52 protein-coding genes, 1 other RNA gene and 1 pseudogene (1 of these 54 running past the window's edge) are annotated in these 57,671 nt (G+C 58.2%); 27 read left to right on the top strand and 27 right to left on the bottom strand.

Features of this window, described 5'->3' with window-relative positions:
- Together JK199_RS09565 and glyS are read left to right on the top strand one after the other, a co-directional pair.
- Nucleotides 1-409, top strand: the 3' end of a protein-coding gene (locus JK199_RS09565) for a glycine--tRNA ligase subunit alpha (RefSeq protein WP_035373697.1). It extends 476 nt beyond the left edge of the window; 409 of the gene's 885 nt are visible here — the last part of the coding sequence; its start codon lies off the left edge, out of view; the stop codon is at nt 407-409.
- Nucleotides 410-413: 4 nt separating this feature from the next.
- Nucleotides 414-2,498: a glycine--tRNA ligase subunit beta gene (glyS, locus tag JK199_RS09560; RefSeq protein WP_212375485.1), complete on the top strand. Its 2,085-nt coding sequence runs from the start codon at nt 414-416 to the stop codon at nt 2,496-2,498.
- A gap of 125 nt (nt 2,499-2,623) precedes the next feature.
- Here glyS and JK199_RS09555 read toward each other — a convergent pair whose 3' ends face one another.
- From JK199_RS09555 to JK199_RS09510, 10 genes are all read right to left on the bottom strand, one after another.
- Complete coding sequence (locus tag JK199_RS09555) at nt 2,624-2,956, bottom strand: tRNA-binding protein (RefSeq protein WP_212375483.1); 333 nt, start codon at nt 2,954-2,956, stop codon at nt 2,624-2,626.
- 247 nt (nt 2,957-3,203) lie between these two features.
- Nucleotides 3,204-3,371, bottom strand: coding sequence for a DUF1328 domain-containing protein (locus JK199_RS09550; RefSeq protein WP_077930512.1), 168 nt, complete (start codon nt 3,369-3,371; stop codon nt 3,204-3,206).
- A gap of 129 nt (nt 3,372-3,500) precedes the next feature.
- Nucleotides 3,501-4,265 (bottom strand): hypothetical protein, encoded by a 765-nt coding sequence (locus tag JK199_RS09545; RefSeq protein WP_212375481.1) that lies wholly within the window; start codon nt 4,263-4,265, stop codon nt 3,501-3,503.
- A gap of 116 nt (nt 4,266-4,381) precedes the next feature.
- Nucleotides 4,382-5,959 (bottom strand): bifunctional phosphoribosylaminoimidazolecarboxamide formyltransferase/IMP cyclohydrolase, encoded by a 1,578-nt coding sequence (gene purH / locus JK199_RS09540; protein WP_086655953.1) that lies wholly within the window; start codon nt 5,957-5,959, stop codon nt 4,382-4,384.
- 94 nt (nt 5,960-6,053) lie between these two features.
- Nucleotides 6,054-6,767, bottom strand: coding sequence for a tRNA (guanine(46)-N(7))-methyltransferase TrmB (gene trmB, locus JK199_RS09535; protein ID WP_212375479.1), 714 nt, complete (start codon nt 6,765-6,767; stop codon nt 6,054-6,056).
- A 14-nt stretch (nt 6,768-6,781) separates the two neighbouring features.
- Entirely contained in the window at nt 6,782-7,969 is a 1,188-nt protein-coding gene (metK, locus tag JK199_RS09530; protein WP_077930514.1) for a methionine adenosyltransferase, read from the bottom strand.
- Between the two features lie 288 nt (nt 7,970-8,257).
- On the bottom strand, nt 8,258-9,052 hold the full coding sequence (gene dapB / locus JK199_RS09525) for a 4-hydroxy-tetrahydrodipicolinate reductase (RefSeq protein ID WP_212375477.1): 795 nt from the start codon (nt 9,050-9,052) through the stop codon (nt 8,258-8,260).
- A 103-nt stretch (nt 9,053-9,155) separates the two neighbouring features.
- Nucleotides 9,156-10,304: a molecular chaperone DnaJ gene (dnaJ, locus tag JK199_RS09520; protein ID WP_077930516.1), complete on the bottom strand. Its 1,149-nt coding sequence runs from the start codon at nt 10,302-10,304 to the stop codon at nt 9,156-9,158.
- 152 nt (nt 10,305-10,456) lie between these two features.
- Complete coding sequence (dnaK, locus tag JK199_RS09515; RefSeq protein ID WP_077930517.1) at nt 10,457-12,370, bottom strand: molecular chaperone DnaK; 1,914 nt, start codon at nt 12,368-12,370, stop codon at nt 10,457-10,459.
- 214 nt (nt 12,371-12,584) lie between these two features.
- Nucleotides 12,585-13,184, bottom strand: coding sequence for a nucleotide exchange factor GrpE (locus JK199_RS09510; RefSeq protein WP_025826299.1), 600 nt, complete (start codon nt 13,182-13,184; stop codon nt 12,585-12,587).
- Between JK199_RS09510 and JK199_RS09505 the strand changes: the two genes are divergently transcribed.
- The 3 genes from JK199_RS09505 to JK199_RS09495 are packed head-to-tail and all read left to right on the top strand — an operon-like array spanning nt 13,183 to nt 15,890.
- On the top strand, nt 13,183-13,344 hold the full coding sequence (locus JK199_RS09505) for a hypothetical protein (protein ID WP_157762963.1): 162 nt from the start codon (nt 13,183-13,185) through the stop codon (nt 13,342-13,344). The genes JK199_RS09510 and JK199_RS09505 overlap by 2 nt on opposite strands.
- Nucleotides 13,345-13,382: 38 nt before the next feature.
- Nucleotides 13,383-14,096, top strand: coding sequence for a response regulator transcription factor (locus tag JK199_RS09500; protein WP_025826300.1), 714 nt, complete (start codon nt 13,383-13,385; stop codon nt 14,094-14,096).
- 9 nt (nt 14,097-14,105) lie between these two features.
- On the top strand, nt 14,106-15,890 hold the full coding sequence (locus JK199_RS09495; protein ID WP_212353911.1) for an ATP-binding protein: 1,785 nt from the start codon (nt 14,106-14,108) through the stop codon (nt 15,888-15,890).
- Nucleotides 15,891-15,952: 62 nt separating this feature from the next.
- Here JK199_RS09495 and JK199_RS09490 read toward each other — a convergent pair whose 3' ends face one another.
- A complete protein-coding gene (locus JK199_RS09490) occupies nt 15,953-16,384 on the bottom strand; it encodes a Rid family hydrolase (RefSeq protein ID WP_212375476.1) in 432 nt (143 codons plus the stop codon).
- Nucleotides 16,385-16,571: 187 nt separating this feature from the next.
- Here JK199_RS09490 and rapZ point away from each other — a divergent pair, with 187 nt between their 5' ends.
- Together rapZ and JK199_RS09480 are read left to right on the top strand one after the other, a co-directional pair.
- Entirely contained in the window at nt 16,572-17,555 is a 984-nt protein-coding gene (gene rapZ, locus JK199_RS09485; RefSeq protein ID WP_025826304.1) for an RNase adapter RapZ, read from the top strand.
- A 186-nt stretch (nt 17,556-17,741) separates the two neighbouring features.
- On the top strand, nt 17,742-19,052 hold the full coding sequence (locus JK199_RS09480) for a mechanosensitive ion channel family protein (RefSeq protein ID WP_212375474.1): 1,311 nt from the start codon (nt 17,742-17,744) through the stop codon (nt 19,050-19,052).
- Nucleotides 19,053-19,063: 11 nt separating this feature from the next.
- Here the strand turns inward: JK199_RS09480 and JK199_RS09475 are convergent, their stop codons facing one another.
- Complete coding sequence (locus JK199_RS09475; protein WP_212375472.1) at nt 19,064-20,104, bottom strand: sulfate ABC transporter substrate-binding protein; 1,041 nt, start codon at nt 20,102-20,104, stop codon at nt 19,064-19,066.
- 383 nt (nt 20,105-20,487) lie between these two features.
- On the opposite strand from JK199_RS09475, the gene JK199_RS09470 reads away from it, so the two are divergent.
- The gene (locus JK199_RS09470) at nt 20,488-22,230 is read left to right on the top strand and encodes an alginate export family protein (protein ID WP_244985047.1); all 1,743 of its coding nucleotides are present in this window, start codon (nt 20,488-20,490) and stop codon (nt 22,228-22,230) included.
- A 6-nt stretch (nt 22,231-22,236) separates the two neighbouring features.
- On the opposite strand, the gene JK199_RS09465 is transcribed toward JK199_RS09470, so the two are convergent.
- Nucleotides 22,237-22,842: a YqgE/AlgH family protein gene (locus tag JK199_RS09465; protein WP_212375471.1), complete on the bottom strand. Its 606-nt coding sequence runs from the start codon at nt 22,840-22,842 to the stop codon at nt 22,237-22,239.
- Nucleotides 22,843-22,930: 88 nt separating this feature from the next.
- On the opposite strand from JK199_RS09465, the gene JK199_RS09460 reads away from it, so the two are divergent.
- Both JK199_RS09460 and JK199_RS09455 read left to right on the top strand, forming a co-directional pair.
- The gene (locus JK199_RS09460; RefSeq protein WP_212353919.1) at nt 22,931-23,827 is read left to right on the top strand and encodes a polyphosphate kinase 2 family protein; all 897 of its coding nucleotides are present in this window, start codon (nt 22,931-22,933) and stop codon (nt 23,825-23,827) included.
- 17 nt (nt 23,828-23,844) lie between these two features.
- A complete protein-coding gene (locus JK199_RS09455; protein WP_408742366.1) occupies nt 23,845-24,339 on the top strand; it encodes a hypothetical protein in 495 nt (164 codons plus the stop codon).
- A gap of 189 nt (nt 24,340-24,528) precedes the next feature.
- Here JK199_RS09455 and clpA read toward each other — a convergent pair whose 3' ends face one another.
- Nucleotides 24,529-26,874: an ATP-dependent Clp protease ATP-binding subunit ClpA gene (clpA, locus tag JK199_RS09450; protein WP_077930521.1), complete on the bottom strand. Its 2,346-nt coding sequence runs from the start codon at nt 26,872-26,874 to the stop codon at nt 24,529-24,531.
- Nucleotides 26,875-27,027: 153 nt separating this feature from the next.
- On the bottom strand, nt 27,028-27,408 hold the full coding sequence (gene clpS / locus JK199_RS09445; protein WP_025826315.1) for an ATP-dependent Clp protease adapter ClpS: 381 nt from the start codon (nt 27,406-27,408) through the stop codon (nt 27,028-27,030).
- A gap of 277 nt (nt 27,409-27,685) precedes the next feature.
- Between clpS and JK199_RS09440 the strand changes: the two genes are divergently transcribed.
- The 3 genes from JK199_RS09440 to ggt all read left to right on the top strand — a co-directional run bounded on the left by JK199_RS09440 (nt 27,686) and on the right by ggt (nt 31,595).
- A complete protein-coding gene (locus JK199_RS09440; protein ID WP_077930522.1) occupies nt 27,686-28,864 on the top strand; it encodes a D-alanyl-D-alanine carboxypeptidase family protein in 1,179 nt (392 codons plus the stop codon).
- A gap of 113 nt (nt 28,865-28,977) precedes the next feature.
- Complete coding sequence (gene map / locus JK199_RS09435) at nt 28,978-29,778, top strand: type I methionyl aminopeptidase (protein WP_077930523.1); 801 nt, start codon at nt 28,978-28,980, stop codon at nt 29,776-29,778.
- 5 nt (nt 29,779-29,783) lie between these two features.
- The gene (gene ggt / locus JK199_RS09430) at nt 29,784-31,595 is read left to right on the top strand and encodes a gamma-glutamyltransferase (protein ID WP_212375466.1); all 1,812 of its coding nucleotides are present in this window, start codon (nt 29,784-29,786) and stop codon (nt 31,593-31,595) included.
- A 170-nt stretch (nt 31,596-31,765) separates the two neighbouring features.
- Here ggt and JK199_RS09425 read toward each other — a convergent pair whose 3' ends face one another.
- The gene (locus JK199_RS09425; RefSeq protein ID WP_212375464.1) at nt 31,766-32,815 is read right to left on the bottom strand and encodes a lysine-2,3-aminomutase-like protein; all 1,050 of its coding nucleotides are present in this window, start codon (nt 32,813-32,815) and stop codon (nt 31,766-31,768) included.
- A 20-nt stretch (nt 32,816-32,835) separates the two neighbouring features.
- On the opposite strand from JK199_RS09425, the gene epmA reads away from it, so the two are divergent.
- The 3 genes from epmA to JK199_RS09410 all read left to right on the top strand — a co-directional run bounded on the left by epmA (nt 32,836) and on the right by JK199_RS09410 (nt 35,285).
- Nucleotides 32,836-33,885 carry an EF-P lysine aminoacylase EpmA gene (gene epmA, locus JK199_RS09420; protein ID WP_212375462.1) on the top strand — a complete coding sequence of 350 codons (1,050 nt, stop codon included), beginning with the start codon at nt 32,836-32,838 and terminating at the stop codon, nt 33,883-33,885.
- Between the two features lie 95 nt (nt 33,886-33,980).
- On the top strand, nt 33,981-34,310 hold the full coding sequence (locus tag JK199_RS09415) for a hypothetical protein (protein WP_212375460.1): 330 nt from the start codon (nt 33,981-33,983) through the stop codon (nt 34,308-34,310).
- Nucleotides 34,311-34,379: 69 nt separating this feature from the next.
- On the top strand, nt 34,380-35,285 hold the full coding sequence (locus JK199_RS09410; RefSeq protein WP_244985046.1) for a fasciclin domain-containing protein: 906 nt from the start codon (nt 34,380-34,382) through the stop codon (nt 35,283-35,285).
- A gap of 61 nt (nt 35,286-35,346) precedes the next feature.
- Here JK199_RS09410 and JK199_RS09405 read toward each other — a convergent pair whose 3' ends face one another.
- From JK199_RS09405 to JK199_RS09390, 4 genes are all read right to left on the bottom strand, one after another.
- Nucleotides 35,347-35,790, bottom strand: coding sequence for a DUF2501 domain-containing protein (locus JK199_RS09405; protein WP_035374060.1), 444 nt, complete (start codon nt 35,788-35,790; stop codon nt 35,347-35,349).
- Between the two features lie 122 nt (nt 35,791-35,912).
- The gene (locus tag JK199_RS09400) at nt 35,913-36,539 is read right to left on the bottom strand and encodes a thiamine phosphate synthase (RefSeq protein WP_342356307.1); all 627 of its coding nucleotides are present in this window, start codon (nt 36,537-36,539) and stop codon (nt 35,913-35,915) included.
- A gap of 10 nt (nt 36,540-36,549) precedes the next feature.
- The gene (locus tag JK199_RS09395; RefSeq protein ID WP_212375456.1) at nt 36,550-37,464 is read right to left on the bottom strand and encodes a class I fructose-bisphosphate aldolase; all 915 of its coding nucleotides are present in this window, start codon (nt 37,462-37,464) and stop codon (nt 36,550-36,552) included.
- A 52-nt stretch (nt 37,465-37,516) separates the two neighbouring features.
- The gene (locus tag JK199_RS09390; RefSeq protein ID WP_212375454.1) at nt 37,517-37,987 is read right to left on the bottom strand and encodes a hypothetical protein; all 471 of its coding nucleotides are present in this window, start codon (nt 37,985-37,987) and stop codon (nt 37,517-37,519) included.
- Nucleotides 37,988-38,047: 60 nt separating this feature from the next.
- On the opposite strand from JK199_RS09390, the gene JK199_RS09385 reads away from it, so the two are divergent.
- From JK199_RS09385 to JK199_RS09365, 5 genes and pseudogenes are all read left to right on the top strand, one after another.
- Nucleotides 38,048-38,314, top strand: coding sequence for a hypothetical protein (locus tag JK199_RS09385; protein ID WP_237590794.1), 267 nt, complete (start codon nt 38,048-38,050; stop codon nt 38,312-38,314).
- A gap of 2 nt (nt 38,315-38,316) precedes the next feature.
- Nucleotides 38,317-38,676 (top strand): annotated as a pseudogene (locus JK199_RS16045) (cell division protein ZapA); the annotation flags it as partial.
- A non-coding RNA gene (gene ssrS / locus JK199_RS09375) (6S RNA) lies at nt 38,665-38,820 on the top strand. The pseudogene JK199_RS16045 and the gene ssrS, both read left to right, overlap by 12 nt.
- Nucleotides 38,807-39,397: a 5-formyltetrahydrofolate cyclo-ligase gene (locus tag JK199_RS09370; protein ID WP_212375452.1), complete on the top strand. Its 591-nt coding sequence runs from the start codon at nt 38,807-38,809 to the stop codon at nt 39,395-39,397. Before ssrS ends, JK199_RS09370 begins: the two co-directional genes overlap by 14 nt.
- A gap of 24 nt (nt 39,398-39,421) precedes the next feature.
- Complete coding sequence (locus JK199_RS09365; RefSeq protein WP_025827392.1) at nt 39,422-40,237, top strand: TIGR00282 family metallophosphoesterase; 816 nt, start codon at nt 39,422-39,424, stop codon at nt 40,235-40,237.
- Nucleotides 40,238-40,314: 77 nt separating this feature from the next.
- On the opposite strand, the gene JK199_RS09360 is transcribed toward JK199_RS09365, so the two are convergent.
- Both JK199_RS09360 and JK199_RS09355 read right to left on the bottom strand, forming a co-directional pair.
- Nucleotides 40,315-41,166, bottom strand: coding sequence for a TIGR01459 family HAD-type hydrolase (locus JK199_RS09360; RefSeq protein WP_408742365.1), 852 nt, complete (start codon nt 41,164-41,166; stop codon nt 40,315-40,317).
- Between the two features lie 22 nt (nt 41,167-41,188).
- On the bottom strand, nt 41,189-42,262 hold the full coding sequence (locus tag JK199_RS09355; RefSeq protein WP_212375448.1) for a quinone-dependent dihydroorotate dehydrogenase: 1,074 nt from the start codon (nt 42,260-42,262) through the stop codon (nt 41,189-41,191).
- 182 nt (nt 42,263-42,444) lie between these two features.
- Here JK199_RS09355 and JK199_RS09350 point away from each other — a divergent pair, with 182 nt between their 5' ends.
- Nucleotides 42,445-43,086, top strand: coding sequence for a hypothetical protein (locus JK199_RS09350; protein ID WP_212375446.1), 642 nt, complete (start codon nt 42,445-42,447; stop codon nt 43,084-43,086).
- Nucleotides 43,087-43,239: 153 nt separating this feature from the next.
- Nucleotides 43,240-44,328, top strand: coding sequence for a DNA polymerase IV (gene dinB, locus JK199_RS09345; protein ID WP_212375444.1), 1,089 nt, complete (start codon nt 43,240-43,242; stop codon nt 44,326-44,328).
- Nucleotides 44,329-44,924: 596 nt separating this feature from the next.
- On the opposite strand, the gene JK199_RS09340 is transcribed toward dinB, so the two are convergent.
- Nucleotides 44,925-45,407 carry a hypothetical protein gene (locus JK199_RS09340; RefSeq protein WP_244985045.1) on the bottom strand — a complete coding sequence of 161 codons (483 nt, stop codon included), beginning with the start codon at nt 45,405-45,407 and terminating at the stop codon, nt 44,925-44,927.
- 282 nt (nt 45,408-45,689) lie between these two features.
- Entirely contained in the window at nt 45,690-47,528 is a 1,839-nt protein-coding gene (locus JK199_RS09335) for an HAD-IIIC family phosphatase (RefSeq protein WP_212375442.1), read from the bottom strand.
- A gap of 981 nt (nt 47,529-48,509) precedes the next feature.
- On the opposite strand from JK199_RS09335, the gene JK199_RS09330 reads away from it, so the two are divergent.
- The 3 genes from JK199_RS09330 to JK199_RS09320 all read left to right on the top strand — a co-directional run bounded on the left by JK199_RS09330 (nt 48,510) and on the right by JK199_RS09320 (nt 50,761).
- Nucleotides 48,510-49,685, top strand: a complete 1,176-nt coding sequence (locus tag JK199_RS09330) for a CgeB family protein (RefSeq protein WP_244985044.1) — start codon at nt 48,510-48,512, stop codon at nt 49,683-49,685.
- A complete protein-coding gene (locus JK199_RS09325) occupies nt 49,682-50,458 on the top strand; it encodes a glycosyltransferase family 2 protein (protein ID WP_212358605.1) in 777 nt (258 codons plus the stop codon). Before JK199_RS09330 ends, JK199_RS09325 begins: the two co-directional genes overlap by 4 nt.
- 108 nt (nt 50,459-50,566) lie before the next feature.
- Nucleotides 50,567-50,761, top strand: coding sequence for a hypothetical protein (locus tag JK199_RS09320; RefSeq protein ID WP_212375437.1), 195 nt, complete (start codon nt 50,567-50,569; stop codon nt 50,759-50,761).
- Here JK199_RS09320 and JK199_RS09315 read toward each other — a convergent pair.
- The 3 genes from JK199_RS09315 to JK199_RS09305 form a co-directional block, all read right to left on the bottom strand.
- Nucleotides 50,728-53,508 (bottom strand): M16 family metallopeptidase, encoded by a 2,781-nt coding sequence (locus tag JK199_RS09315; RefSeq protein WP_212375435.1) that lies wholly within the window; start codon nt 53,506-53,508, stop codon nt 50,728-50,730. The genes JK199_RS09320 and JK199_RS09315 overlap by 34 nt on opposite strands.
- Nucleotides 53,509-53,552: 44 nt before the next feature.
- Nucleotides 53,553-54,209: a 2OG-Fe(II) oxygenase family protein gene (locus JK199_RS09310; RefSeq protein WP_077930543.1), complete on the bottom strand. Its 657-nt coding sequence runs from the start codon at nt 54,207-54,209 to the stop codon at nt 53,553-53,555.
- Nucleotides 54,210-54,295: 86 nt separating this feature from the next.
- Complete coding sequence (locus JK199_RS09305; protein WP_212375433.1) at nt 54,296-56,260, bottom strand: AsmA family protein; 1,965 nt, start codon at nt 56,258-56,260, stop codon at nt 54,296-54,298.
- A 230-nt stretch (nt 56,261-56,490) separates the two neighbouring features.
- Here JK199_RS09305 and JK199_RS09300 point away from each other — a divergent pair, with 230 nt between their 5' ends.
- Nucleotides 56,491-57,642: an AI-2E family transporter gene (locus JK199_RS09300; protein ID WP_212375431.1), complete on the top strand. Its 1,152-nt coding sequence runs from the start codon at nt 56,491-56,493 to the stop codon at nt 57,640-57,642.
- Nucleotides 57,643-57,671 lie beyond the last annotated feature (29 nt).

Raw genomic sequence — 57,671 nt, 5'->3', positions numbered from 1 at the left:
TATTCCGGTGGTGCTGCCCTCTACGGAGCTGACCTACGGGCTGGAACGTCTGGCCATGTATGTGCAGGGGGTCGAGAACGTCTATGACCTCGATTATAACGGCACAGGCCTGACCTACGGGGATGTGTTCCTGCGTGCTGAGCAGGATTATTCCCGCCATAATTTTGAGCTGGCGGATACGGAACTGCTGTTCCGCCATTTTGCTGATGCGGAAAAAGAAAGTGTGGCACTGGCAGAAGCCGGTGTTGCCCAGCCTGCCTATGACCAGTGCCTGAAAGCCAGTCACCTGTTCAACCTGCTGGATGCGCGCGGCGTGATCAGCGTGAGTGAGCGTGCGGCCTATATTGGCCGCGTGCGGACACTGGCAAAACTGTGCTGTGAGACCTGGCTGGCTGGCGAGGACAAATAAGATCATGCCCGAACTGCTGATAGAACTTTTTTCAGAAGAAATTCCCGCCCGCATGCAGCAGCAGGCCGGTGAGCATCTGCTCCGCCTGCTCTCTGACGCACTGGCCCCTCTGAACCCGCAGGATGCTGTGGCCTATACCGGCCCGCGCCGCATTGCGGCCTCCTGCACGCTGGACGCACATGTGCCGGGCCGCACCGTGTCCGAGCGCGGCCCGCGTGAGGGCGCTCCGGAAAAGGCGCTGGAAGGCTTCACCCGCAAACATGGTGTGACGCAGGATGCCCTGACCCTGCAAAATGGCTTCTGGGTGCTGGAGCGGGAAGAACCTGCCATCAGCGCCAGAGAGCATATTGCCGCCACTATGCCGGACCTGCTCCGCCGCTTCCCCTGGCCCAAATCGATGCGCTGGGGGCAGGGAAGCGCCTTTACATGGGTCCGCCCGCTACGCCGTATTCTGTGCATTCTGGATGGCGAGACTGTGCCGTTCTCTCTGGCTCTTTCTGGGGCTCTTTCCGGTACGCAGGGCGACGATAACGGCCACCACCTCCAGTCTGGCAACCAGACGGAAGGCCACCGTTTCCTCTCTCCCGGCGCAGTTGCCGTCAGCAGCGTTGCGGAATGGCAGGATACGCTGCAGGGCCGCCATGTGCAGGTCCATGCGGCCGACCGGCGGGAAACAATCGTCTCCGGCCTGACAGCCCTTGCCTCCTCGGAAGGGCTGGCTCTGGTGCCGGATACGGGCCTTGTGGAGGAAGTTGCCGGACTGGTGGAATGGCCTGTGCCATTCCTTGGCCGGATTGACGAAAAATACATGGACCTGCCCGCCGAGGTGATGCAGGTCTCCATGCGCGTCAACCAGCGTTATTTTGCCCTGCGCAACGGGGACGGCTCCGCAGCGCCGCGCTTTGCCTTTGTGGCCAATATTGTCCCGGCGGATGATGGCACGCTGATTGTCACCGGTAATGAGCGCGTTCTGCGCGCCCGTTTTGCCGATGCCCGTCACTTCTGGGATCTGGACCGCAAGCAGACACTCGCCTCCCGCCTTGGCGCGCTGGATGCCATTACCTTCCATGCCAGACTGGGCAGTCAGGGGGACCGCACGCGCCGCATGGTGCGTCTGGCCGGACTGATTGCCCCTATGGTCGGGGCCTCTAAAGCCGAGGCCGAACGGGCCGCGGACCTGAGCAAAACCGATCTGACTACCGGCATGGTCGGGGAGTTCCCGGAACTTCAGGGCGTCATGGGCGGATATTACGCGCAGCATGATGGTGAGGCTCCGGCAGTCTGTCAGGCCATTACCGAGCAATATATGCCCCGCGGCCCCGGTGACACGGTGCCGACGGCCCCGGTTTCCGTCGCACTTGGGCTGGCCGACCGGTTTGATATGCTGGCCGCATTTTTCGCCGCGGGTGAAAAGCCGTCCGGCTCGGGTGATCCGTTCGGCCTGCGCCGCGCGGCACTGGGCATTATCCGCCTGATCCGTGAGAACAGCCTGCGGCTTGATCTGGTAAAACTGTTCCTGCTGGCGGCGGAAGCCCTGCCGGACTCCCTGCGGGACGCACCGGATCTTGCTCTGCTACCGCAGTTTATGGCGGAGCGTCTGCGCGTCCAGTTACGCTCGGAAGGGGCGCGGTATGATTGCCTTGCCGCGATTTCCACCGGCAACACGGATACAGACATCACCCGCCTGCTGGCCCGTGCGCAAGCTCTGGAAACCATGCTGGAAACGGAAGACGGCAAGAACCTTCTGGCCGCCACCCGTCGGGCTGCCAACATCCTGCGGATTGAAGACCGTAAGGATGGCCCGCATGATGGCACACCGGATGCCGCCCTGTTTGTCCAGCCGGAAGAACAGGCTCTGGCCGCGGCACTGGACCGGGTTGAACCCACTGTGGAAAAAGCGTTTGCAGAAGAACGCTTTACCGATGCCATGCGGGACGCTGCCAGCCTGCGGGAACCGCTGGACGCCTTCTTCGGGCCTGTGACCGTCAATGACCCTGACCCTGCCCTGCGCCGCAACCGCCTGCGGCTGCTGGCGCGTCTGGGCCGGATGATGCGCCTGATTGCAGATTTCAGCCAGATTGAGGGGTAAGACCCTTTTTCTAAACGGACATTCAACGCGAAAAAGGGAGGCAGGGCACTTTGCCCTGCCTCCCTTTTTTATGAAACTTGTCTGGTCACAGAGAGGATTTAGGGACGCAAACCAATGTTCTGCTTTCAGCTCAGGCGGGTGCCATTGGGGACTGGCCTTTCCAGAGCCGCCAGCACCACGCCTTCCTCCGTTTCAAACCCAGATAACAAAAACTGGGAACGAAACGGACCAACCTGTTTTTCCGGAAAATTGATGATCCCGATAACCTGCCGCCCCACAAGTGTTTCCGGTGTGTAAAGACGTGTGACCTGCGCGCTGGTTTTACACTCCCCATACGGCCCAAAATCCACCCAGATTTTATAGGCCGGCTTCCGTGCTTCCGGAAAAAATTCAACGCGCAGAATAGTCCCTGCGACCATCATGATTTTTTCAAAATCTGACCAGACAATCTGCTCCACAGTGCTTTCTCCGCCTTTTGCTCTCGGATCTCTTTCTCTTAAAATTCTCTAAAAGGTTCCACAGATCAGGCAAGCGGTTCTCTTCTCACTTGCTTCTCCGCAAGACCACCAACCCGTTCTTTATAAAATAACCCCACATGAAAAAGCGTGTGATCCAGAAGGACCACACGCTTTCCATTTTTCGCCACCATCAGAAATCTTCTGAAATATCTGGCTGTTTTATCAAAACCAACCAGATAGCCTCATGCTATACGCGCGCACGACCAAAGAAGAAGCTGACAACCAGCAGAACAACAAAAACAAACAGCAGAATTTTCGCCACACCGGCAAAGCTGGACGCCGCACCGCCAAACCCGAACAGGGAGGCAATCAACGCCAGAATCAGAAAAGTCAGAACCCACCGTAAAATAGCCATCTTGTCTCTCCTCAAAAACACCGCAGCGTCTCCGGAAAAGCATCCGGGCTTTGCGCTTCCTCACCCTAACGCAGCAAAATCCGGAAAGTTCTCTCGGTTCAGAAACGAGATGGGCCGTAAAACAGCTGATCAGTGGCCTTCAGACCCCGGAATAATATCATACCCGGCACTGCCCGGAGCCGGGCCGGGCGGGAGCGCACTGCCCCCGGCAATCCCGACCATCTGGTTGGAAGCCGGACCAATTTCCCGTGCATCAATGGCAATGCCCAGTTCCCCGCTGCTACCCGTGCCAACGGCATACAGGGTCTGCCCCGGCCTGAGCCAGGCGGCCAGTCGTGTGGCCTCACGCGGGGGGAGGTAAATAACGGAATGGTCTTTCAGCACAGCGCCGTTCAACTGCCCGTCCAGATCATAGAGCGGCATCCAGACCTCACCGTGCAGCACCAGATCCGGCCCGGCAATCATCTCGGTGGACTGGCGCGGCATGGCAATAAACGTATCCTGCATGCCCCGGCCACGCGGGCTGGTAATGCCAAAGGCGCGGATAATGGGGAGCGTGCGGCCTTTCAGGCCCCGGATCTCGACCGTATCACCGGGTTTAATCAGCCCGGCCAGCGTATGCCCCTGATCGGGGGAGACAAAAACCTGCGTGCCATCATTCAGCACAAACCCGACCACGCTGCCATGAGATGAAGGCAGAAACTGCGCCACCTGACCGCTAAAGCGCGGCAGGCCGGACAGGTCATACACACCTTCAGCCTGCTTTTCCGTCATCGTCTGGTGAGAGACATAAGTGGCTGCACTCTGCTGCCCGGCAGACGCCTTGGACGCAGGGGCCGCGAGGGCTGCTGAAGAAGCCAGAAGAAAAGCCGGTAGAAAGAACAGAGGGCGCATGGATCAACCAGTTAGAGAAATCCGGCCTGAGGACGACGGACCTCAGGCCAGAATAAGGAAGACTATGCACCATTGTTCGTCAGGAAAGCGCATCCGGCAAGAGCCGGAAAAGCGTGTCAGTGGCGGAAATGACGCATACCGGTAAAGACCATGGCAATGCCTGCGGCATCGGCTGCGGCAATCACCTCATCATCCCGGATGGAGCCACCCGGCTGAATAACGGCCGTGGCACCCGCCGCCACAATGGTCTCCAGACCATCCGCAAACGGGAAAAATGCATCAGACGCCGCGACAGACCCCTGCGTGAGCGGGGCATCCAGCCCGGCGGCCTTGGCGGCTTCCCCGCTTTTGCTGGCGGCGATGCGGGCAGAGTCAACGCGGCTCATCTGCCCTGCGCCAATGCCAACCGTTGCGTTATTTTTGGTGTAGACGATGGCGTTGGACTTCACGTGCTTGGCCACACGGAAGGCGAACATCAGATCTTCCATTTCCTGCGCGGAAGGGGCGCGTTTTGTCACCACCCGCAGGGACTCGGGTTTGATCTGCCCGTTATCCCGCGTCTGCGCCAGAAAACCACCGGCCACGGACCGCACCACCACACCTGCCGCAGCAGCGTCCGGCAGGCCGCCCGTCAGCAGCAGACGCAGGTTTTTCTTGCGAGCCAGAATGGCTTTAGCCTCTTCATCCGCATCCGGGGCGACGATGACCTCGGTGAAAATCCCGGAAATTTTGGTCGCTGTTTCCGCATCCAGCGTGCGGTTAAGCGCCACAATGCCACCAAAGGCGGAGACAGGGTCACACCGCAGCGCGTTATCCCAGCAGGCAGAGAGCGTTTCACCCACAGCCACACCGCACGGGTTGGCGTGTTTGACAATCACCACAGCCGGACGGTCAAACTCGGCCACAGCCTCGAACGCGGCATCCGTATCATTGATGTTGTTGTAGGACAGCGCCTTGCCCTGCACCTGCACAGCCGTCGCCACGCCGGGGCGTGTGCTGCCATCTTTATAGAAAGCCGCCTGCTGATGCGGGTTTTCACCATAGCGCAGCACTTCCGCGCGCTGGCCTGCCAGCACAAAGCGTTCCGGCAGGGTATCCTGTGCCTGTGCTGCAAACCATGCGGCAATAGCGGCATCATACGCAGCAGTCCGGGCGTAAGCAGCACCTGCATAGGCACGGCGCTGTTCAAGCGTGCTGCCGCCCTGCCCCAGCGCCTCAATCAGCCCGGCATACTGCGCCGTATCCGTCAGCACCACCACATGGCCGTGGTTCTTGGCTGCCGCACGGATCAGCGCGGGGCCGCCGATATCAATATTTTCAATGCAGTCTTCAGCGCCAGCTCCGGACGCGACGGTTTTTTCAAACGGGTAGAGGTTGACCGCAACCAGATCAATCGGTGCGATTTTATGCTCTTCCATCTGCGCCACGTGCGCAGGCAGGTCACGCCGCCCGAGAATACCGCCATGGATCTGCGGCACGAGCGTTTTCACGCGGCCATCAAGAATTTCCGGGAAACCGGTATGGTCAGAAACTTCAGTAACAGGCAGACCGGCCTCACGCAGAGCGCGGGCAGAGCCGCCGGTGGAAAGGATTTCCGCGCCGTGCGCAACCAGCGCGCGCCCGAGGTCAAGAAGCCCCGTCTTGTCGGAAACAGAAATTAACGCGCGGCGCACAGGTTGCGTCGTCTGGCTCATGGGGCGGACCTTTCGCACGGCTAAACCGGATTTCAAAGCGGCTCATTAGCCAACAAGCGGCCCAAGAGCAACCTTACGCGTGCCGGAAAAGGCCTTAGCGGCGCGTAAAGGTCCAGTAGAGCGGCTGGCGGCCAGCGGCAATCGCCTTGGCTTCATAACGGGTGGGGAACCAGCCGTCCGGCCGTTCGGCCACGGGCGGCGGGGCTTCAAAAAAGGACTGCGCAGCCATGACTTCCTCAACCCATGCCTGATAGGTCGGGTCATCACTCGCAACACGCCAGACAGCACCCGGCTTCAGCACGCGCGCGACCAGCGCCACATTCTCGGGGTGCATAAAGCGGCGTTTGGCATGGCGCGCCTTGGGCCATGGGTCCGGGAACATCAGGAACAGCCGGTCCACCGAAGCATCCGGCAGGGCACGCAGCAGCACGCGGGCATCATCATCCCACAGCCGCAGCATATCCGGGATGGCGGACGTCGCTTCCTCCCCAACCGGCACAAAGCGGGTCAGCAGAGAACACAGGCCGTTATCAAAGACTTCAGAAGCAATATAGCCAATATCGGGGTGGGCATTATGCTGCCCCACCACATGTTCCCCGCCTCCAAATCCGACTTCAAACCAGATCTGCTGTGGCGGGCGGCCAAAGGCTGTAGCCGGGTCCGCTGCGCGATCCAGCGGAAAGCGCAGGCGGGGCAGCGCCTCATCCAGAAGGCGCTGCTGACGGGGACGCAGCGAATGGCCGCGCGGTCGCCCATAAAGTCGTTCGGGCGACGGCTTAACGTCCGGTCCGCTTACTTCCTCCGTCATGATACGCTCAGACCTTAGCGGTTGAACGCGCCGCGCAGGGCATCCACCAGATCGGTGCGCTCCCACGTAAAGTCATCACGCGCATCATCCGGCGTACGGCCAAAGTGACCATAGGCAGAGGTCTGTGCGTAAATCGGGCGGTTCAGACGCAGGTGCTTACGGATACCACGCGGCGTGAGGTCCATGACTTCACGCAGCACAGCGCCCAGACGGGCTTCATCCACGTCCTTGCCGGTTCCATCCAGATCCACATACACGGACAGCGGATGAGACACGCCAATGGCGTAGGAAACCTGAAGCGTGCAGCGGTCTGCAAGACCAGCGGCAACCACGTTCTTCGCCAGATAGCGGCAGGCATAGGCTGCGGAACGGTCAACCTTTGTGGGGTCTTTCCCGGAGAATGCGCCGCCGCCATGCGGAGCCGCACCGCCGTAGGTATCCACAATGATCTTACGGCCCGTCAGACCGCAATCCCCGTCCGGACCACCAATCACGAAGATACCGGTCGGGTTGACGTAGAATTCGTCTTCCGGCGGCATCCAGCCTTCCGGCAGCACGTTGCGCACAATGTCGCCAAGCTCTTCACGCAGCTTCTTCTGGCTGATGCCTTCATCATGCTGGGTGGAGATCACCACGGACGTGGCGCCCACGGGGCGGCCATTGGAATAGCGCAGCGTCACCTGGCTTTTGGCATCCGGCTGGAGGCCTGCGGCACGCGGGTCACCCGCACGGCGCAGGTCACGGATTTCGTGCAGGATGCGGTGTGCATAATAAATGGTGGCCGGCATCAGCGTGTCGGTTTCGGTAGACGCGTGACCGAACATGATGCCCTGATCACCAGCGCCTTCGTCTTTATCGCCAGCGCTGTCCACACCCACTGCAATATCAGCAGACTGGGCATGCAGGTAGTTGGCGGCCTCAGCCTTACGCCAGGAGAATCCTTCCTGATCGTAGCCAATATCTTTCACCGCATCACGCGCAGCCTGAATCAGGCCTTCGGATGTGATGGAAGAGGGGCCGCGCACCTCACCTGCCAGAATGATCCGGTTTGTGGTCACCATGGTTTCACAGGCCACGCGGGCTTCCGGGTCCGCTGCAAGATAAGCATCCAGAACAGTATCGCTGATCCGGTCTGCAACCTTGTCGGGATGACCTTCGGAAACAGATTCCGAAGTGAACAGGAAATCGCCGTCTTTACGCATGATGGTGCCGTCTGCCCCACGCACTATGAATTAGGAATTGTGACCGCCACCTTTAAGAAAAGGCGACGGGACCGTGTGGCGGAATAGTGGCCGATGGTCAAGTGTATTGCGGCTATGCAGCCATCCGGAGCAGTTTTCTGCGGGCCTGCTACCGGGCTTTTACCCGCATCCGGCCGGGGCTGCGTTGCGCACGCGGGCCGCAGAATTCAGCCTTTTACAACCGGATAACCCAAAAAACCACGATTGCAAGCGTGTATAAAGAGGCTGTTCAAAAAAAATGATCCCCGGTCAGCACGGGGGCAGCCCGAGCACCTCTTCCATCCCGTAATAACCTGCCGCACGGGTGCGCAGCCAGAGCGCCGCCCGGACAGCACCCGTCGCGAACACACGGCGGTCAAATGCACGATGCGTCAGTGTAATCTGCTCGTCCGGCGAGGTGAACAGCACCTCATGTTCCCCAACAATCTGCCCGCCCCGCAGAGCGGCAAACCCGATAGCGCCCGGTTTACGCGGGCCGGTATGGCCGTCGCGCCCGCTCTCCTTTACATCCGCCAGCACCACGCCGCGGCCTTTTGCCACGGCCTCACCAATGGCCAGCGCGGTGCCGGACGGCGCATCCACTTTCTGCCGGTGATGCATATCCACAATCTCGGCGTCATAAGACTCGGCGGGGAGCGCCTGCCCCATCATCTGCGCCAGACGACGCACAAGTGTGACACCGGCGGAAAAATTAGCCGCGTGGACAATCCCGATTTTTTCCGCAGCCTGACTGACCGCTGCCTGCTGCGCATCGGACAGACCCGTCGTGCCGAGGACCCATGCCGTGCCGTGATCTGCCAGAGCCTGCGCATGCGGAATGACCGTATCGGCGTGCGTAAAGTCGATGACCACATCGCTCACCGCTGCAAGACCCGCCATATCCGGAAACAGAGCCAGCCCCTCCGGCAGGCCCGCTGCTCTGGCCTGATCCCGCGCCGTGCCCCCGGCCAGAACAGCCCCGGCCGCCTGCACTTCTTCCACCAGCAGGCGGCCCACACGGCCGGTAATGCCTGCAATGCCAATACGCAGCCCATGCTCTGTCATGTGGAGGGTTCCTTATTCTTTACAGACGTCGTCATACCAGAAAGCCGGACACACAGGGTGCCCGGCTTTTGCAAAAACCATCAGGACTGATGCAGACCGCGCATCACCCTTTATTTTCGAAAAAATCCCGCACCCGCGCAAAGAACCCCGTATGTTCCGGGCTGCCCTTTACGTTCTCACCGGCTTCCTTCTCAAACTCTTCCAGCAGCTCTTTCTGGCGTTTGTTCAGGTGCTGGGGGGTTTCCACCGTCACCTGAATGTACATATCACCCCGTGCGCTGGAGCGCAGGACGGAGAAGCCTTTCCCGCGCAGGCGGAAATGTGCGCCTGTCTGGGTTCCGGCCGGAATTTTGACCTTGGCGCGGTTCCCGTCAATCACCGGCACTTCAATTTCCGTGCCCAGAGCCGCCTGCCCCATACGGAGCGGCACGCGGCAATAGATATTCGCGCCATCGCGCTGGAAAAGACCATGTTCTGAAACAGAAACATGCACATAGAGGTCACCCGCAGGCACACCCTGCCCGCCGGACTCGCCCTCGCCGGTAATACGGATACGGGTGCCGTCCTCAACCCCGGCCGGGATCTGCACGGCAAGCGTGCGCTCTTTCTCGACCGTCCCTTCCCCATGGCAGGCCTTACAGGGGTCCTTCACCACGCGACCGGCACCGTGGCAGGTGGGGCACGGCCGTTCCACCACAAAGAAGCCCTGCTGCGCCCGGACCTTCCCGGCACCATGGCAGCTCGGGCAGGTTTCCACACCGGACTCGCCTGCGTTAGAGCCTGTCCCGTGGCAGGAGTCACACGCCACGCGCGTGATGATTTTTACGTCTTTTTTGACGCCGGTGAACGCTTCTTCCAGCGTGATTTCAACATGGGTCTGGATATCGTTACCCGTGCGGGCACGGCCACCGCCACGGCGGCCACCCATCATGTCGCCAAACATCTGCTCGAAGATGTCGCCCAGACCGCCACCGCCGCCAAAACCGTTGAAGTCAAAGCCACCCGGACCACCGCCGCCGCCATTTTCAAAGGCAGCATGGCCAAACCGGTCATAGGCCGCGCGCTTCTGTTCATCTTTCAGAACATCATACGCCTGATTGATTTCTTTGAATTTTGCTTCAGCAGCTTCATCTCCGGGGTTGCGGTCCGGATGGTACTTCATGGCCAGCTTACGATAAGCCTTCTTGAGTTCATCGGATGAAACCGTCCGGGTAACTTCAAGGATTTCGTAATAGTCAATTTTGGTGGCCATGGACGTCCTCTTGCAGGGGGCTGCCTTTTACAAAAGCGCAGCAGATGTCTGAAATGACAAACGGCGTCCGCCTTCCAGGAAGCGCGGACGCCGGAGAAAAAAGCCGGTGCCACCGTGCGTTACGCACAGTGGCACCGTTTAACAGCGTCCGATCAGGACTTTTTGTCGTTCACGTCTTCAAAGTCCGCATCGACGATTTTTTCGTCGTTCGGCTTGGCGCCAGCGGCACCGGCCTCTCCTTCCGGAGCGCCTTCACCAGCCTGACCAGCTTTGTAGACGGCTTCACCCACCTTCATGGCAGCCTGCGTCAGACGATCGCTGGCAGTCTTGATGGCTTCAGCATCCGTGCCTTCCAGAGCGGACTTCACCGCAGCGATTGCACTTTCAGCTTCCGTCTTGTCCGCAGCCGGAACTTTATCACCGGATTCAGACAGAGACTTTTCGACCTGATGCACGAGGCTTTCCGCATTGTTACGGACTTCAACCTGCTCACGCTTGGCTTTATCGGCTTCAGCATTCGCTTCAGCGTCTTTCACCATTTTTTCGATATCGCTGTCGGACAGACCACCAGACGCCTGAATTTTGATCTGCTGTTCTTTACCGGTCGCCTTGTCTTTAGCAGACACGGACACAATGCCGTTGGCGTCGATATCAAACGTCACTTCAATCTGCGGCACGCCACGCGGCGCCGGAGCAATCCCCGTCAGGTCGAAGTTCCCCAGCAGCTTGTTATCAGCCGCCATTTCACGTTCGCCCTGATAGACCTTAATGGTCACAGCGTTCTGGTTATCTTCCGCCGTGGAGAAGGTCTGGCTCTTCTTCGTCGGGATCGTCGTGTTGCGGTCGATCAGACGGGTGAAGACACCCCCCAGCGTTTCAATGCCCAGAGACAGCGGCGTTACGTCCAGAAGCAGAACGTCTTTCACGTCACCCTTCAGAACGGCACCCTGAATAGCGGCACCAATGGCCACCACTTCATCCGGGTTCACATTACGGGCCGGATCTTTGCCGAAGAATTCTTTAACGGCGTCGATCACCTTCGGCATACGGGTCATACCACCGACGAGGATGACTTCATCCACTTCGGAAGCAGACACGCCAGCATCTTTCAGAGCAGCCTTACAGGGTTCCAGCGTGCGCTGGATCAGGTCATCAACAAGGCTTTCCAGCTTCGCACGGGTCAGCTTCAGCACCAGATGCTTCGGACCGGAGGCATCCGCGGTGATGAACGGCAGGTTGATTTCCGTTTCCTTGGAGGAAGACAGTTCGATCTTTGCTTTTTCAGCCGCTTCCTTCAGGCGCTGGAGAGCCAGCTTGTCGGAACGCAGATCAATGCCCTGCTCACGCTTAAACTCGTCAGCCAGATAGCTGATGATGCGGTTATCAAAGTCTTCACCACCTAGGAACGTATCCCCGTTGGTGGATTTCACTTCAATCACGCCGTCAGAAATTTCCAGAACGGAAACGTCGAACGTGCCACCACCAAGGTCATACACAGCCACCGTGCCGCCGCTTTTCTTTTCCATGCCATAAGCAAGGGCAGCAGCCGTCGGTTCGTTGATGATACGCAGGACTTCAAGACCAGCAATACGGCCGGCATCTTTGGTGGCCTGACGCTGGGCATCGTTAAAGTAAGCCGGAACCGTGATCACGGCCTGCGTCACTTTTTCACCAAGGTACGCCTCGGCGGTTTCTTTCATTTTACCCAGAACGAAAGCGGAAATCTGGGAGGGGGCATAGCCTTTGCCGCGCGCCTCAACCCATGCATCCCCATTGTCACCTTTGACAATGGCGTAGGGCACCATTTCCTTGTCTTTCTGGACGGTCGGGTCGTCATACCGGCGGCCAATCAGACGCTTTACGGCATAAAGCGTGTTGGTCGGGTTGGTAACAGCTTGACGCTTTGCAGCCTGCCCGACCAGCATTTCACCGCCTTCAGTGAACGCGACCATGGACGGCGTCGTGCGTGCGCCTTCGCTGTTTTCAATAACGCGGTTTTCATTCCCTTCGCGCACTGCAACGCAGGAGTTGGTCGTGCCGAGGTCAATACCGATAACTTTGCTCATGTCTGCTCCTTTAAGCGACCCTGTCTGGCCCGAAGCACCGGACGGGGTCCTATCTCTTCCGGCCTGCTTTCACTCTGAAAACCGGCCGTGAATGTTAAGTCAGATGTATGGTGCTCCAAAACCTCTTTCAAGGCCCGGACACCGGACGGGAAACAATTTTTTCCGTACCCCGCCCCGTGCCGGAGCACCCTGCTCCGGAGTTTCCGCTCCGGGCTTATTCTCCGGCCTTGGCCACCACCACCATGGCCGGTTTCAGCAGGCGGCCATGCAGGGTCCATGTGGGGGTCCAGGCCTGCATGACAGTCCCCGGCGCGTGTTCGGCGCTGGGCTGTTCCGCCATGGCCTGATGCAGGTTGGCGTCAAACACCTTGCCGGACGGATCATCACACTTGATGCCGTGGCGTTCCAGAATGGAGACAAAAGACCGCTCGGTGCTTTCAATCCCTTCCCGCATTTTGGTGATCACCGTGTCTTCACCTTCCTGCGGCGCGGGCAGGCTGGTGAGGGCGCGGCGCAGGTTTTCAGCGGCTTCCACCACATCGCGCGCAAATTTCTGCACGGCATACTGGCGGGCATCATCCACTTCACGCTTGGCGCGGGCGCGCAGGTTCTGGTTTTCAGCCTCGGAACGCAGCCACTTTTCTTTCAGCTCGGCAGCCTCCTGCTCAAGCTCGGCAATGCGCTGCTCTGCGGGGGACTGAGCTGTGGCCTGTTCTGCCCCGGCTTCGGCGGCGTCCTGAGGCGGGGTGACATGGTCGGGCGCAGCCGTTGCGGCCTGCGTCTCAACCTGTGTGGGGTCTGTGTGTTGGGTCATGTCTGAAGAAGTAAGCAACGAGACGGGACGCGACAAGACCCGCAACGCCTGCCATGCTGATTTTGCAACCAATTTTACAACCACGCCGGAACGTGTTCAAAAATTGGACAAACTGAAAACCGTTGCCCGTAGCGCACCGGCACTGATGCGCGTATGCTGAAGGGCTTGCGCTGACCGCGAGGAAGGAAAACGCACACCATGGCAGACCGCACCAAGCAGACGATTGCTCTGGTTGATGACGACCGTAATATTCTGACATCGGTCCAGATGACTCTGGAGGCGGAAGGGTTTCACGTCCGCACGTATACAGATGGCGAATCGGCTTTACAGGGGCTGACAGCCTACCCGGTTGATCTGGCTGTGCTGGACATCAAGATGCCCCGCATGGATGGCATGGAACTGTTGCAGCGCCTGCGCGCCCGCTCCCATCTGCCGGTGATCTTCCTTTCCTCCAAGGATGAGGAAGTTGACCAGCTGATGGGCCTGCGCCTTGGCGCGGATGACTACATCACCAAACCTTTCTCCCAGCGGCTGTTACTGGAACGTATCCGCGCCCTGCTGCGCCGTAATGAGGCCAGCCGCGCGGAAGCAAGCGGCACGCCCGCGGGCGGTGCGCTGGTGCGTGGCGCACTGTCTCTGGATGAGCTGCGCCATAAATGTACGTGGAACGGGGAAGATGTTCCGCTGACGGTAACGGAGTTCCTGCTGGTCAAGACCCTCGCCATGCGTCCCGGTCTGGTCAAATCACGCGACCAGCTGATTGATGCGGCCTATGGGGATACGGTGTATGTGGATGACCGCACCATCGACAGTCACATCAAGCGTGTGCGGAAAAAATTCCGGCAGGTGGATGATAATTTCAACCAGATTGAAACCCTGTACGGCATTGGCTACCGCTATAAAGAAGACTGAGCCCGGCGCATGACCAGCCGGAAACGCATCTCTGTCTCTTCCACACTGTCCTCCGGGCTGCGGCGCATCCGTATTCCGGGTCAGACACCGCGTAAGGGCGGAGTGGAAGCCACAGCCGCCTATGAGGCCTCCCGCACACGGCTGATTTCCCCCCTGATGCGGCGCATCATGCTGGTGAATGTGCTGCCGCTGGTGCTGCTTGCCATTACCATGCTGTTCCTCAATCAGTTCCGGAACAGCCTGCTGGCCACGGAAGTGACCGGCCTGCGGGAACAGGCCCGGATCTATGCAGGCGCACTCGGCCAGATCGCCGTGCGCAGCACGCGCCTGAAAGGCACCGGGCCGGACGGCTTTACGCTGGAATCAACCCTGGCACGCCCCCTGCTCCTGCGCCTGACGGAACCAAGCCCCAACGCGCATGCCCGTCTGTTTGGTCCGGACGGTCAGGTTCTGGCCGATAATCTGACAGACCTGCAGGAAACCGCGCCCGCCCCCCATGCAGACCAGCAGGGACGTGCCGAGGACCATCGGCCACCGCCGTTCCGGCACAGGCACGCCTCACCCGGCCTTTATGAGCGGATTCTGACATGGCTGTGGAGCCCGCACAGTTCCGGCATTGTCACGCTGGATACGGATGAAGCGGATGTTCCCGCGGACCCTGCGCGCCCGACCGATGCCAACAGCCCCTTCCCGCGCCCCCCGCCGGAAGCGCCGCCTTATATCCGGCGCACCGCCAACGGGCGGCTGATTATTACGGTTGCTGAGCCGGTGATTCATGAAGGCCGGACAGTTGGCATCATCCAGCTTACCCGCGCGGCTTCTCAGGTTGACCGGGCGCTGTTTGCTATCCGCTCCTCCATTCTCTCCCTGTTCCTGATGGTGCTGGTCATTACCGTACTGCTCTCATGGTATCTGTCCCTCACCATTGCACGCCCGCTGCTACGGCTGGCGGCGTCGGCGCAGATCATGCGGGACTCATCGGGCCGCACCGGCACCGTGCCCGCGCGCCTGCTGGCCCGGCGCGATGAAATTGGCGATCTGGCGCGGGCTCTTCAGGCCAGTGCGCAGGCTCTGTGGAAACGCATGGACGCCATTGAGCGGTTTGCGGCTGATGTCAGCCACGAAATCAAAAACCCGCTTTCCTCCATCCGCTCGGCTATTGAAACGCTGCTGCGCATTGAGGACCTCAACCAGAAGCGCCGCCTGCTGACCATTATCAATGATGATGTGCTGCGTCTGGACCGCCTGATTACCGATATTTCTGACGCAAGCCGACTGGATGCGGAAATGTCCCGTGCGCAGACGGAAGCGATTTCAATCGTGCCGCTGCTCTCCGTGCTGGCGGAAATCCATCAGGCCACCCGCAAGGAGGGCGAGCCGATTATCCTCACGCATAGTGAGGGTGACTCTCCGGACCATCCGCTCCGCGTTCTGGCTGTGGAAGATCGTCTGGTGCAGGTACTGCGCAACCTGATTGGTAACGCCATTTCCTTCTCCCCTCCCAATGGCCGTATCCTGCTGGAAGCTGTACCGGCGGGGAATATGGTGGCGCTCTCCGTGTCCGATGAAGGGCCGGGGATTCCTCAGGCCAAGCTCGATTCCATTTTTGACCGTTTTTATTCAGAGCGCCCCAAGGAAGAGCATTTTGGCCAGCATTCCGGTCTGGGCCTGTCGATCAGCCGCCAGATTGTGGATGCGCTGCACGGAACCATTTCCGTGGAAAACCGGCATGATGCGGAAGGCCATGTGGCCGGGGCACGCTTTACAGTCCGCCTGCCGCGCGTGATGGCCTGACAGAGCGCCTGACTGCCAGAAGAGTCGGCGACGCGACACAATTGAGGAACGGGCGGGCGGCGTCAGGTCTGATCCGGCTCGACGCCCAGTTCAAACTCGATTTTGACGTGTGGGTTGGAAAATTTTCTGACCCACATCAGCGTTACAGACGGCGAGATGGACGAAAAAACATGCCGCAACGTGGGGAAGCAGGACGGAAAATCCCGCGTGTCGGACACAAGATACGTCACCCGCGTGACGTCCTGCATGGAATAGCCATAATCAGCCAGCAAGGTAGCACCTGCTTCCAGAGCGGTGCGGCACTGCTCTGCAATCGTCTCGCCTTCCGGCCGGGGTGCACATAAGCCGGAAATTCTGATCCCGCCAGCGGTGCGGTCTACCTTGGCGTGCTGTCCAGACCGGTGGCCTGCACTGTTTTGAACGATATTGCCCATGACCGCAAAGCATAGTGCCGTGCCCGCATGGACGGCAAATTTCTCTTTCGTAACAAACAAATAGCATCTGGTCTGCTATAGTCCATCGCTTTTGCGCCATGCTACCTGCGGGCATCCCTGTATGGTTGTATGTTGCGAAATGATGGCTGAGCAGAGCATAATGCATCTGCAAAAGTCAGGGAAAAGCTTTATATCTGGCCCCTGACGAGTCCAGAAGCGTCACGACACTGAAGGGGAAACAGCTGTAATGCGCACGGTGGATGATACCCTTGTCCCACGCCGCATCCTGCTGGTCTCTGGCCTGTCCGGTGCCGGGAAGTCTTCCATTCTGCGGATTCTGGAAGATCTGGACCACGAAGTTATTGATAATCCCCCGCTTGGCATGCTCGACGATATTGTGGCCAGAGCAGAGCGCCCGGTTGCCATCGGGGTCGATTCCCGCACCCGTGGGTTTGATGCCTCCGCCGTGCTGGAAGCCATTGCCCGCCTGCGCATGAACCCTCACCTGCGGGTGGAGCTGATTTACGCCACAGCGGAAGAAAGTGTTCTGCTACGCCGCTACACGGCGACCCGCCGCCGCCACCCGCTGGCGCTGCACGGCAGCATTAAAGAAGGCATTGAGGAAGAAACCGCCCTGACCGCCCCGCTCCGTGCGGCAGCGGATCTGGTGATTGATACCTCCGACATGCCGCCGCCGGAGCTGCGCCAGTTTGTGGAAAGCCGCTTCAGCCCGTGGGAAGGCGCAGCGGGAGAAGGGCTGACTGTGGCCCTCATGTCCTTCGCCTACCCCGCCGGTCTGCCGCGTGAGGCCGATATTGTTCTGGATGCGCGCTTCCTGAGAAATCCGCATTATGACCCGGCTCTGGCACCCAAAACCGGGCTGGATGCGGATGTTGCGGCCTATGTTGCGGAAGACCGGGATTATCTGCCGTTTCTGAACCAGATTCACAGCCTGCTTCAGCTCGTCCTGCCGCGTTTTGTGCAGGAAGGCAAAAAATATGCTACCATTGCCATTGGGTGCTCAGGGGGCCGCCACCGGTCTGTCACCCTGGTGGAAGCTCTGGCCAGACGCCTGTCCGCGCCGGACGGCATGGGCAGCTTTGAAGGATCGGGCCAGTGGCCCATCATGATCATGCACCGGGAACTTGCCCGGCTTGGTCTGGGGTCCTGGCAGTGGGCACGCAGGCCCGCTGAACCTGCTTCAACAGAACCGGTCAATCCGGTTTCCTGACCTGCCCCGGCGCATCCCGCGCCAGCCTTCGGGGCCGCGTCCCGCATCTGCCGGGCACGTTTAACAGAACCCATCCACGCGTCATGCGTCTTTTCTGTCAGGAAACGCGCACGGCATTTTCACGCGACCACCCCTCTGCGGGCTGGCGGCGTTCATCATGTTGCCAAGGATAATTTTTTTCTTTTCATGTCTATTTCAGAAACAGCCCTGACACATGATCCTTTTGCCAGAACACTCCAGAACCATCTGACCCCAACGGTCACTTTTTTCCGGAACTGGCTGAGCTGGCTGCCTGCGCCGCTTGTGTCCCTGCTGGTGCTGTTTCTTGTCGGGCTGGTGGCGGCCATCCTGAGCAGACTGGTGACGGACCGCATCCTGATGCGCATCCCCGGTGCGCGGCGCGGTGCGTTTGTACGGTCTCTTACCAGGTCTCTCCGCCGCCCCGTCCGGCTGACAGTGGTCATTATGGCAATGGGGCTGGCCCTCCCCGCCTGCGGCCTGCACGGGGACCTGCTGGACAGTGTGACCCACCTGCTGCTGATGACGTTTGTCGCCGTGATGGGATACGGCACCGTTGTGACGGTGCGCCTGATTTCAGATGCTTATTTATCCCGCTTTTCAGAAACGGATCAGGATGATGATATTCTGGCCCGCAAACACGCCACACAGGTCCGCCTGTTGCGGCGCGCGGCTGAAATTCTGATCGGCACGCTGACAGTCAGCGCGGAACTCATGACGTTTGAGCCGGTGCGGGAGTATGGGCTGAGTCTGTTTGCGTCAGCCGGCGCGGCCTCACTGATTGTCGGTCTGGCCGCCCGCCCCATTCTGGCCAACCTGTTTGCCGGTGTGCAGATTGCCATGACGCAGCCGATCCGCATGGGGGATCTGATTGCGTTTCAGGGTGACTGGACATGGGTGGAGGAAATTACGTCCACCTACGTCGTGCTGCGCTCATGGGACTGGCGGCGGCGTATTGTGCCCATTGCCTATTTTCTGGACACACCGTTTGAAAACTGGACCTACAATTCGGCGGAGCTGATTGGCGCGGTTTATCTGTATGTGGATTACCGCGCCCCCATGGACCGCCTGCGCAGCAAACTGGAAGACATTGTGCGCGCCTGCCCGCAATGGACGGGCAAAGATTTCAGCGCACAGGTCGCGGACTGTAACGACCAGACGATGATGATCCGTGTGACCGCAAGCGCCCGCACCGCCATCCGGAGCTGGGACCTGCGTTGTGAAATCCGGGAAAAAATCATCCAGTGGATGTGTGAGGAATGTCCGGAGGCCCTACCCCGCAACCGGTTTGCACTGGCTCCGGTGGGCAATGGGGAGCAGCAACCCGCCATTCCGTTCACGTCCGCCGCCAGCGCGCCCGGCAGCCTGCCTTATGGTCCGTTTAACGCGCCTCCGGCATGGGCGTCCGCTGCCGCACCGGCGGAACGAGCCATGCCGGACATGCCCCCTCCGCCGCCTTCCGCGTTCAGGCCGTTATAAACGAGCAGCTCTCAGCCCTGATAAATCTGGTCGAACACGCCACCTTCACTAAAGTGCTTTTTCTGGACGGCAGCCCAGCCGCCCAGACTGGCGATATCGAACGTGTCCACCTTTGGAAACTGCGCCGCACTGGCCGCAGCCACCACCGGGTCAACCGGCCGGAAGTAATGTTTCGCGCCGATCTTCTGCCCCTCGGTTGAGAACAGGAAGTCCACATAGGCCTGTGCCTGTGCCTGCGTGCCATGTTTGGCAACATTGCTGTCCACCACGGCCACGGGCGGTTCCGCCAGAATGGTAAGCTTCGGCACAACAAGATCAAACCGGTCCGGCCCGATGTCTTTTGCCGCCAGCAGGGCTTCATCCTCCCACGCCAGCAGCACGTCCCCCAGACCCCGCTGCACAAAGCTGTTTGTTGCCCCACGCGCACCGGTATCCAGAACCGGCACATGGCTGAACAGGGCTTTCAGATAAGCCCGCGCCGTATCCTCAGAGCCACCGGGCTGCCGCAGCGCCCAGCCCCAGGCGGCCAGATAGTTCCACCGCGCCCCACCAGACGTCTTGGGGTTGGGGGTGACGACTTTGACATCATCACGCACCAGATCACTCCAGTCCTGTATCTTTTTAGGGTTCCCCTTCCGCACGAGGAAAACAATCGTGCTGGTATAGGGTGTGGAATTATGTGGCAGACGTTTCTGCCAGTCCGCCGCCAGCAGGCCGTGCTGCGCGAGAATATCCACGTCATACGCAAGCCCCAGACTCACGATATCCGCCGGAGCGCCTTCCAGCACGGATCGCGCCTGTGCGCCTGACCCCCCGTTGGACGTTCTGACAAACACAGACTCGCCCGGATGGGCTTTGGCCCAGACCGCGGCGAACGCGCGGTTAATTTCCGCATAGAGTTCCCGCGTCGGGTCATAGGACACATTGAGCAACTGGGCCGTGGCGGCGGAAGAGGCTGAACCAAGCAGGCCTCCACCCGCTACAAGCCCACCGGCCAGAGAGGCGGCCCCCAGAAAGGTGCGCCGGGACAGAAGGGGGGATTTATAGGTCATGCCAACTCTCCATTATGCCTGATACCGTGCCCTTACCTCAGCGGAGGTCCGTGGCAGGGTATCCTCATTTCTTTAATTCACGATATCATGCGCGCTAATTTTAAGGACTTCAATATACATTTTATTTCGTTTTTTATTCTTCACGTTTTTGCGTCCGTTATCCATGCACGCTTCCCCCGGAAAACCCGTGTTTCCCTTTATTTTTTAGATGGGTGACCTGTTCAGCTCTGCCGCTCTCAGGCCCGGAAATTTAATACGATATTTTATCGTTCCCTATATTGCGATTTTTATCGTGTTATGTTTAATTTACAAAATACGAATTAATTTCGTGCTTAAAAAATTCTCTCACTCCCGGCTTTTCCCGCTTTTTTCTGGACAGTCTCATGGGTCACCTCAGCTCTCGCGCCACGTCCGCCCGCATCCCGGGCCTGAACCGCACCCTCTTACTGGCTTCCGCTCTGGTGTCCTCCGCCCTGCCGCTGTCCTGTGCCAGAGCAGAACAGGAAGTGGCGTCTCCCGCCGCGCCACGCTCGTCCTCTGTTTATCTGCCGACTGACCATGAACATATTCTGGTTAAGCCCGCAGCCACGCAGCCACCGCCCCCGTTGCCGCCTGTGGTTCTATACCCTCATGCAACGCCTGTGGGGCAGCCCGTGCGGACAACCGGCGTGCAGGGCCGTGTATCCGGCCACCAGTATGACTGGGGTGTTTTCAACCGTGGAAACGGGGAAGCCGCAGGTTTTGGTCCGGTTGGAGAATATGGCGTCGCCCCGTGGGCGGAAGACTGGAGCCGCCTGCGTGACAAATCAAAACGGAAAGACCCGTTTGATCTGATCAAATATATCGGCCTGAATGAAAGTGGCTCAATCTGGCTCAGCTTTTCAGGAGAAACCCGCCTGAGAAACTGGTTTGAAACCCGCCCCAATCTGGGCACGCAGCATAATAACGATTCCGGACGTTTTGGCGTGCGCAACCTGTATGGCGCGGATCTGCATCTGGGGTCTCACGTCCGTCTGTTCGGGCAGCTGGTCAATGCGGATGCCGGGGGCTGGAACGGCTACGGCTATGGCAGCACCTACCGCAAACGCCTTGATGCCCAGCAGGCGTTTATCGAGACAAAATGGTCCATGCTCGGGGCTAAAAGCGGCTTCATGTTCGGGCGGCAGCAGTTTCTGGATGCTCCCTCCTACATGCTCTACAACCGGGAAACCCCGAACGTACCGCTCTCATGGAACGGGTTCCGCGCCTATATGGTCTGGCCACGCATCCGCATTGATGGCTGGGATTTTGTACAGACCAATGACAGCCAGAACAAAATGTTCCATGACACGGAAAACTATAATACCCGCCTCTATGGTTTCAACATGACATGGGCGCCGCCTGACGGGCGCTTTATGGGCGACAGATACAACTCCTTTCTGGATGTTTTTTATGTAGGCTACAAACTCTCCGGGTCCTCCGGGGCGATTGCCACCGCCAAAGGCAACCAGAACGGCTCCAACACCCGCAACAATTTTGGCGTGCGCTGGCATGGCATTGCTGGTCCGTTTGAATTTTCTCTTGGTGGCATCTGGCAGGGCGGTGTTTTCAAATACGCCAAAACCAACCAGTCCCGTAACGTGAATGCGTACGCACTCAACACACTGGTCGGGTACCGTATCCCGCATGACCGCTTCCACACGTTCGCGGGGTTGCAGACAGATGTGTATTCCGGCGGCAATGCCCGCAAAACATCCGGGGCTATTGGCACCTATATCTCGCCTTTCAACCCCCAGACCAACTATCTGGACACCACGACGTATATGACGGGGTCAAACCTGATCAGTGTCGCACCGCTGGTGCGGGCGACGTTCTTCAAATCCCTCAGCTTTCAGGTCAAATACCCGCTGTTCTGGCGCTACAGCCCGAATGACCCGGTTTACAAATCTTCCGGCTCCTACAGCTTTCCCTACCAGTTTAAAGGCAAATTTGTGGGAATGGCCCCGCAGGCCTCGCTCGCATGGCAGATCAACCGGCATCTGTCCTGGACGCAATATGTCTCCCGCTTCATGACGTCCAGCGCCCTTAACCGGGCTGGGGGGTCAAGCGGCACCTATTATCAGTCCAACTTCGTTTTTCGTTTTTAAGCTGCGTCAGGCGTGGCCGGCGCGCCCGGTCAGCCTGATGGGGTCAATATTGATTGAGGCCAGAGCCTGCCGCCATTTGGCCGCATGATCATGCCCGAACACAATCTCACGGCTGGCAGGGGCCAGCAGCCAGGCATCATGCTGGAAAATTTCTTCTTCCAGTTGCCCGGCCTCCCAGCTTGCATGGCCCATGGCCAGCAGGGCATCCTGCGGGCCACCACCTTCGGCAATCTCCTTCAGCACATCCATACTGGCTGTGAGCGTGGCCGATCCTGTGACCGGCATACTGCCCTCGCCCCGCCAGTCGGAAGAATGCAGCACAAAGCCGCGCCCCTCCTCCAGCGGCCCGCCCGCACACAGGCCCAGCCGCCGCAAAGGGGGAGACGGCGGAATTTCCAGTTGCTCGAGCAGGTCTTCAAACCCCGGTTTGGGTAGACGGCGGTTGATAACCAGCCCCATCGCCCCCTCACCCGAGGCATGCGCGCAAAGATATATGACACTTCTGTCAAAAGGCGTTACGCTGAGGGCTGGCGTTGCCACCAGAAGCAGGCCGGTTAACGTCCCGCCGGGGCGGACAGAGCGTTCAAGTAGGGAAACATGCGGAAAAGCCATAGGCTCGATATGTGGTCCCCGCGTTTTTTTAGCAACCTCTGCCTTCACACCTGCCATACGGCAGGAAAGAGAATGAAGAAGCAAAACGATGAATAAACTCGCCAAATTCCTGCGCGCTCTGGACAGCTACCACGTCACCGACGGGGACAAGTTCGACCTCAGCAAATGCAACCCGGATGATGATGGTGATCTGGGCCTGACCAAGGAAGATGGTGCAAAACTGCTGAAAGACGTGAAGGAGCAGTTACAGGATCTGCAGGACCTGCTTTACGCCAACCAGACCAGTTCCGTGCTCATTATCCTGCAGGGGATGGACGCCGCTGGTAAGGATGGCACCATCAAACACGTCATGTCCGGGGTCAATCCGCAGGGCGTTTCCGTCACCTCCTTCAAACAGCCCGGCCCGGCGGAACTCCAGCACGGGTTTTTATGGCGTATTCATGCCGCCGCCCCGCAGGTCGGGCGCATCGCCATTTTCAACCGCAGCCACTATGAGGATGTGCTTGTCACCCGCGTCCATCCTGAAATTCTGGAACGCGAGCATCTTCCCGGCCCGGTCAACACGCCGGAATTCTGGAAAGGCCGTTACAGCGATATCCGCCATCTGGAACATTATCTGAACCGGCAGGGGACGATTGTGCTGAAATTCTTCCTGCATATTTCCAGAGAAGAACAGCGCGAGCGCCTGCTGGAGCGGCTGAATGTTCCTGAAAAACGCTGGAAATTCTCCCCAGCAGATATTCATGAACGTGAATACTGGGACGACTATACAAAGGCTTATCAGGACGCCATTGCCGAGACCGCGCGCCCGCATGCCCCGTGGATTGTGGTGCCTGCCAACCATAAATGGTATGCCCGGCTTGTGGTGATTGGGGCGATTATCCGCGCTTTGAAGGCACTGGGCCAGACAGAACCCAGGCCTGCGCCGGAAGTCACCCAGTCCCTTGATGATTATCGCGCCCGCCTGATGGCGGAAAAGAAATAAAAGGTCTGTCCCTGATGATGGCATATTCCCGCCTGCTCCCCGCCGCGCTGCTGCTTGCAGGACTGAGCGGCCTGACACACCCGGCGCAGGCCCGTGGCTGGCACAATGAGGCGGCTGACGTCCCTCAGACAGTGTCCGCTACCTGTGACAATCAGGATTTTCTGTCCAAACAGCTCGCATATGAAAACGGCGGCGCAAAAGCGGATACGCCTGTACATATCTGCGGCAAAGTCATTGCCGTCAGCCCGGACGCCAAACGCACCCGCAGCGGCTGGCATGGGTATTTTTACGTCGCGGTAAGCCCCTCCGTCTCAATCCGCATTGTCTCCGGTCTGGATGAAATGCACGCCCCGGCCTGGCCATGGGTCGCCAAGGGGGATCAGGTTGATGTGGTCGGGCGCTATTATTACGATTCCATCCGGCGTCAGGGAGTGGACTGGACCCACCACGGCACCGGCCGCTCCTGGCATGTGCCGGGCTACGTGACGGTGAATGGCACAAAGTACGATTAACTCTTTTAAAAAAGCCCTGCCCGCATCAGGCGGTCTTTCTCACAAAAGCGCGCAGGCACTTCCATGCCTGCAAACTTTTAAACCCAAAAACAAACGGCCAGTCTGGATAACCAGACTGGCCGTTCTGCTATGTCCCTGTCGACTAGTCCTGCCCGCTGAGTGACGGATCGGGAGCGAGGAAAACGCCCGTTAGTCGGCGGCTTCCTCTTCGCGTTCATTACCGCGCTCGTCTTCTTTTGCGCTGCCGGGCACTTTGCTTGGCAGGATATCGAACACAAGGGCGTCGTTCTTCAGACCGATTTTTACAGCGCCGCCTTTGGTCAGTTTGCCAAACAACAGTTCTTCCGCCAGCGGTTTTTTGATGAACTCCTGAATGACACGCCCCAGCGGACGCGCACCATACAGCCGGTCATACCCACGCTCTGCCAGCCATTCCTTAGCAGCGGAAGACAGTTCGATCGTCACGTTGCGGTCCGCAAGCTGCGCTTCAAGCTGAAGCACAAACTTCTCAACCACGCAGCCCACTGTTTCCGGCGTGAGGTTGGCAAACGGGATAATGGCGTCCAGACGGTTGCGGAACTCCGGTGTAAACAGGCGTTTGATCGCCTCTTCATCTTCCCCGATCCGTGCATCCCGGCCAAAACCAATGGCTTCCTTGCTGAGGTCAGCCGCCCCGGCATTGGTCGTCATGATCAGGATGACATTCCGGAAATCAACCGTCTTGCCGTTGTGGTCCGTCAGCCGCCCGTGGTCCATCACCTGCAACAGCACGTTGTAGAGGTCCGGATGCGCCTTCTCGATTTCGTCCAGCAGCAGAACCGCGTGCGGATGCTGGTCAATCGCGTCCGTCAGCAGACCGCCCTGATCAAACCCGACATAGCCCGGAGGTGCTCCCAGCAGGCGGGAGATAGAGTGCCGCTCCATATATTCGGACATATCAAAGCGGATCAACTCAATCCCCAGCGTGGTAGACAACTGGCGCGCCACCTCGGTTTTCCCCACACCTGTCGGCCCGGAAAAGAGATAGTTCCCAATCGGCTTTTCAGGGTCACGCAGGCCAGCGCGGGAAAGTTTAATGGCGGCGGAAAGCGTATCAATCGCCTGATCCTGCCCGAACACCATCCCCTTGAGGTCACGCTCCAGAGACCGCAGCACTTCCTTATCATCCGCCGAGATGCTTTTGGGCGGAATACGGGCGATGCGGGCGATGATATCTTCCACATCCTTCAGGTTGACGGTTTTACGCCGCCGCCCTTCCGGCTGAAGCATCCGGGACGCCCCCACCTCATCAATCACGTCAATCGCCTTATCGGGCAGCTTGCGGTCATGAATATATTTGGCGGACAGTTCCACGGCCCCACGGATCGCATCATCCGTGTAGCGCACCTTATGGTGTTTTTCGTAGCTGCTCTTCAGCCCGCGCAGGATTTTGACGGCATCATCCACACTCGGTTCCGGCACATCAATCTTCTGGAACCGGCGCACCAGAGCACGGTCCTTTTCAAAATGCTGGCGGAATTCCTTGTAAGTTGTGGAGCCAATGCAGCGCAGCGTGCCCGCGGCCAGAGCAGGCTTGAGCAGGTTAGAGGCATCCATCGCGCCGCCGGATGTCGCACCAGCCCCGATCACGGTATGGATTTCATCAATAAACAGGATGCCGTGCGGGTCCTGATCCAGCTCTGTCACCACAGCTTTCAGGCGTTCTTCAAAATCCCCGCGGTAGCGCGTGCCAGCCAGCAACGCGCCCATATCCAGAGAATAGATGGTGGACTGCAACAGCACTTCCGGCACGTTGCCTTCCACAATGCGGCGGGCCAGACCTTCGGCAATGGCGGTCTTCCCCACCCCCGGATCCCCCACGTAAAGCGGGTTATTCTTGGTGCGGCGGCACAGAATCTGGATCGTGCGCTCAATTTCCTCATCCCGCCCGATCAGCGGATCAACTTTACCGGCTTCCGCCTTGGTATTCAGGTTGACGCAATAGGTGGAGAGCGCGTCCTGATTTTTCTGGGTGCGGCTTTCCCCACGCTCCGCGTCCTCGCCTTTTTCAGGCCCCGGCGTGCTGTTACTGCCTGTGACAGGGCGGCGTGTTGAACGGTCCGGCGCTTTTGCAATGCCGTGAGACAGGAAATTGACGGCATCAAGCCGCGTCATGTCCTGCAATTGCAGGAAGTAGACGGCATGGCTTTCGCGCTCGGCAAACAGCGCGACAAGCACATTCGCCCCTGTCACTTCATCCCGCCCGGTGGACTGGACATGAATAGCCGCACGCTGAATGACGCGCTGGAACGCGGCTGTGGGTTTGGGTTCGGTCGGGCGGTCCGAGGCCAGCCCGGCCAGATCCTTATCAAGAAAACCTGTGAGATCGGTACGCAGGCGTTCAAGATCAACACCACACGCCCGGAACACCGTTACGGCGTCCGCATCATCAACCAGGGCAAGCAGCAGATGCTCCAGCGTGGCATATTCATGATGCCGCTCCCCGGCCAGAATAAGCGCCCGATGTAGCGTCTGCTCAAGATTGCGTGACAACATGACGAGACGCTCCTTTCCCCCGATGCCCAGAGTGCGGTGACTATGACCGCCACCGCGTCTGGTACCTTCACATCATATTTGGCTGCTTTGCGAGGAATTGCGAGTCACAACTGCACAAAAAATGGCATGTGTGCTTTTTCTGCTGCTCCGCACTCAGTCCTTTTCAAGCGTGCATTGGAGGGGGTGCTGGTTCTGCCGGGCCAGATCCATCACCTGCGTGACTTTTGTCTCGGCCACTTCATAGGTAAAAACGCCGCATACCCCCACGCCGCGTTTGTGCACGTTGAGCATGATGCTGGTGGCTTCATCCCGAGTCTTCTGAAAAAACCGCTCCAGCACATGCACGACGAATTCCATCGGCGTGTAATCATCATTCAGCATCAGAACTTTATACATGGCCGGTTTGCGGGTTTTGGGGCGCGCACGCACCACCACGCCCACATCATTCAGATCATCGCCCGAATCGGCCCCTCCTGCATCACGCCGGGAGGGCCCGTTACCCGCATGCAGGACTGAAAAATGACGCGATACCATCGGGCTAGAACTCCGGCTCCGGTTTCTGACAGAAAAAATCATGCCACATCATATTGGTATTCCCCTGAGGGATGGAAGAGGCTTAGGGGCTGACAATCGTTCCAAAATCAAGACAATACCGGGGCAAATGCCTTATTTATGCCACATGCCAGACTAACATTTCACCAGAATACCCCCGCGCCAGAGTCCGGACTGTCCAGATTTCTTATAGACGCGGTCTTATTATCTGAAGTACCACACTTAAATATCCTAAAGAAGAACCAGGTAGGATCGCGCAGTGTCAGACAGTTACGCAGCAGGAGACGGGACAGGCCGCCGCAAACAGGCTGGAATTTCACACAAACGCCGCTCCGGGCTGCGCAAATGGGCTGGCCTGCTTGCTGGCGTGGCACTGGGCAGCTTTGCAACGCAGCGCGCAGCGCACGCACAGTATGCCGGGCAGCTCAGCTCCATTGTGATGGACGCCAGAACAGGCGCTGTTCTCTCTCAGGACGATCCGGACCTGCGCCGCTACCCGGCCAGCCTGACAAAACTGATGACGCTGTATATGGCGTTCTCCGCCCTGCGCGCTGGTACCATTACGCTTGATCAGACAATCCCTGTCTCCATTCATGCGTCTACTATGGAACCCTCCAAACTCGGTCTGGTTCCCGGCTCCCGCCTTACGGTAGAGCAGGCCATGCTGGCTCTGGTGACAAAGTCCGCCAATGATGCCGCCTGCGCTCTGGGTGAGTTTCTGGGTGGCGGCAGTGAGCCGCAGTTTGCTGCCATGATGACGCAGCAGGCCCGCGCACTGGGCATGAGCAACACCACCTTCCGTAACGCCTCCGGCCTGCCGGACCCGGACCAGCTCACCACCGCACGGGATCTGGCCGTGCTGGCCCGCCATATCGTGACAGACTTCCCCGAGGATTATCACTATTTCTCGGTGGCTGCGTTCCGCTTCCACGGGCGCATGATCCCCAACCACAACCCCATGCTGAAGGCCTATGTCGGCGCTGATGGCATGAAGACGGGCTACACGCAGGAAGCGGGCCGCAACCTCGTCACCTCCGCCATCCGCAATAATGTGCGGCTGGTTGGTGTGGTACTGGGCGCTTCCTCCAATGTGCAGCGCACGCTGGCCATGGCCGACCAGCTTGACCGCGGGTTTGATGCGGAAGGCGTGGCCCCGGTTGCGCGTCCGCTGGTGCTGGCCCGCAACACCGTCTCCCCCCGCCATACGCGCGGTGGCCGCGTGATCATGCTGGCAGCAGCCTCCTCCCGCCATGCGCCGATGGAAGTGGCGGAAGCTCCGGCAGGCCGCCGCACCACGCTGCGCCACGGCCACCGCTATGTGCTGGCCTCCCCGGTTTCCGGCGGGCACCATATCCGCCTGATCGGCGCAAAGGTTCGTCCCGCCACGGCCACAACACATCGGGCGCGTGCTGGCCATACCTCACGTAATCATACCTGATTTTTCTCTAAATAACCCGCTTCCTTCCCGGAAGCGGGTTGCCTTTACTGCGCCCTGACTCCATTTTGCACCTCTCTTTAAAACGAGAGCTGTATCAATAAGGGAGTCTCAGCATGGCGGGCAGGAACGGCATTGTTCTGCATAACGAACAGGATTTTGTGGGCCTGCGCGCCGCGGGACGCCTTGCGGCCGCCACACTGGATATGATCACCCCCTACGTCAAACCCGGCGTCACCACAGGGGAGCTTGACCGCATTATTCATGAGTACACGCTGGAACACGGCGCCATTCCGGCCCCGCTGAACTATCGTGGCTTCCCCAAATCCTGCTGTATTTCCATCAACCATGTGGTCTGCCACGGTATTCCGGGGGAAAAAACCCTTCAGGAAGGGGATATCGTCAATATTGACGTCACCTCCATTGTGGATGGCTGGTATGGTGACAACAGCCGGATGTACACCGTTGGCAAAGTGCCCATCAAAGCCGCAAAACTGGTACAGACAACCTATGACTGCCTGATGCGCGCCATTGATGTTGTGCGTCCGGGTGCTACTCTTGGCGATATCGGTCATGCCATTCAGACACTGGCTGAAAAACATCGCTATTCCATTGTGGAAGATTTCTGCGGGCACGGGATCGGTCGTACCTTCCATGCAGAACCGACCGTTCTGCACTTTGGCAAACCCGGCGAGGGCATGAAGCTGAAAGCCGGGATGGTGTTTACCATTGAACCGATGCTCAATCTCGGCAAAGCTGACGTGAAAATTCTGGATGATGGCTGGACGGCCGTCACACGGGACCGGTCTTTGTCCGCACAGTTCGAGCATATGCTGGGCGTGACGGAAACCGGGTGTGAGATCTTCACCCTCTCCCCCGCTGGCTACACCTGCCCGCCTTACCCGACTGAAAGCTGAGCCCTATGCCTGTTCTGCCTGACCGCACCCTCTCTGCCCTGCGTTCCGCCGCACTGGTTTTGCTGGCCTGTGGCGCAGGCAGTCTGCCCACTCTGTCCTTTGCCGCCGCCCCGCAGGCCGCCGATGCGCCAGACCCGCTGGCCTACGGCACCAGCCAGCCGGAAGGCCTGCCGCCCCTCGCCCCCACGCCGGGGCAGCACGGGATGGCCGTTTCCGCGCAGAAGCTGGCGTCTCAGGTCGGGGCGCGTATTCTGGCACAGGGCGGCAACGCAGCGGATGCGGCCGTTGCCATGGGCTATGCTCTGGCTGTTGTTTATCCTGCTGCCGGGAATATTGGTGGCGGCGGCTTCATGCTGCTGCGCGCACCGGGCAAACAGGCGATCTTTATCGATTTCCGGGAAAAAGCTCCCGCAGCCGCCCGCGCCGATATGTATCTGGACGCCAAAGGCAATGTTATCCCGGATCTGTCCGTCACCGGCTGGAAGGCCGTTGCTGTGCCGGGCACCGTGGCGGGGCTGGACAGTGTTCACCAGAAATGGGGGCATCTCTCCCGCAAGGCCGTCATGGCTCCGGCCATTGCTCTGGCACGCGACGGCTTTGTGCTGGAGGAGGGAGACGTCGCCCTCCTGAACACCTCAACCGCAGCGTTCCGGGCCGATCCGTTCGCCCGCTCCATTTTCCTGCGGCCTGATGGCAGCCCCCTTCAGGTTGGGGACCGTCTGGTGCAGAAGGACCTTGCCCGGTCTCTGGAGCAGATTGAGCAGCATGGGCCGGATGCCTTTTATAAAGGCCCGATCATGCAGGCGATTGTTGCGGAGTCCCGCAAGAATGGCGGCCTGCTCCAGCCAGCAGACTTTGCCAGCTATGCCCCGCGTGAACTTGCGCCCCTCAGTTGCGCCTATCGGGGCTTTCAGGTTGAAACCGCGCCGCCTCCCAGCGGCGGCGGCATCGCGCTGTGCGAAATTCTGGACATTCTCTCTGGCTATGACATGCACGCACTGGGCCTGCACACCGCTCCGGCCCTGCATTATGAGCTGGAAGCCATGCGCCATGCCTATTCCGACCGGCGTGACCTCGGGGACCCGGCTTTTGTAAAAAACCCGGTGGCCCATCTGCTGGACCCGGCTTATGCCGCCGCCGTGCGCGCGCATATTCCAACGGATACAACGGTGCCCTCCAGCACGTTGCAGCCGGGGGACAGCACACCAGAAAAGCATGAAACGACCCAGTTCTCCGTAATTGATAAAGATGGATTTGCCATCTCCACCACCTACACGCTGAACGGCTGGTTTGGCGCAAAGGTGATTGGCGGCAATACCGGCATCTTCATGAATGATGAAATGGACGATTTCTCGGCCAAACCCGGCTCCGCCAACATGTTTGGCATTGTCGGCAGTGCGGCCAACGCCATTGCACCGGGCAAGACGCCGCTTTCCTCCATGTCTCCCACCATTCTCTCGCGCGATGGCAAACCGGTGATGGTTATTGGCAGCCCCGGCGGCTCCCGTATTCCCACCATCGTTCTGTCCGTGGTTCTGGGCGTGGTGGATTACGGGCTGGATATCCAGCAGGCCATTGACCTGCCGCGCCTGCACCAGCAGTGGCTGCCGGAAGCGGTGGAAGTGGAGAGCGGCGCGGTCTCTCCGGACGTGCAAAAAACACTGGAGCATGAAGGCTATCAGTTTTCACCCCACGCGCCGTGGGGCATGCCGGAAGGGATTCTGGTTGGCGGTCCGCGTCTGGGTGAAAAAGGGAGCGCCCGTTATTATGGCGGGTATGACCGCAGGCACCCCGGCGGTGGCGCAGTCGGGGAATAATCCCTTACCACCCCGCAAAGCGGCGCTCCTCCCCGGAGCGTCGCTTTTTTTATGTCTGTGAACTTGTATGTCTGTGAGCAGATACGGGTGCCCCTCTCATCACCCCACCAGACTGGTGTCTCCCGCACGGTCGCGACTGCCCGATGGACCCGTCGCCTTCTCCGAACGCCTTATAAACGCAGTAAATGATGCAGCCGCCCCTCCGGGTCCCTCACCTGCAACGCGCCATCCACATAGTCCGGGCCAAGCGGCACCTTGCCGTAGCCGCCGGGAATATCCAGCACATAGGTTGGCCATGCGAGTCCCGTAACGCGCCCGCGCAGGCCCGCCAGAAGCCGCTGCCCTTCTTCCACCGGCACATGGAAGCGCGCGGTGCCGGGGGCCGGGTCAAGCTGATGCAGGTAATAAGGCCGCATCCGCACTTCCACCATGCTGCGAAACAGGTCTTCCAGCGCCTGCTCACTATCATTCACGCCACGCAGCAACACGGACTGGCCCAGCAGCGGCACGCCACGCCGCACAAGGCGCTTCAGGCAGGCGCGTGCTGCCTCAGACATTTCCCGCGCATGATTGATATGGACGGCCATCCACAACGCCTTGTCCGTCTCCAGCACATCCAGCAACGCATCCGTCACACGCTCCGGGGCGGCAACCGGCACCCGCGTATGCAGACGAATGGTGGTGACATGCGGCATAGCGGACAGCGCCGCAATGATCTGCCCGAGCCTGCGCGGGGAAAGCATCAGCGGGTCTCCCCCGGTCAGAATCACTTCCCGGATTGCGGGATGCGCCCGCAGCCAGTCCAGCGCCACCTCCAGCGCGGCATCATCCAGCACACCGCCATCCGGCCCCACATGCTCTCGCCGGAAACAGAAGCGGCAATAAAGCGGGCAGACCAGCAGGGGCTTGAGCAAAGCGCGGTCCGCGTAACGATGCACAATGCCCGGCACCGGGGAGAGCGCATCATCCCCAATCGGGTCGGACCGTTCTTCCGGCGTGACCAGCAGTTCCTCTGGCGAGGGGATAACCTGTATGCCAATCGGGTCATCCGGCTGTTCAATCAGGTCCAGAAATGCCGGGGGAATGGCGGTGGCATAGTCCTGCGCCACGGCGGCCAGCGCCTCTCTCTGCTCAGGCGGGACCAGCCCTGCGGCAATCAGATCCTCAGGAGTGCGCAGCAGCCTGCGCGCGGACGAAGGGGGGTTGACCGGATGAGACATGTCACGGCTCTACTCTCACCATGTCCAGTCCTGCAATCCCACAGACTGATTCCCAGTCTCGTTCCACGCACCCTGACCCGGCCCATATCCGGGACCGGCTGCCCTTTTTGCGCCGCCGTGGCCTGATGATGCGGGGCATCCGCGCGTTTCTGGAAGCCCGCGATCATCTGGAAGTAGAAACCCCTTACGCCGTGCCCATACCGGGGGAAGAAGTGCATCTGCACCCCTTCCGCACCGTGCGGGAAACACCACAGGGGGAACAGGAAACTCTTTTCCTGCACACCAGTCCGGAATTCGCCATGAAGCGAATTGTCGCCGCGACGGGCCTGCCCGTGTTCCAGTTTGCGCGGGTCTGGCGCAATGGTGAGCAAAGTGCCCTGCACGCCCCGGAATTTACCATGCTGGAATGGTATCACCCCGGCATAGGACTGGACGGGCTGATGGATGAGACAGAGGCTCTGGTGCGCGCCGTCCTGCCGCCCTGCCTCGAACACACCGGCCCCACGCTGGACCAGACGCTGGACATTCAGTCCCCTTTTGAACGCCTGACCATGCAGGACGCCTTCCGCCTGCATGCCGGGGTCGATCTGCTGCCCACGGAAGGCGATGCCACAGCACTGGCGCAGGCCGCAGGCTGCACCCTCCGGAACGGAGAAAACTGGGAAGACCTGTTTTTCCGGCTGCTGCTGGAACGGGTGGAACCCGCCATTGGCCGCGCACGCCCGACCTTTCTGACCCACTGGCCTGCCAGTCAGGCCGCCCTTGCCCGGCGAGACCCTGCGGACCCGCGCGTAGCGCTGCGGTTTGAACTCTATGCCGCAGGCATGGAGCTGGCAAACGCGTTTGAAGAACTGACGGACGCCGCGGAACAGCGCCGCCGCTTTCTGGCTGACCGCGCGGCCCGCACAGCCCTTTACCCCACCCGGCCGGACTGGCCGATGGATGAAAACCTGCTGGACGCCCTGCCCCATATGCCCCCCTGTTCTGGTATTGCACTGGGGTTTGACAGGCTGGTTATGCTAGGCTGTGGCGCGCGCCGCATACAGGATGTCTTGTGGCTGAGCCGTTAGTCTGCAAGATTTAGCGTATGTCTCTGTTAACCCGCCCCCGTTAGGCCGCACGCAGCATAACGGGGCAGCATGTTTCACCCTGTCTGGATCTCGTCATGACGCATAGAAAATTTCTTCTTCTGGTGAGCATGCTCTCTCTGGCTGCCTGCCAGGTGCCGACAGCCAAAGAACGCCGCCAGCTCGATTCCATGATTGGCAAGCAGGCGGTGGACGTGGTGCGGACCTACGGCGTGCCCACCCGCCAGTTTGTATCCGGCAACCATACGTTCATGTCCTACATCAACCAGCAGACTGATTACTCCATGCCCATGAGCGGCTGGGGTGGTGGCTGGGGCGGAACCGCCTATACCTACACCTGCCAGACCAATTTTGAGCTGGTGAACGGAGTTGTCTCCGCCTGGACAATGCGGGGAGACGGCTGCTGACCATGCCCGGCGCAGTCTGCATTGCGACTCCACTCTGATTTTTACGGCATGATTTTTTGGGAGACGCCCATGCGGCATCGCTGCGTTCCGGCTCGTACATCGTTAAAACCGGCCCTGCTGGCCCCTGCCTTTCTCGCTCTGACAGCTCTGGCCGGGTGCCAGAGCGGCGCACGGCAGGATACGTATGTGACGCATAACTCCACGTGCTCCTACATGCTCCCCACCGTCTCGGGGGAACGCACCTACGCGCCGGGCAAAAAAGCGGCTGAAAACCAGAAAGGTATTCCGGACAGCGCCATTGCCTACGCGGACCCGGAAAGCCCGGCCTTTTGTGACCGCCCGCTATCTGACACGCTGCCCTCCGCCATTGAGATGGCAAACTATGTCCACGGTCTGAACAGCACCGGCCTGTTCAGCACCCTACAGCAGAGCGGGCCGTTTACCGTGTTCGGCATCCCCAATGCCGTGCTGGAAAACTACCAGACGCCAACCGGCAGCAAACTGAATGCGCCGGAAAACGCTGCCCTTCTGCGGGAAATTCTGGCCTATTCCATTGTAAAAGGGGAATGGTCGGTCGAGCAGTTGCGGGCCGCAGCCCTCGCCTCCCCCACCCATTCCGTCGGGCTGCCGACTCTGAATGGCCGTATCCTGTCCGCCTGGATTGACCAGCCGACCGGCCAGATCATTCTGGGGAACGGCGCAGGCGTGACAAGCCGCCTGTGGGTGACGGGTGTGCCGCAATCCAACGGCCGCCTGTATTTCACCCAGTCCCTGCTGCTGCCCCCGGTGAGTGACCCGGCTCTGACAGTCGCAAAACAGGCGACGCAGGCGGCACGGGCCGATACCCCCAAAGGCCTTCCCGCCCCGGTTGCCGTGCAGCCGGTTGTGCCCCAGCCCAAACCGGGCCACCGCATAACCGGTGCAGCCAGCAGCCTTGCAACGCCGCCTGTGCTGCAAAACAGCGCGTCCCGCTAAGCACAAAAAAAGCCTGCCAGTTTTTATCTGGCAGGCTTTTTTCATATAGCGGCTCAGAGCCTTACAGCAGAGACTGCGCCTTGCTCAGCACCATATTGCACAGCTTGGTTTTCAGCTGGCCTTTCAGATTGGCGAGGGAAAACATCTGGTTGTCCCCTGTCTGAAGCAGGCCCTGCTGCCCGGCGCTATAGCCGCTGGAAGAAGTCACACCCTGCTGCTGGGTCAGGTTGTTCAGCACAGAATTGGCTGAAGTCGCCGTCGTGCCGGAAAGCACGTTGTTCTGCACGCAATAGCCCAGAATACCGGTCAGGTTGCTTGTGCTGGCGGAGGACAGGCTGGGAAGCATGTTCCCCACCATGCCCGTCATCCCGCTTTTGGCGCTGCTGGTGGCAGCGGACAGAGCGTTCTGCCCGATGCTGCCAAAGCTCTGCGCCTGCGCGGAAGAGGCCGCACCCGTAAGCCCGGCAACAGCAACCAGTGCCAGAAGAGTTTTCTTGTTCATCATGGGAATACCCTTTTTGAAACGTCCTCAGCCTGTATGCGGCCAGACAGGCCGGGCTTCAAGCTGAAGATCAGGGTGCAGACATGGCGCAGACACATGGCTGAACTAAGGCGCAGCCTCAGTGTTCAGCCAGAAAACGTCCACAAAGACGGGTTTTCCCAGAAGACCGGGCCGGGCTGGATAAAATCCGCTCCAACTTCCGCAAAAGGAGCAACCTGCGCCGGGGTTTCAACCTCCACCACGGCAGGCAGTTCCATCACCAGACACCACCAGCGCACAAGGTCGGTCAGGCTTTCCGGGGCCTCGCCTTCCGCCGCAACCACCGGACTGGCCGTGGAAAAGCTGATATAATCCGCACCAGCCTCACCCGCCCGCATCGCAGCATCCCGGCTACCGCCAACGGACACACCCAGTTGCAGATCATCCCCGATCTGCCTGCGCACATCCTTGATGGACGGCCCCGCAAAACCTGAAGACAGATGCACGCCATCACACCCCGTACTGGCCGCAAGTGCGGGTCTGTCCTCCAGCATCAGGGCAATATCCTGCGCCTGCACCACGGACTGAATGGTCTGAATTTTTCTGATAAGGTCAGCATCCGGCGCATCCGCCAGACGCAGCAGAACAGCCACAGGGGTATGATGCTGCATCCCCCGCGCCAGATCTGGTAAAAAAGCCTCGGCGTCCCGCAGAACGGGGGTGGCAAGATAGACATCATACGCCGTCATCCCGGCCCCCTGTCCTGTGGTCACGTCCGCTGTTTCAGCTTTTGAAGATGGTGATGATCTGGTTCAGCAGATCGAGAGCTTCCGCCTTCGGACGCTGGAAGACGTTACGGCCAATGATGGAGCCGAAGCCGCCGCCATCGTGAATGCCCTTAATCGTCGTCAGCAGGTTGTCTGTCCCGGCTTTTTCACCACCGGAGAAGATCACGATGCGGCGGCCGGCAAAGCTGGACTGCACCACGTGCTGGATACGGGCCGGCAGCGTGGAGATATCAATCTTGTTCTGCTCATAAACTGCCTTGTTGGCGGGCAGAGCGACCAGATCCGTCGGCGGCTTTACCTTGATGATGTGCGCGCCACACAGAGCGGCCATATGGGCTGCATAAGCACAGACGTCCACAGCGGTTTCAGCCGGTTTGTCCAGCATCGGGCCACGCGGGTAGCTCCACAGGATCACGGCCAGACCAGCCGCCTTGGCTTCTGCTGCCAGTTCACGGAATTCTTCCATCTGGTCGAAGCAGTATTCAGAACCCGGATAGATGGTAAACCCGATACCCGCACAGCCCAGACGCAGGGCGTCCGCCACGGTGCCGGTCACGGCCTGATCTTTTTCCGTCGCAAGGCTGTTGGAGCTGTTGCATTTCAGGATCAGCGGAATTTCAGACGCATATTTGGCCGCGCCACATTCTAGCATGCCCAGCGGAGCCGCATAGCCGCTCAGCCCGGCTTCAATCGCCAGTTCAAAATGATAGTGCGGGTCATAAGCGGCCGGGTTTGCTGCAAAAGAGCGGGCCGGACCGTGCTCAAAACCCTGATCAACCGGCAGGATAACCAGCTTACCTGTGCCACCAAGTTTACCTGCATTCAGGAAACGGGCGAGATTTGTTTTTGTACCGGGATTATCGCTCTCGTACTGATCAAGAATAGCCTTAACCTGGGGGGTAAGCGTCATTGGGAAATCCTTCCTCTTGGCTTTTATCCGGGCCGTTATTTCCCGGAACCGTTTATTGGCAATAACTGCGCATGAAATACGCGGCAAGATGCGTTTTTGAAGATAGCGGCCCGGTAAGGTCAAATGATGGCGGTCGCACCGAAAAAAATGCCCCGCCTTCTGACTGATACAGAACGCGAACTGCGGCGGCACGTGCGGGGTCGGTCTGTAAAATGACATTTTTCTGACCCTGCGTCCGGGCCAGCACCGCATGCCCGACGCTGCTGCCGCAATCCAGAACATGGACGTACCGGCAGCCTGTCTCTTCTTCCATCTGGCGGATCAGCGCCTGCCACCAGAGGGCGCCCATAAATCCGGCCGCCCCGGGTGCGGAGAGAAACCCGAACGGCGCAACGGACGCCTGTGCTGTCAGCACGCCAGCATTCCGTGCGGCAGCGCAGGCTGCCATGCCGGTGGCGTAATCATGCAGTGTAAGGAACCCGCAGGGCAGAAAAGTGGGGAATAAATTTGGAGTGTTTTCCATGACCATGCTTGACGCCGCCGCGTTTGCGGGTGATTCCTTTTGTGAGAAGGGTAAACAAGAATGCAAGATCAGGGTCCCGGACCAGCTTTGACAGACACACAGACATCTGCCGCCCATGCGCTGGCAGAAACACCCTCCCCTGCAGAAACTGACCCGATTGACCGGCTGAATCGTGCCTTGCAGCGTATCTCCTTCGCGCTTGATAAAAGCCGTCAGGCAGAACAGCGCAAGAGCGTTGATACGCAGGAACTCGTCGCTAATGTTGATGTGCTGATCAGCCGCGTGCGCGACGCTCTGGCCCACGCGGACCGACCGGAAGATAAATAATCATGGCGCTTGTTTCAATTCGCATTAATGGCCACAGCTATTCCGTCGGATGTGAAAACGGAGAAGAACGGCACGTTCAGGCCATGGCCCAGCAGGTTGAACGCCGGGTGCAGCGGGTGCGGGACCTCGGTTTTACCGGTGAAAGCCGCGTGCTGGTGCTGGCCGCGCTGTTCATGGCCGATGAAATTCAGGATCTCTCCAGCCAGCATGTGCCGGAAAGCACGACGCAGGCCGTGGAAGAGGCCGAACGCCTGCGTGTCGAGCAGATGCTGATGAACAATCGTCTGGCTGAAATGGCAGACCATGCGGAAGCTATTGCAGCCAGCCTTGAGGACGCCTACATAGAAGAAGCGGAGCTGCCCGGCACGTCAGGCGAGTCATCCCCTGGGCCGATAAGCACTTCCTAAGGGAGCTGGCTCTGTTGTGGCCCTGGTCACATTATCCGGCGCCCACCTGCACACGCAGGTCCTGGAGGTTGAAAGACCAACGGCCATGGCGGCTTCGCACTCTCCTTCTTCTCTCATGTCAGACTCTCCGGCCATTGCCGAAGCCAAGCAGGCCCTGCGCGCCCGCTGCCTGAGCGTTCTCAAAACGCGGCCTGCCGGGGTTGATGCCGTTCTGTGCGCACGTCTGGCGCAAACACTTCTGGCAACAGACCATGCCCATATTGCCTGCGTCTGGCCCCTGCCGCATGAACTTGACCTCCGCCCGCTCTGCCATCAGCTAAACGCCGCCGGGCGGCACGTTCTCCTGCCGGAGACACCGCCACGCGGCCAGCCGCTGGCGTTCCGGCTCTGGACACCACAAACCGCCCTGCTGCGCGGCCGCTTTGGCACGCAAGTGCCTGATGGACCGCTTATGAGGCCGGACCTCGTGCTGGTCCCGCTGCTGGGGTTTGACCGCACCGGCAACCGTCTGGGATATGGAGGCGGCTATTATGACCGCACGCTGGCCGCCCTGCCGGGTCTTGCCAGCATGGGCTACGCGCTGGCTGCGCAGGAAGTGGAGCAGCTTCCCACCGGGCCGTATGACCAGCCGCTCTCCTCTCTGGTAACAGAACAGGAGAGTCTGCATTTTGACTGACTGTAACCAAAGAAAGACGACGGCGTGAGAATTCTGTTTCTGGGTGATATTGTTGGCCGGTGTGGCCGTGAGGCCGTTCTGTCCCGTCTGCCCGCTTTACGGAAATCGCTCGCGCTGGATCTGGTCGTCGTCAACGCGGAAAACGCCAGCCACGGATTCGGTCTCTCCCCCGCCATTGCCACAAGCCTGTTTGAAGGCGGCGTGGATGTTATCACGCTGGGCAACCATAGCTGGGACCGCCGGGATCTGATCGGGCATATCGACGCCACACCCCGCATTATCCGCCCCATCAACTTCCCGCCCGGCACCCCCGGCAACGGCAGCGTGCAGGTTGAACTGCCGGATGGCCGCAAGGCGCTGGTGGTCAACGCTATGGGTCGCCTGTTCATGGACCCGCTGGATGACCCCTTCCGCTGCATGAACGAACTCCTCAGCCGCCACCGCCTCGGTGTGACCACACAGGCCATTGTGGTGGATATTCATGCGGAAGCCACCAGTGAGAAATGGGCCTTTGGCAATGTGCTGGATGGCCGGGTTTCTCTGGTTGTGGGCACGCATACCCACACCCCCACCGCAGACCACCGCATTCTGCCTGCCGGAACAGCCTTCCAGACCGATGCCGGGATGTGCGGGGATTATGACAGTGTGATTGGCATGACCAAGGAACCGGCCATGGCCCGGTTTATCCGCAAAATGCCCGGTGAACGCCTGCAACCGGCGGAAGGCGATGCCACGATGTGCGGCATTATGGTGGAAACGGACGACGCGACGGGGCTGGCCCGCCGCCTCGCCCCCATCCGGCAGGGCGGACATCTGGCCCAGACGCTGCCAGATTTTTAAACCACGAGCGCACAAGCCCGTGCACGCTCCCCCATCATCCCCGCGATAGAGAAAGGCTTTATCTGCCTTCCAGCAGGTTACCAGACCAGTCGCGGCAGGGTTGCCACAGGCCGCAGACCGGCAGCATCCGCTTCTCTGGCGGCCAGATCTGCATCGTCGCCCACCATTTCCTGATGAATGCCGCCGAGAATCCATGCTCCGGCAATTCCGGCAACGGCCGCACCGCGCATATCAGTGGCCAGAGCATCGCCGATGGCCAGAATACGATCCTGCGGGACCTTGAGCATGGAAAAGACAGGTGCGTAAATCTCTTTGTACGGCTTACCAACCCACCGCACATTGCCGCCTTCCTGCTCATAAAACGCAGCCAGAGCCCCGGCACAGATCATCCTGCGGCCGCCTTTGACCACAACCATATCCGGATTTGCGCACAGCATCGGCAGGCCGCGTTCCAGACCGACCCGCAGTTCCGGCAGATAAGGATCAACCGAGTCCGTGCCACGCTCGGCATCCGGCCCGGTGTTGAGAATAAACTGCGCCTCTGCCGGGTCTGCTACCCGCTCCAGATCCAGCCCGTCATACAGGCCCAGATCATGCGTGCCCCCCACATGCAGCACGCGCTGCCCCAGGCGGGCAAACCACGGATCAGCACGCTCACGCAGCAGGCGGCGCACTTCTTCCCCACTGGTCATCACACCGTCATGCAGGTCCCGGTCGATCCCAAACGCCTCAAGCTGACGGGCGACAACATCCGCCGGACGCGGCGCGTTGGAAAGCATCACCACGCGCTTCCCTGCCGCCCGTAAGGCTTTGAGGCAGGCAACCGCACCGGGGTAAGGCTGCACGCCATCATGCACCGTGCCCCACAGATCAATAACGTACCCGTCATACTGGTCCGCAAGGGAAGACAGACCCGTCAGGGTCTGCATGTCGGTCTGTGTACCCGGCATCTTACAGGTCCACCCCGCGGATATCTGCCAGCGTTTCCACGCCGTCGGCCCGCATACGGTCCAGCATTTCCTGCTTCAGACGAGCGAGAATAGCCGGACCTTCATAAGAAAATGCGGCGTAGAACTGCACCAGATCCGCCCCCAGCCGGATGCGCTCCAGCACATCCGCACCGGATTCAATCCCGCCGCAGGAAATCAGCGCCATACGGCCGGCAGAGGCTTCCGCGACCAGCCGCAGCATTTCCGTAGCCCGCGCGCGCAGCGGACGACCGGACAGACCACCGCTTTCCGTTTTGTTCGGGCTGAGCAGTGTGGCAGGCCGGGCCAGCGTGGTGTTGGTCACAATCAGCCCCTGTGCGCCACCGGCAATGGCCGCTTCCACAATCGGGCCGACCGCATCATTTTCCAGATCCGGGGCCAGTTTGACCAGCAGCGGAGGCCGTTCCGGGTGGCGCTCCGCAATGGCATCCAGAATACCGCGCAGGCGGGCCGCATCCTGCAAGCCGCGCAATCCCGGCGTGTTGGGGGAGGAGACGTTCAGCACAATGTAATTCACATAGGGCTTAACGCGCGCCACAAGAGCAGGATAATCCCGCTCCGGGTCCGCTCCTGTTTTATTAATCCCCAGATTAGCGCCAACCGGCACGCCTGCCCCGGCCCCGCGGCCAGAGGGCAAAGGCCGGTGCAGGCGCGCCAGCCGGACCGTAAAGCGGTCAATACCCTGATTGTTAAAGCCCATCCGGTTAATCACCGCGTGGTCTTCCGTCAGGCGGAACAGGCGCGGTCTGGGGTTACCTGCCTGCGGGCGCGGCGTAACCGTTCCGGCTTCCACAAACCCAAATCCCAGTTTCGCCAGCGGACGAATTACGCGCGCATTTTTATCAAACCCGGCGGCAATCCCCAGCGGGTTTGAAAAGCGCATACCCATGGCGCGGGTGGCCAGAGCCGGATCATCCTTCGGGCGGCTGACCGGCACGGACACACCCAGCTGCAGGGCGTCCAGCGCCAGCTCGTGCGCGGTTTCAGGGTCCATCTTACGAAGGAGCGGAAGGGAGAGAGATGCGAACAGAGACATGCGTCTGTACTGCCCCAAGCCGCCAGACAAGAAAAGAGGAAAAACCATGCCCTTCTCAACACACCGCCTGCCACGGGACGCTGCCTCCCGCATTTTTATCTTGCAAATGAGAATTGTTCTCATTTAAATCAGGACATCACCGCAAAAGAGGACCGAAGGGCTGCCCCCTTCAGGATGACGCCATGACACGCTCACCGGTTTACCTGACAGACCTTGCCTGCAGCGAACGGCTGACCATCTGGACCATTCGCCGCCTTGCCGGCACGGCCTCCTGCTGCCAGCATGCCCGCAACACAACACCCACCAGCCTGTTTCTGCCGTGCTTCCGGCAGGACTTTCTGGCTGTCGCCCATGCCTTCCATGAGACTCTGAGCCAGATGGCTGCGCTGGAACTTCCTTCGCTGGATATCCGCTCAGGCAGCGCGCTGGCCATCACGCCCACAGAATACAGCCTTCTTCTGGCAACGGAAGCCGCGCAGAATGAGCAGGACACCACGGTCCAGTCCCTGCTCAAGCCGCTCATGTTCTTCCCCACCCTTCTGGCCCGGCTGACCAGAGCCATCACAACACTGGGAGCCTGTCTGGCGGGTGCCGGATACTGGCTCTCACACCACACCGGCTGGCCCGGTCCGGGCTCCATGCAGGCGGGGCCCATGCCCAGAGGCGAAAAGCCTGCTGCCTCGCCGCGCAAACTACACACTACAGCCGCGGCTCTGTCTCTGACGCGCTGGCATGATTTTGATATTACGTCCGCCCCTATAAGCTGGCCGCAGGCGCTGAGACACGCCCCGTTACCAGACGCCGCAATCGCCGTTCCGCACTGATCCTGAGAGACTGACCCCCCATAGGAGTTCCGAGCCGTCAGCCCGACGGCTCGGGACCTGAGCAAGATCAGGGCCCGTCTTTTCCAGAGCCCCGACTTCGTTTTTCCCCGTTGGCTATCCTGCTGCGCCTCAGGACGTGTTATCCTGCGCGGGATGACTGAGCCTGTACGCCGGATTATTCATATCGACATGGACGCTTTTTATGCGTCCGTCGAACAACGCGACACCCCAGAACTGCGCGGTCGGCCTGTCGCTGTCGGGCGCAGTCAGGAACGTGGGGTTGTGGCAGCCGCCAGCTATGAAGCCCGAAAATTTGGCGTCCGTTCCGCCATGCCATCTCTGGTTGCGCAACGGAAATGTCCGGAACTGATTTTCGTGCCGCCGCGCTTTGATGTGTATCGTGCGGTCTCGGCCCAGATTCATGCGGTTTTTGCCCGCTACACCCCAATCATCCAGCCTCTTTCTCTGGATGAAGCCTATCTGGACGTGACAGACCCGCTGCTGCCCCGCCCCTCGGCCACCGCTATTGCACAGGAAATTCGGGCCGCCATTTATGCGGAAACCGGGCTGACCGCATCCGCCGGCATTTCCTACAACAAGTTTCTGGCCAAACTGGCCTCCGATTACCGTAAACCTGACGGCCAGTTTGTGATCCCGCCCGGCGCAGGAGAAGCCTTTGTGGCAGATCTGCCTGTCGGGAGTTTTCACGGAGTTGGGCCTTCCACCGCAACACGAATGAACGCTCTGGGTATTTATACCGGAGCCGATCTGCGCAGGCAGACGCTGGACACCCTTGTCCGCCATTTTGGGAAAGCTGCCACTTTTTATTATGGCATTGCCCGCGGAGAAGACCCGAGACCGGTGGAACCCCACCGCCCCCGCAAGTCGATCGGTAAAGAAACGACTTACGAAAAAGACCTGCTACAGGAAGAAGCGCTCTTTGCAGCACTGGCAACATTATCACAAAGCGTCTGGCACGCCTGCACCCGGCGACAGACATCCGGGCGCACAGTCACGCTCAAACTGCGCTACGTAAATTTCCAGCAACTCACACGCAGCCGCTCCTTTCCAGACCCGGTCACGTCAGCGACAGCGCTGGAAGAAACAGCGCGTTTCCTGCTGCACCCATTCCTGCCTCTTCCCCGGCCTGTGCGCCTTCTGGGCATTACCGTGTCTTCTCTGGCATCAGCAGAAGAAAAGCCTGCCTCACGACAACTCTCACTTCTTTCCAATTTTGAGTAATATCAATCCAGAATTCAAAGTAATAAAAATTATTTTTCACTATTTTGATATTTTATATTTTCTTAAAATTATTTCTTACAAAAAAATTAAGGCTCTATACGAAAGATATACTCTGACACATGCTCTGCCAGCATCCGCAACCACACTCTAAAGACTCTCTCCCCTCGCACAAGGGACAAACACATTCCGCAACAAAGACGTTAATAAATTATTAAAAAATAGCATGGAATTTTAAGAAACCTTATGCTGATACCCGCATAACTCTTTGTCCGAAAACACCAGTATTCTCCAGCGTTTAAATAAAGATGGATTTATTCCTAAATTCGACATCAAAGCAGAATGCCGACTGATAATATCTTAGGCACCAACTATACCTGTTAGAACTAGATCGGAAAATTTTCGATTGTACGAGAAAATACAGCTTATTGACTGACCATTGGCCAATTAAGCCAATTTACAGAACAAAACGCACGATCCTGCCTTACAGGCAATGAGCGATGCCTCTGCTTCTGTTGCCGGGGACAAGCCACAGGCTTCTTCCGCCCCTCACCTAGTATCCAGATGGCTCTTCTGAATACTGGGTGAGGAGAAAGCTTTTAACGCAACGGGCGCTTTTCCTGAAAACCGAAGCAAATATAATGAATAAACGGGCCGCGTTCAAAATCAGCGACGTCCGGGTTCGCGCGCAGATAGGCCTGACTATCAAAAAGCGCATTCGGGCTGCGGCCTTCCTGAGAACCATGATTCAGGAAATGTTCCAGCGGATCGATCCCTGCGGCGCGTACATCGGGATACATATCCAGATACCAGCCTCCATCAAAATAAATGGCAGACTGGAATTCCTGATTTTCCTGCATGGACGGCTGTGCTCCGTTAATTTCATCTGGCAACGAGGCTGTCGCAGGCGCAATCTCCTGCGGCCTCTCTTCTGCTTTTGGTGCATCAACACTGGGTTCCGGAGCAAAAGCCACAGCTTTCTTAGACACTCTGGAACGGCGTGCGACCTTGAGGTCCTTTACCAACTTCGGTTCTGTTCCCTTGGCCGCTTTGGTCTGACCCTTGCTCGTACGCACACTCATATGCCAACTCACACCTTTAGATATATTCGGTTTTTTACTAATAATTTTTCGAGGATATTGTCCAGCAAAAACAGATATAAACCGAGTTTAATTTTCTTTTATGTAACGTCAAAAAACGATAATAAATGCTCCGTTAATCCTTCATTTACGCATTAACTACGATTGTTTCAATAAAACACAAGAACCATTTAATCTGTAAACTGTAATAGAACTATTTTCCAAAAAAAATGCCGCATTAAAATGCGGCATTCAAAGAAACACTTATTCGTAACGATTTCAATACTACGCAACGGCCTTGATATGAGCAGCAGTTTTAGGGTTAAGGCCTTCATCCAGAATATAATAATGAATCCCTTCCGAAACCCAGTCTTCTCTGAAACCAGCACGAACATAAACATCCCGGCAAGGAGTATTGTCGGGCAGTTCATGCACAGACGCCGTCACCCGAACATTCCCATGCGCTTTGCGAACATGGGCAACCGCCTGCGCGACAACAAACTCCTCGACTTCCATCCCCAGCACGCGGCAGCTCATAACATACTGAACAATTTCGGAATTTTTGAGATATAACACCCCAACCAGCCCGTACTCCGTGAATTTATCCTGCACATTAAATGCCAGTAGCTGCCCACCGTCCTTCAGAAAATCTGCGACTTCCTTAAAGGCCCACCGTTTGCCAGATGTATTGAACTGGTTGGTTTTGTTGGTTAGCTCGAGGGCACGTGCAAATTCAGGTTGTGCCGTGTCGGTAATATATTTGATGGCCACACGACAGTCGAGAGAAGCCAGAAACTCTTCCCGGCTCATGGCGGAGCGCGTTTCTTCCCGCTCGATCTGGCTCCGAATCATGTCTTCGCGCCGTTCAGATTCTGCTGTGAGCTGGGCAATTTGCGTCTCGGCTGACCACAGCAGAATACGCCGCGTCAGATAAGGATTGCCGCCCATCACACGCAGATCCGGGAAAGCAGAGGCCACTGCGGCCCGCTCTACAGGATTATCGTCCACAAAAACCACGCTCTTGGGCTTGATGTTGAATTCCTTGCAGATCGCCGCGATATTTTCCGCCTTGGGCTGCCAGTTGATTTTCAGAGACGCAAAATCTTCCAGAGAGACAAATCCGGGGTTGACCACATCATCCCACCTCTGCCTGACAGTCTCATAATCATTTTTTGAGCAGATCGCGACGAGAATACCGCGCGCACGCAGGTAATGGATTGCCTCCCAGATCCCTAGCGGCCAGCCGTCCGTACGCGGCCAGGGCTGCACGTCCGGGCGATAATGCTCTGCCAGTTGCCCCCGCCACAGGGTATTATCGAGATCAAAGATAACAGCCTTGACCTGATCCACCTGATGCACCGTGCGATAGGACGTCACAATCTGGCGGTAAATTGCATCCAGAAACTCCTCGCGCCTGACAGGATACACTGTCTCCAGAGGCGGGATAGGCTCATTACGGGCGATGGCTCCAAAGTCATCCCAATCCTGAAACGCCACCCCCCCGTGTGAATAGAAATAAATGACATCATCCAGAATATGTCGTTTCCCAATCGCACTGGCGACGGCGTCCACATCCAGCACATAGGCATTTTTATAGGTTTCGACACGCTCATTCAGATAGTCATTCAGGCGATGAACCAGCGTCACAAGATCACGCTGGCTGCCTTTACCCCGCAGGCTGGACGCACTGCTCATTTGCGGCACAATAAAATTCGAGACGAATGTCAGCAGTCCGTGTGATTTATTGTAAACCATTGCTGCAGAGAGCATGACATCCAGAAGATTTTTCGCATCTTCAAAAACTGTCTCGGCAAAACCAGGCTCGTTGAAGCGAAAGCCCTCGATAACCCGATCACTCAGAAGGGTCCGCAAAGGGATCTGGACATATTGCAGATCATAGCCTTCAACCGGGGATGGCGGCTGCGGAGGAAGAATGCTGACAAAGTTATAGGGAATATAGTCAAAAGTGGTCTCAGGATAACGGGCCTTGAACTGTTCAAAATACAGAGCGGTCAGGCAGGAACCGATCAGAAGAACCCGATCAATTTTTTTTTCCGTCCGCTCCAGATCGGAAGGAAACAGAAATTCTGCCGCAGACATACCCTGTTCGACTTCTTGCACCATGATAACTCTGTTCCTGCTCCGCTCGAATATCTCAACGCACTTTATGCCGCGCGCTTCTACCTCTTGGACGCGCTTGCGCGCCTCCGGTTCATCGCGGCATCATATTAAGATATCTACATCACTTTTCGAAGCATTGGCAGTAGCCAGAAAAAGAAAAGCTGTGTCCTTCTATAAAAAAAGACAAAAGATTTTTTTTATCGACGCCCTATGACTTATATAGATTGCTCAGAGCAAAGAGATACCCCCCTCAAGAACATATCAATTCTTCCTGAGCAATTAATTTTCCTTCTTTGAGCCGCAAGTATTCATCACATAATAAAACGCTATTTTAGCTTGAGACTACGCAATCTCAGAGCGCAAACAAAACCGTTAACGAATATCAAAATATTCATTTATTTAAAAATTATTTCATTGTGCCGTTACAAATTTATTTTGATGAACACTATTGCTGCGGCTAATTAATTTGACTTTATGTTTGTTATTTTATAACAATATCTCCTTGCATTTGTCACATAATACCGGGAAGTTCGTCGTTCTCAGGACAATATTTTTGCGGTATGCTTGCCAAGACTTCACAAGTTACATTTGGCACAAACGGGAAATATAATGGCTACTCTAACAGCGTGGAACAAAAAAGACATAAAAACGATAGTTGATTCAGAGAAATTTGATCTTGATTTTTATTTTTCCGAAAATCCTGATGTAAAAAAATCAGGTCTTGATCCTATTGTTCATTATGTTCTTTACGGCTGTCAGGAAAACAGAAACCCCAACGAAAATTTTAATACCGAAATTTACTATAATCTTTACAAAAACGTTATTGGCCAGGACGAAAACCCGTTTGCTCATTATATAAGAAATAATGAAAATCTTTATTTCTTTGAAAAAGGCCTTCTTCAGGAATACGGTTATGATTCCATCAGTAATGCCCTGAATCGTCTGAAAAAATATCCGTTCTTTAGCTCAGATGACTATCTCCGGATGAATGCCGATATTTCATCCGCCAAAATGTCCCCGGTCCGTCACGCATTGCTTTACGGGATTGGGGAAGGGCGTGAAATCTTCTCCAAGCGGTCGATCGTCAGTTTCCTGGGCAAAGAATGTAAGAACGACATCGACTATAAAATTAACAAAGACGACACCAGCGACGCACTCCCCAAAACCGTCGGCGTCTTTTACCATTCAGAAGGCAATTCCTTTATCAAGGAACTCGCCGAGTGTCTGGATGACTACCTCAAGAATAGTGGGATCAATTCCCGCGTCATGACGGAAGATACCCCGGAAGAAGACGCCCCCGAACTCTGCATCTTCTGCGCACCGCATGAATTCTTCTTTCTTTCGGGGAATGAGACCTGGAAAAAAGATGAAATCATCAAGCGTTCCATCATGTTCAATACAGAGCAGCCGCAAACACTGTGGTTCACCCGTGGCATCATTTACATCATGATGTCCGCAGGCGTGATGGATCTGTGTTACCAGAACCTGAAATCCTTCTCGGATGTCGGTCTGAACGTTTTCCACTTTGATCCACCCGTGGAAATTGAGGCCTGCGCCCTCTCTGCGGAAGACAAGACGCATCCGCTGTTCCGTGTGCTGCCCCAGCCTGCGCAGAAAGCCTCTTCTCCGTTCACGCCTATCAATGAGCGCAGCATTGATGTCAGCTTTTTCGGTAATGCCTCCCGCAAGAGAGAGAAGTTTTTCTCCCGTGCCGCAGCATTCTTCGCCGACTATCAGAATTTCTTATATTACCGGAAGGCCGATGGTCCTATTCCCAGCTCCGGCCTGTATGACATTCTCTCACGCCTGCCGCGCTACGTTTCTGAGAATTCAAAAATTTCGCTCAATATTCACCGTGATGATAACTGCTTTTTTGAATGGCACCGTATTGTCAAACAGGGCATGGCATCCGGGTCCATTATTGTGACAGAAGAATGCTTCCCGCATCCTCTGTACAAAAACGGTGAGCATTATCTGACTGAAACACCGCGCCATATGCCCAATCTGATTGAATGGCTGATCCGCACAGAAGAGGGTCAGGCTGAAGCCTCCAGAATTCAGAAAAACATTTTTGATGTTCTGCAAAACGAAGACATCTTCAATTCCAAAAATCTGGACCTGAAAAACTATATCTCTTCCGTGTGGAGCAACCTGAAATGAGCATTCTGAAACCCTGGGCTCCGGCTGGTAACGTTGAATTTTCGTTCAAGAAAAAATCGAGAAAACCCAAAGATCTGGTGACAGTCTGCGTCACCAACTTCAATTATGCGGCTGTTATCTGTGAATGTCTGGACTCCATTGTTGACCAGACGCACGAGAATATTGACCTCGTTGTTGTGGATGATCTGTCTGAACGTGATGAGTCTATCGCGGTCATCACGGAATGGATGGAAGAGAACAAGCAGCGCTTCTACCGCGCGACCCTGATCCAGAATAAGCGGAATCAGGGACCGTCTTTTTCCCGGAACGTCGCCTTTGAAAATGCTTTAGGTGAAGCTGTCTTCATCATGGATGCAGACAACACCGTTTACCCTAAAGCTCTGGAAAAGACGTACGCCGCCCTGATTAACGGTGGTTTTCCAGCCGTTTACACCCAGATTGAAGAATTTGGTGACCGCAAGGGCATTGGCCATGCCGATATCTGGGACCCAGCCCGGATGAAGCAGAACAACTATGTAGACGTTATGGCCCTGATCCGTAAGGATGCGTGGGCGCGTGTCGGCGGCTTCTGCCATATTGAAGAAGGCTGGGAAGATTATGATTTCTGGCTGAAATTTATTGATTGCGATCTCAGCCCCGGATACCTGCCCGAAATTCTGTGCCGTTACCGTGTTCACAACACATCCCGCACGGCCACGGAAGCCCTTTCTGCGCATTATGACCTTGAACTGGTGATGGAGTTCCGCCACCCGTCGCCTCAGAAAGAAAGCTGACTTTTCTGAGATCAGCTATCTGGTCAGACCCCTCGGGGTCTGACTGTCTTTTCCCCTACTCTGAGACGCAAGACTTCCTATCTGCTGATTTAAGAAATAGAGAAGACAATGCCGTCCACCTTCCTGAGTGTGGCTGGCGTTATTTTATACTTCAAAAATCTTTTAGCCTGCCTGCCTAAAACAGGCCGCAGGTTTATTGCACCAAAACGCAAGCCTTTAAAAACCCCCCGTTTTCTTCATGATATTTCAGAAGAAAACGGGGGTTATTTTTACCAGGTCGGGGCTGGCCCTTTAACAATCTGAGCCAGATCATCCGGACGGATCCATTTCTGGAATGCTGCCTGCACTTCAGCGCCCGTTGCTCTGTAATAAACCTGCGCGGCGCGGTCGGTATTATCCAGTGGCAGTCCAAGCTCCTCCAGCCCCAGATATTGCGCGGCAATGCTGCTCAGACTGGCACGACGCAGCGGCAAGCTCCGCAAAAGAGAGGCTTTTGCCAGAGACAATTCATCCTCCGTCGGGGGAGCCGTCTGCATGGATTTCAAATCCTGCAACGCAGCAACACGGGCTTTACCAACTTTATCCGGATCTGATCCGTATTCAATATTATAAGAGCCCCGTGTACGCCCCCAGTCAAAGCTGCTGCCCACGGAATAGACATAACCAGTTTTGACCCGCAGATCCCGATACAGGCGGGAAGAGAAGAGACCACCACCCAGCACCTCATTGCCAAGCTGCAACAGGAAATGGTCCGGGTGAGACGCCGTCAGGCCCAGCGTTTCCGCCAGCACCACGCTATCCTGCACGCTGCTTTTGTCAGGCACATTGGCACGGGACGCTTTGCTGAGCGGCACAGCCGGCAAATCCACCACCGGCTTTGGCCCGTCTGCTTTCCAGCCGCCAAAAGCCTGCTCTACCACAGAGCGCGCTTTTTCCGGCGTGATGTCACCTGTCACAACAATTGTCGTGAGGTCAGGCCGCCAGGCTGCCTGATAGTATTTCAGCACATCATCCCGCGAAATGCTCATGAGAGATTGCGGTGTGGCGTGACGCAGTTCCGGATCTTTTGCAGGCAAAAGGGCCGTTTTAATCGCCTGCCCGAACAGGAAGCCGGGAGACACCAGCAAACCGGCCTGCCCCTGTGCAGCCTGCATCCGCACAATCTGAAATGCCTTTTCCGGGAAAGCCGGGTGCAGCTCATTTTCTGCAAGCAGAGCAATACCTTTTTCAAAATCAGGCGTTAAAACCTGAAGTGAGAAGCTGCTCCCTGCACTTTCCCATGCCGGAATATCATCCAGTGCTTTCTGGAAGCCCAGACGGTCATGTGTCGCCGTACCGTAGGAGAACAGACCCTCCGTCAGGTCCTCCACCCCTTCTTTGCCCTCTGGTTCCTGCATGGCCGCGTTCTGGCGGATTTCACCGGAAAGCTGAATGGTGTGGCTGACGTGAGACGGCCAGACAATTAGCTTCAGGCCATTGGGCAAGGTGCTGACGACCGGCTGTGGCGTGGGTTTAGGTTCTTCCAGATGGGACAGGGCATTTTCTGCCCAGTCCGGCAGTTTAACCGGCTTGTCAGGCGTAGAGGCAAAGGATTCCGCACCACCAAATCCTTTTCCGGCCACAGGCTTGCCAGATGCTTCCGGCGTCAGCACTGCGGTCACAGCGTGAGCGGGGTCCAGCAGTTTTGCGGCCAGACGATTAACCGCCTCCGGCGTAACAGCCTGATAGGCGGCAACGATATCGCCCGGTGCGTCAAGATTATGGAACGCCAGCGCGGTGGACCACTGGGCCGCCAGACCACTCACAGAGTTTGCGGAAAACTGAAGCTGGGCAATTTCCCGCTTTTTCGCTGCTTCCACCAGTTCCGCCGGAACGCCGTCTTTACGGATTTTCTCCAGAACACCGCGCAGATCATTCAGGGCTTTTGCGGAATCTCCTCCTTTGGGAAACGCGGCAAGCGCCAGACCAAACCCTGCTTCTTTTTTGGGCGCGTATTCAAAACCGGCAAACAGCGCCTTGCCCTGCGGCACCAGATCATACAACGCGCCGCGCTGGCTCCCCAGCACGTCAGACAGAATATCCGCAACAGCAAACGAGTCCGCCGTGCGCCCCGGCATGGGGTAGGCGAGCGTTGCAAAGCCCACCGGATAATCCGTCGGGAAGCTGAGCGTTTTAGCCGGAGGCGGCACCGGAGCCACTTTTGGCCGCTCCGGCAGGGTTTTACGCGGCACAGCCCCGAAGGCCTCCCGCACCTGATCCAGCGCCGTCACGGGGTTTACATCCCCCACAATGACCAGAACCGCATTGTTGGGCGCATACCATTTTTCGTAAAAAGCGCGCAGATGGGCTGCATCTGTCTTCTCGAAGGACGGACGTGTGCCCAGCGCGTCATGCGCGTAAGGTGTCCCTGCAAACAGGATGGACTGCAACTGTTGCAGATACAGATAGGCCGGGCTGGACAGATCCCGTGAGACTTCCTGCTCAATCGCCCCGCGTTCCTTGCTCCAGTCTGCTTCAGACAGAGTCAGACCTTTCATGCGCAGAGCTTCAATTTTCAGAAGAACAGGAAGGTCCTGTGCCTGTGCGGTATAGAAATACTGCGTAACGTCCTCAGTCGTGTCCGCATTGTAGCTGCCGCCCAGACGGGTGCCCACAGCAGCTAACTGGTCCTTATCCAGCCCTGCACTGCCGCGGAACATCATATGTTCCAGCGCATGGGCAGTGCCAGGGAACCCCTCCGGCGCTTCTGCCGAGCCAACCAGATAATTGATTTCCGTTGTCACGACGGGTGCCAGACGGTTGGGCACAATGACCACCCGCAGGCCGTTAGGCAGGATCGCGCGCACCACCTGCGCACTGCTGAGAGCCGCAGGCACCAGCGCAGACGGAGCCTGTTGTGCCAGAGCCGCCTGTATAGACACGACTGAGGATAGCGCTGTGCCTGCCAGAATGGCCGCACCCAGAATAAGAGGCGAGACGCCAGACGCCCGTAACCGCGCCGGCCTGCCAGACTGTTTTACAGTGCCTGATATAGAAAAGGGAAAAGCCATTCTTAAATCCTTTGTCCGTATAATTTATTTACAGAAATCAGGCTTCAGACACTGACACCCGGCAGTGAGAATTTTTTCGCCATAGCCGACAACTGATGCCGCCGCAGTTCAGACCGGGCACGGGCATCTTCCGTCATATAATTCAGCTGAATGGTGTAACGCTGGCCCACAAACTGCCGATGCCCATGCCATGTGGTGGGGCCGTTAGGGAAAATCAGCAATGTGCCTTCTACGGGCGGCACTTCCTTGGCATAATCTTCAATATCATGCGGGCCACGCAGCAGACGGACACAGCCTTCCTGCTTCTGCCAGCTCTCTTTTTCCGCAGGGTTCAGATACAGCAGAACCGTCACGCGCTTGGCGAGGGAATCTGTGTGAATCCGGCCATCCTTCTCCCGCGTGCGGCCACGGATGGTCAGCATTGTGGGCGCGTGGTCCAGATCAAGATGGAATTTTTCCGCAATAATCCGCCGTAGCTCCGGCCCTTCCATAGCTTCCACCACAGACTGCATCAGTGGGGAAAGTGTCAGGGCCGAAGGCGGGAAAGACCCGCCAGAGCGGATATCCGGCAGGCTGGCAAACAGCCGGGGCAGATCATCCTGCCGGATAAAATGCGGGACAACCACATGCGGAAACGGGTCAGCACAGACAGGTGCTGTAGCCAGAGCCGCATAATCCGGCTGTATTGAGGTGTCTGACATGGTCTTGCGTTCCGTCCAGATATGAACCCTTTGCAAGACGAACGGTAGAAGGGAAGTGCGGCAGGAACAAGCCCTGCCCCCCTTTCTTACGGCCCGATAGCCCGGTAACAGGCATTTTTCAGGGCAAACTGCTTCACGCCCGCAGGCAGCGTGTTCAGCCGCTCGGTCTGGGCCATCATGGCCCGCCCTTCCGCCGACCAGCTTGCCGGACGCACCTTCGGGCTGCTGAAGCTGCCGCTGACACGCACCGGAATATCCAGCGCAAAACGCCCGGTTGTGGAGGCCTGACTGCCAAATGTCAGATCAAACCACTTCCTGTTCAGGTCAAAACGGGCATTGGCCGCCACGGTGCCATCCCCTGTCCGGATGCGCAGAGGCAGAGCCTGCCCCACCCCGGCACGGGAACTCACCACGCCGAGCATACAGGCCACCGGCGTCATACCTTTGGGCTTGTTAAACAGCATCCGCAAATCAGCCGAGACAAGGCCGATCACCTTACGGTCCAGACTGCCGCTGGTCATGGAGACAGCGGCCGCCACATCCGCCGCATGCACAGCCGCGTTCAGCGTCTTCTGGGTCGCATCCGCCCGCATCTGCATGTCCACCCGCCCTTGCAGCGGCACAGGGCCAAAGCCCAGAACCTGACGCAGTTTTTCAATATCCGCGCCAGAGACATTCACGGACGCCCCGACATGCGACGCCCCTTTGTCAGCCGCCTCAATTTTACCGGAGGCCTTCAGATTGGCGCCGAGATAATCAAGGCTCAGCGTATCCACCGCAACAGCGCCGGGGGCGACAGACGCCGCCAGCGTCATGTTTGAGAACGTCAGAACATTGTAGGACAGTTTTTTGACGGACAGATGCGCATCAACCAGCGGGTCCGGCGCGGGATCAACCGTGAGCGGCATATCCGTCTGCGTCGGGCTGGCGGCTTTCTGATGGCTGAGAAATTCATTCAGGTTCAACTGACTGAAGGCAATATCCGCGGTGATATGATCCGGCTTGCCGTGGCTACCTTCCACAAGGCGCATCAGGGTGATGGTCATGGGGTTGTCCTTCACCATCCCCTGACCCTGCGTGACGCTCCACAGATCTCCCTCATGCTCAAACTGGCCGGACATCTGCACGGCAATATCCTGCTGCGCGGGCAGACCGGCAATCTGCATCATCGGGCGGGAGGTCGGGCTGTTAAAGGTGACAGCCCCCCTGATACCATCGGCGTTGATCGGGTCCGTCGCCGTCCCCCTGAACGTGATGGTCATGTCACCAGACTTCGCCTCCATATCTATCCCATAGGGCGTTTTTGTCTGCCGCAGGATGGAGAACGGCTGCATGGTGGCTGTCATGGTCACCGGGGTGTCATTATACGCTCCGTCAACCGCCAGATGGACGGGTTTGTCCGCACCCTCTGTCTGAAGTGTGACGGTTTTCAGCGTGGTGCGGAACTCGGAACCATGCGCCGTGCGGTAAATAACCTCCCCCTTCTGCACAGCAACATCAAGCGCCGTGGGGTAATCACTCCGGTCGTCCGGGGCGCTCTGGGCCGGATGTGGCGCGGGCTTTGCTCCGGCTTCCGCCTGCTTGCCGAACCGCCAGTTTGGCACGCGCTGCGGCGTACGTTCCACCATCACATACACATCTGAAATAGCGACATGCCGCACCAGCATCGGGCCATGCAGCAGGGAGGACACATTCACTTCCGCAGCAAGATGCCCAACCCGCACCATATCCGGCCCCGTGCCGCCGGGAATATTGGCCAGACGGGCATTGGCAATCTCAACCTTCAGCCAGCGTCCGGGCGTGACATGCAGGCTGCCGATTTCCACCGTCCGCCCCAGAGCCGCTGTTGCGCGGCGGGCAACAAAACGCCCCAGATCAGCCTTGCTGAGAAAAACCCAGCCAGCCCCGCCAGAGGCTGCAACAAGTGCGACAGCCCCCACGCCCCCCCACAGCGCCCAGAAGCCCGCACCGCGCCGTCTGGTCTGGCCACTGGCCGGGCCGCTCTTCTGGCTCTCGGGTCTGGCGGCGTTATCACTGGTCTGATCTGACATTCAAATCCTCAATTTCCCGCACCCTGTTTCCAGCCGGAACGATGCGCTTTTTCTGCCCGCTGGCAGGATCGGGGGCTCTTGTAGGAAAAAATGACGCCCCCGTCATGTCCATGATTGGCATAGCAGAGAACCTCAGATACCTCTGTGCCTTGCCGGGTCGTCTTTCTATCCCCACTGTGGCGGCGGAGCAGCGCAAAGAGCCTTCCTCCCTGAGGATGAAAACGGACGAAATGACGAACAAGACCCTCCCCCCCAGTGACATACCCGCACATCAGACACGAGTCGTTCTGGCTGCCATGACGGCGGTGGGGATGATCCTCTGCTCGCTCTGGGTTGTGCGCCCCTTCCTGCCAGCCACCATCTGGGCCGTGACAATCGGGATCACCACATGGCCCCTGCTCCTGCATATTCAGAAATTTCTGTGGGGCAGCCGCGGGCTGGCGGTCACCGTAACCTGTCTGGTGGCGCTGATGGTCTATGTCCTGCCCTTCTGGCTGGCGACCACCACCGTCCTGACGCACACGGCAGAACTGAAAACCCTTGCGGATTCTGCTCTGGCGTTCCGCATCCCCTCAGAACCGCAATGGATCCAGCATCTGCCGCTGATCGGCCCCAAAACAGCCGACTGGTGGCAGCAGATTGAAAATGTACGCCTGCCGCAGCTCGCCAACCGGATTCTGCCTGACACGGGCAAGGTGATCGGCTGGGTGCTGGATTATGCGGGCAGCTTTGGCATGCTCGCGCTGCAATTTCTGCTGACCCTGATTATTCTGGCCGCCCTCCACACACGTGGGGAGGCCGCCGCCAGTCTGGTGATGAACTTTGGGTCTGCTCTGGCGGGGGAACGCGGCCGGGAGATGGTTCTACTGGCCGGGCGGACCATCCGGGGCGTGGCTGTGGGTGTGACCGTAACGGCGATTGCGGAAAGCGCGGTCGGCGGGGTCGGCATGGCCTTAACCGGGGTGCCCTGGGCCAGTATTCTGACAGCCGTGACCTTTATTGTCTGCCTGCTTCAGGCTGGTCCCGGCGTGACGCTCATTCCGGCGGTGATCTGGATGTTTTTCTTGCGCGGCGCTGGTCCGGCCATTGTGCTGCTGGTGTTTACCATTCTTGCGATTGTAATTGATAACCTTCTGCGCCCCTTCCTTATCCGCAAACAGGCCAATGTGCCGCTGGTGCTGATTATGGTGGGTGTGATTGGCGGGCTGGCGGCGTTCGGGCTTGTGGGGATTTTTGTCGGACCGATGATATTGTCCGTCACCTATACACTCGTAAAAAGCTGGCTTTCAGAAACAGATTTCCAGACGTCTGATCTGAACGACCCTCTGCCAAGCCTGCCCGCAACGGCACAGACCCGCCCCTCCACCACTGAGACAGAGTGAGGTGGCCTTCCGCGCAGCATAGTAGGGGC

It is taken from the genome of Acetobacter persici (genome assembly GCF_018256955.1).
GTDB lineage: Bacteria > Pseudomonadota > Alphaproteobacteria > Acetobacterales > Acetobacteraceae > Acetobacter > Acetobacter persici.
Note: the sequence above shows the minus strand (reverse complement) of the source record. Positions and strands in the feature narration are given on the sequence as shown.

Coding starts and splice junctions, on each gene's coding strand:
- glyS (WP_212375485.1), top strand. CDS start 414: ATGCCCGAACTGCTGATAGAACTTTTTTCAGAAGAAATTCCCGCCCGC.
- JK199_RS09550 (WP_077930512.1), bottom strand. CDS start 3,371: ATGGCTATTTTACGGTGGGTTCTGACTTTTCTGATTCTGGCGTTGATT.
- JK199_RS09545 (WP_212375481.1), bottom strand. CDS start 4,265: ATGCGCCCTCTGTTCTTTCTACCGGCTTTTCTTCTGGCTTCTTCAGCA.
- purH (WP_086655953.1), bottom strand. CDS start 5,959: ATGAGCCAGACGACGCAACCTGTGCGCCGCGCGTTAATTTCTGTTTCC.
- trmB (WP_212375479.1), bottom strand. CDS start 6,767: ATGACGGAGGAAGTAAGCGGACCGGACGTTAAGCCGTCGCCCGAACGA.
- metK (WP_077930514.1), bottom strand. CDS start 7,969: ATGCGTAAAGACGGCGATTTCCTGTTCACTTCGGAATCTGTTTCCGAA.
- dapB (WP_212375477.1), bottom strand. CDS start 9,052: ATGACAGAGCATGGGCTGCGTATTGGCATTGCAGGCATTACCGGCCGT.
- dnaJ (WP_077930516.1), bottom strand. CDS start 10,304: ATGGCCACCAAAATTGACTATTACGAAATCCTTGAAGTTACCCGGACG.
- dnaK (WP_077930517.1), bottom strand. CDS start 12,370: ATGAGCAAAGTTATCGGTATTGACCTCGGCACGACCAACTCCTGCGTT.
- JK199_RS09505 (WP_157762963.1), top strand. CDS start 13,183: ATGTCTGAAGAAGTAAGCAACGAGACGGGACGCGACAAGACCCGCAAC.
- JK199_RS09510 (WP_025826299.1), bottom strand. CDS start 13,184: ATGACCCAACACACAGACCCCACACAGGTTGAGACGCAGGCCGCAACG.
- JK199_RS09500 (WP_025826300.1), top strand. CDS start 13,383: ATGGCAGACCGCACCAAGCAGACGATTGCTCTGGTTGATGACGACCGT.
- JK199_RS09495 (WP_212353911.1), top strand. CDS start 14,106: ATGACCAGCCGGAAACGCATCTCTGTCTCTTCCACACTGTCCTCCGGG.
- rapZ (WP_025826304.1), top strand. CDS start 16,572: ATGCGCACGGTGGATGATACCCTTGTCCCACGCCGCATCCTGCTGGTC.
- JK199_RS09480 (WP_212375474.1), top strand. CDS start 17,742: ATGTCTATTTCAGAAACAGCCCTGACACATGATCCTTTTGCCAGAACA.
- JK199_RS09475 (WP_212375472.1), bottom strand. CDS start 20,104: ATGACCTATAAATCCCCCCTTCTGTCCCGGCGCACCTTTCTGGGGGCC.
- JK199_RS09470 (WP_244985047.1), top strand. CDS start 20,488: ATGGGTCACCTCAGCTCTCGCGCCACGTCCGCCCGCATCCCGGGCCTG.
- JK199_RS09465 (WP_212375471.1), bottom strand. CDS start 22,842: ATGGCTTTTCCGCATGTTTCCCTACTTGAACGCTCTGTCCGCCCCGGC.
- JK199_RS09460 (WP_212353919.1), top strand. CDS start 22,931: ATGAATAAACTCGCCAAATTCCTGCGCGCTCTGGACAGCTACCACGTC.
- JK199_RS09455 (WP_408742366.1), top strand. CDS start 23,845: ATGGCATATTCCCGCCTGCTCCCCGCCGCGCTGCTGCTTGCAGGACTG.
- clpA (WP_077930521.1), bottom strand. CDS start 26,874: ATGTTGTCACGCAATCTTGAGCAGACGCTACATCGGGCGCTTATTCTG.
- clpS (WP_025826315.1), bottom strand. CDS start 27,408: ATGGTATCGCGTCATTTTTCAGTCCTGCATGCGGGTAACGGGCCCTCC.
- map (WP_077930523.1), top strand. CDS start 28,978: ATGGCGGGCAGGAACGGCATTGTTCTGCATAACGAACAGGATTTTGTG.
- ggt (WP_212375466.1), top strand. CDS start 29,784: ATGCCTGTTCTGCCTGACCGCACCCTCTCTGCCCTGCGTTCCGCCGCA.
- JK199_RS09425 (WP_212375464.1), bottom strand. CDS start 32,815: ATGTCTCATCCGGTCAACCCCCCTTCGTCCGCGCGCAGGCTGCTGCGC.
- epmA (WP_212375462.1), top strand. CDS start 32,836: ATGTCCAGTCCTGCAATCCCACAGACTGATTCCCAGTCTCGTTCCACG.
- JK199_RS09415 (WP_212375460.1), top strand. CDS start 33,981: ATGACGCATAGAAAATTTCTTCTTCTGGTGAGCATGCTCTCTCTGGCT.
- JK199_RS09410 (WP_244985046.1), top strand. CDS start 34,380: ATGCGGCATCGCTGCGTTCCGGCTCGTACATCGTTAAAACCGGCCCTG.
- JK199_RS09405 (WP_035374060.1), bottom strand. CDS start 35,790: ATGATGAACAAGAAAACTCTTCTGGCACTGGTTGCTGTTGCCGGGCTT.
- JK199_RS09395 (WP_212375456.1), bottom strand. CDS start 37,464: ATGACGCTTACCCCCCAGGTTAAGGCTATTCTTGATCAGTACGAGAGC.
- JK199_RS09390 (WP_212375454.1), bottom strand. CDS start 37,987: ATGGAAAACACTCCAAATTTATTCCCCACTTTTCTGCCCTGCGGGTTC.
- JK199_RS09385 (WP_237590794.1), top strand. CDS start 38,048: ATGCAAGATCAGGGTCCCGGACCAGCTTTGACAGACACACAGACATCT.
- JK199_RS09370 (WP_212375452.1), top strand. CDS start 38,807: ATGGCGGCTTCGCACTCTCCTTCTTCTCTCATGTCAGACTCTCCGGCC.
- JK199_RS09360 (WP_408742365.1), bottom strand. CDS start 41,166: ATGCAGACCCTGACGGGTCTGTCTTCCCTTGCGGACCAGTATGACGGG.
- JK199_RS09355 (WP_212375448.1), bottom strand. CDS start 42,262: ATGTCTCTGTTCGCATCTCTCTCCCTTCCGCTCCTTCGTAAGATGGAC.
- JK199_RS09350 (WP_212375446.1), top strand. CDS start 42,445: ATGACACGCTCACCGGTTTACCTGACAGACCTTGCCTGCAGCGAACGG.
- dinB (WP_212375444.1), top strand. CDS start 43,240: ATGACTGAGCCTGTACGCCGGATTATTCATATCGACATGGACGCTTTT.
- JK199_RS09340 (WP_244985045.1), bottom strand. CDS start 45,407: ATGAGTGTGCGTACGAGCAAGGGTCAGACCAAAGCGGCCAAGGGAACA.
- JK199_RS09335 (WP_212375442.1), bottom strand. CDS start 47,528: ATGGTGCAAGAAGTCGAACAGGGTATGTCTGCGGCAGAATTTCTGTTT.
- JK199_RS09330 (WP_244985044.1), top strand. CDS start 48,510: ATGAATGCCGATATTTCATCCGCCAAAATGTCCCCGGTCCGTCACGCA.
- JK199_RS09325 (WP_212358605.1), top strand. CDS start 49,682: ATGAGCATTCTGAAACCCTGGGCTCCGGCTGGTAACGTTGAATTTTCG.
- JK199_RS09320 (WP_212375437.1), top strand. CDS start 50,567: ATGCCGTCCACCTTCCTGAGTGTGGCTGGCGTTATTTTATACTTCAAA.
- JK199_RS09315 (WP_212375435.1), bottom strand. CDS start 53,508: ATGGCTTTTCCCTTTTCTATATCAGGCACTGTAAAACAGTCTGGCAGG.
- JK199_RS09310 (WP_077930543.1), bottom strand. CDS start 54,209: ATGTCAGACACCTCAATACAGCCGGATTATGCGGCTCTGGCTACAGCA.
- JK199_RS09305 (WP_212375433.1), bottom strand. CDS start 56,260: ATGTCAGATCAGACCAGTGATAACGCCGCCAGACCCGAGAGCCAGAAG.
- JK199_RS09300 (WP_212375431.1), top strand. CDS start 56,491: ATGACGAACAAGACCCTCCCCCCCAGTGACATACCCGCACATCAGACA.